Genomic DNA, 48,040 nt, shown 5'->3' on the forward strand with positions numbered 1-48,040 from the left:
GGGGACAAGGGGACAAAGGGAAATTTTTATTTCTGCCTTGGAGCCTTTCTTCCCTTCTGCCTTCTGCCTTCTGCCTTGGAGCCTTTCTACTGTGCTAACCGTTGCAGAGAAATAGTTGCAGCTTGGGAAACTTGGGGGTGGTTGTCTTTTTCCAGATATTTAAGTGCGGGAATGGTTTTAGGATGGGGAAGATTTCCTAATGCTTCGGCTAATCTTTGTCTTACCAACCAATCTGGAGATTGAGCAAATTTTAAAATCTGCTCGACTGCTTGTGTGGCTTTGATTTCTCCTAAAGCTGCGATCGCAGCTTGTTGCAATACCACTTCGTCAGATTCTACTGCTTTAATTAAGATTTCGTAAGCCCTGGGATCTTTCAGGTTTCCTAACGAAACTGCGGCACTGAAACGCACTAACCAATCTGTATCTTCGTAAAAAGCACGGGAAAGCGGTTCAAAGGCTCTTTGGTCTTCCAAATAACCTAACGCACCCGCTGCATCCGCACGAATTCCGTAGTCTGGATCGTTTTCCAGTAATTTTACTAGAATTGGGTAGCATTCTTCAGTTTGCTTTAATCCTAAAGCAAATACTGCCATTGAGCGGATTTGCAAATTCTCATCATCCAATACTTTTTTAATTAGCGGTACTGCTTCGATCGCTGGTACATCCCGTAAAGACGCTAATGCTAGCATTCGATCGCGAGAAGAATCACTATCAAGCTGAGCAGAAATTTGTTCTAGCCTAGAATTACTCATCTTTTTTGTAAAATCTTTCTTTACATTTTTTAATATAACTTATTTAGTACATGACTAATGCTACGAACCCAGAGAAAAGTAGCAGTTAGAAAACGAAAAATAGCCTTAGTAATTTTACCGATCGGGCAATATAACTAAAAATCCAGCTTTTTTAGGTTAAATACCCTTAATTTGGCAATTAAGTCCTGAATAAAGTCAAATGCTTAATCTAGCTGTTCGGATAAGCTGACCCTGTTTGCCACTGAAAATTAATCAGACAAGTACTACTAGTAACCAGTTTTTAATATTTTCAGATAAAATACCATTGACAGATGTAAGATAAGTTTCATCTATTACACACAAATATTAAAATGTTAACATTTCTAATATCATTAGGTCTAATCTGATTTGATGGCGCTCCTCAGAGAAGATATTCTAAATCGGGATACAAAATATTGAAATATGGAATCACAAAGAATTAATAGCTTATATGAAAATTGTTTAGCTCATCCAGTCGATCGAGCAGCCTTACCTATTATATTGGCAGGACAAATGCAGCCCCAAACAGAAATGGATATTGATTTCCCTGCATCGCTACTGGCTCATATAAATTGTGCCGTGATTGCCACAGATAGAGATGGTAAAATTACCTATTGGAATCGCTATGCAGAAACTCTCTATCAATGGACAACCTCAGAAGTAATGGGTCAAAATGTATATGAAGTGATATTAGGAGAAGAAACTGAGCAGCAAACACAAGAAATAATTGAACAATTATTAAGAGTTGGTTCTTGGAAAGGAGAGCTTTTTGCCAGAAGACGAGATGGGAGTAGAGTTTGGGTGGAAAACACTATTTCTCCAATTAAAGATGATAAAAGCCAAGTTAAAGGCTTTGTGGGAGTCTGTTTCGATGCTACAGAACGTCATCAAGTAAAAGAAGCATTGCGCCAAAGTGAAAGCACGACACAAATTCTGTTTCATGCTATCCCAGAAGCTATATTTTTTATTCATAAAGATGGCACAATTGTAGATTTTCAACCTGCTAAACAAGTTAGTGAAGAATTTTCAAAAAGCGGTATAGTGAGCAAAAAGTTTTCTGAACTTCTGCCGAAAACAGTGTGGCAACAAGTAATGTCTTATGTGCAAGCAGCACTCTCTACAGGAGAGATGCAGTTATTTGAATATCAACTGTTGAAAAAAGGCAAGAATTATGATTTTGAAGCGCGAATTATTAAGAGTACAGATGATGAAGTATTGACAATTATTCGCGATATAACGGAAAGAAAAATTGCTAATGAACAGCTCGCCAAAAGTGAAGATCGTTACCGAATTGTTTCAGAATTAATTTCTGATTTTGCTTATGCAGCAAAGATAGATAGTAATAATAATTTTAAAACAGATTGGATGACGGGTGCAGTGAGCCGGATTACGGGATATAGCTGCCAAGAAATGGCAAATAGAGGAGGGTGGCAAACTTTAATTTATCCCGACGATTTGCCTAAATATTTAGAAAAAATTCAAAATTTGTTGTGTTGGCAATCCGATATCAGCGAATATCGAATTATTACTAAAGAAGGAGAAGTTCGCTGGTTACGCGACTATAGACAACCAGTTTATTGTGAAGATAAAGAGCGGACGCTAATTGTTTACGGTGCAGCACAAGATATCACTGAACGTAAACAAGCAGAAGAAGCACTGCGGCAACAAACTGAACGAGAAAGACTGCTGGGAATGATTCATGAACGAATTCGCCAATCTTTGAAAATAGATAAAATTATAGGACAAGCAGTACAGGAAGTTCGCAGATTTTTGCAAGTGGAAAGAGTCACTATTTACCAGGTAGATGAAAAGGGTGATGGAAAATTTGTTGTAGAATCAGTAGCAGAAAATTGCTTATCAATACTCGGTTTATCGTTGACAGATCATTGTTTTAAAACGAAATTTGTAGAAAAATATCAACAAGGATATATCTCGGCTACAAATGATATTTACCAAGGGAATCTTAGCCCTTGTCACTTAGAAATACTAGGAAAACTACAAATAAGGGCTAATTTAATTGTCCCGATAGTATTTAACAGTAAGTTATGGGGTTTATTATGTGTTCATAATTGTACAGAACCTAGAAATTGGCAACCATTTGAAATAGAATCGTTGAAACAATTGGCGGTAAAAATTGCGATTGCGATCGCTCAATCAGAATTGTATCAACAAATCAAAACACTGAACGAAGATTTAGAAATCCAAGTACAAGAACGCACGGCAGAATTACAAAAAGCCTTAGAAATTGAAGCAAGTTTAAAGCGAATTACTGATAAAGTCCGCGATAGCTTAGATGAAAACCAAATTTTACAAACAGCAGTCAGAGAATTAGCCATTGGGCTAGGCATGAATTCTTGCAATGCTTCAGTATACGATCTAGAAAAAGGCACATCTACAATCTGTTTTGAGCACGTAATTAGAGGGCCACAATACAAAGGTAGAGTGGCACAAATGGCAAATTTCCCGGAACTTTATGACAAACAATTATTGCAAAAACAGTACTTTCAATTTTGTTCAATTCCGATCAATCCTGAAAGAGGACGAGTAGCAATGTTAGCTTGTCCAATAGTAGATAATCAAGGAGTATTGGGGGATTTGTGGTTAGTTAATCATCATGATTATGGTTTTAGCGAACTAGAAATTCGTTTGGTACAACAGGTAGCAAATCAATGTGCGATCGCCATTCGCCAAGCCAGACTTTACCAAGCTGCACAAGCCCAAGTAGAAGAACTCGCCAAACTTAATCAACTCAAAGATGACTTTTTAAGCACCGTTTCCCATGAATTGAGAACTCCAATGGCGAACATGAAAATGGCAATTCAAATGCTAAAAATTGCTCCACCAGGCGATCGCCAACAACGTTACCTACAAATTTTACAATCTGAATGTAACCGCGAAACTGAACTAATTAATGACTTATTAGACTTACAAAGGCTAGAAGCAGCATCCTATCCTATTTCCCTGGAGGAAGCGATCAATCTTCCCGAATGGCTACCAGGAATTGTCGAACCATTTATTAGTCGCGCCCAAGAACGGGGGCAAATTTTACAAACACAAATTGCCCTTGATTTGTCCCCACTAATTACCGATCGCGCAGGCTTAGGGCGAATAGTCGCAGAACTACTAAATAATGCTTGCAAATACACATCTTCTGGAGGCAAAATTATTCTCCATGTCTGTCAAGAAGAAAATGTTAAATCAACACCAACAACAGAAAATGCACAAGAATGTTTAGAGTTTGAAAATAGTCAAACTCCTGTTCCTGACATTATTTCCTTTACCGTAAAGAACCAAGCCGAAATTCCCGCAGAAGAGTTACCTAACGTATTTAAAAAGTTTTATCGAGTGCCAAAATCTGACCTTTGGAAACAAGGCGGTACAGGCTTAGGACTTGCCTTAGTGAAAAAATTGGTAGAACAAATGCAAGGTAATATAGTAGTAGAAAGTAGCGCAGGTTGGACTACTTTTTGTGTTGAATTACCAAACAAATAAAAGTTAGTCGTACCCATCTCCTATAATAACGACTGAAGTCGATACAACGAACCGAGTTTTTAATCTCTGGCACCCATCTTTCTTTCTCTAAGTTTGAGCAAAATTTCCGCATGAACTTCGCGAGTAAGGGGATAAAAATAAGTCAAAAATAATCCCAAAATTAAAGCTAAAGTTGGTAAAGGGCCGATCGCAAACCGAATCGCAAATAACACTGAATCTGGTTGAATTGGCGCAGTATTATTAGCTAAAGGTTTTAAATATCCTGCCCAGTCTAAACTTTTTAAAACTAGGAAAACTGCGATCGCCAAACAAATCTTTTGCAGTAATACCACCAAACTATAATAAATTCCCTCGCGACGTTGCCCAGTTCGCAACTCATCCAATTCTATGACATCTGGTAACATTGACCAAGGAACTAAATAAGCAATCGAAACCCCAAAACCAGCCATTATTGCCAACACAAACATTAAAAATACTTGATTTGGCTGTAAGAAAAATAAACCAGCTTGGGCAATAATCCATAAACCCATGCCCATAAAATAAACCCCTCTTTTCCCCACTCGTTGACTAACAGCACTCCACACATATAACATTGCCAAAGCAGTTACTTGAACAGCGAGAATTACTTGGGTGATAAAAGGATCGGGCAACCGCATCCAAGAAACAACAAAATAAGGAATAATTGCTGCTGTTAATTGCACAGCTAACCAAGAACAAAGATAAATCCCTATTACATATAAAAACGGGCGATTACTTAAAACTATCTTTAATTGTTGCCATAAAGGTTCAGAAACAGGTTCTTCGATTTCTGGATGTCGGGTGGCTACAGCAAAAACACGCCCGCGAACTCCCCAAATACACAAATAAATTGGTAAAACCGAAATTATCGCACAAACCAAACCAACTACTAAATATTGCTGTATTCGATCGTTAGGAATTAATTGCTGAATAATCAACACAACAATTAATGAAAAAATACTGCCCCCAATAGAAAAACCAAACCGAAAACTATTTAACTTAGTGCGTTCGTCATAATCTGAAGTTAATTCAGGAGTTAGCGCCGTATAAGGTAAATTAACTACTGTATAAAAGGCATTAAACAAAATCGAAACTATTACGTAATACCAAAACAGCAGCCATTGATTACCAGAATTATCGCTACCAAAAGGGACAATCCACTGTAAAAAGAAGGTAATTCCAAAAGGAATCGCCCCATAAAGCATCCAAGGCAACCGCCTACCCCATCTAGACTTAGTTCGATCGCTAAGTACCCCCACAATTGGATCGTTAATCGCATCCCAAACTTTACCAACCAACAGCACCCAACCTGCCAACCCAGGATTTAAACCAGCCACATCAGTCAAAAAGATGGCAGTAAAAAATACCCCGATATTAGCTGTAATCGCTGCGCCCACATCACCCGCACCAAAAGCGAGTTTCGTACTCAGGTTCAGCTTTTCACTATCAGGCGTTTGATTAGCAAAATCTTCAGATGGGTTTTGCATCACTTAATTATATTTAAAGGAAAAAATTAACAGGGAAAAAAGCAGAGGTCTACTTTTGAAGACTTAAAAGTATGGCAAAAAGGCATTCAATTAGTCAAGCACACTTAAGCCATTTGTAAGCTAAAGCGCATCTAAATTGTATGTATATTTTTAGTGTGAGGCAAAAACCGTTAATCCCTCTCCCCATCTCCCCATCCCCCCATCTCCCCATCAGCCTCAATATTAAAGTTAAATACGTAGCAGCTTATGATTGTGGCGAGTCCACTAATTGACCAAGACTTGCAAGCTTAAGGCGGCATCATTCAACTGTTGTGTACTAGTTTTTATTTGGCTAATACCGCTTGCCGTTTCAGTCGCGCCTTGATTTACGGAATTCATCGCATCAACCACCTGTTGAATTGCGATCGCCTGTTGGCTAGCAGTAAGGGCAATTTGCTGGTTGTTAGTAGTAATTGATTCCATTGCGGTAGCCACACCATTAAACGCTTCGGTTGTAAATTTGGTAAGAGTCATGCTTTCGTCTACTTTTTTGCGTCCTTCATCCGTAACCATTACCGTAGAGTTAATGGCGTGTTGGACATCATTAACTAAGTTAGTAATTTTTCCAGCGGACGTTTTGCTTTGATCGGCTAGTTTGCGAATTTCTGTAGCCACCACCGAAAATCCTTTGCCAAACTCTCCCGCTCGCACTGCCTCTACAGCCGCATTTAAAGCCAACATATTTGTTTGATTGGCTAAATCACTTACTACGTCTGAGATACTCCTAATTTGACTGGTTTGTTCGCTCAAACGCAAAATTTGTTCTGCGATCGCATTTACTTTTTCTTTTAAATCGAGCATTTCAGTCAGGGTTTGTTCAATGGTTTTATTGCCTTGTTCAGTTAAAGTTAAAGCCTGTTTAGCACTCACAGCAGCAGCTTCAGCTTGTTTTGCCGAGTTTTGAGATGATGCACTTAACTCGTCAATGGTAATTGTGGTTTGATTGACGATCGTTGCTTGTTGCACTGCGGTTCTCTCCTGCTGTTCGGTGGTAACAGCAATTTCGGTCGAGGAACTAGCAATGGTATTGGCAACTTGGTTAATCGGACGCATAATAATGCGGGCTATTACAAAAGAAACGAAGATACCCATAACAACTGATAGACCTGTGCCACCCCAAGCCAAGGCTGTTGCTAATTGTTGCGCTTGGTTAGCAGCCTTCTGGCGTTCACTCAGCAAGTTTTCTTCTACTTCAATCATTTCACTCAAGCGCCTGCGGATTTGATCCATGATTTGCTTCCCCTTACCAGAAAGCAACAATGTTTTGAGTTCTGACTCCTTACCTGCGCGGTAAAGAGCAATGGTTTCCGCTAACTCATCCATTTTTGCTTGAACCAAGTCTTCCACAAGGCTGAGCCGCTGCAATTGGGCTGGATTATCCTGAATTAGCGTTTTGATGGTATTTAATCCATCTTTGAGAGGTTTATCAGCTTTTAAATAAGGATCTAAAAATTCCTCTTTATTGTTGAGTAAAAATCCTCGCTGACCTGTTTCTGCATCCACTAAAAGTTTTTCAATGTCTTTGAGATCTGCTTTCACTTCATAGGTATGAATCACCAAATCATTCGATTCTAATAATGAGTTGGTTCCCCACTGAGAAGTCATTGTTGTTATGGTGACAAGCAGAGCAACAGCCCCAAACCCTAATGGCACAATGTAATTAATCTTCCAAGTTTGCTGAGTAAATGCCTGTTTTGGGAGCAAATTTCTATTGACCATTTTTTATACAGCCTTGATTCCTAACGACGGATAATTGTAGTTACACTATTTTTCCCGTACACTATTGAAAAGTATCATCTTGCTAATTATGAATATCGGCGATCGAGTAATAATTGTCTCGAAAGTCAGGCAAATCAAACAATGTCTTTTACTCTAAATTCTCATGAGAAAGTGCGATCGTCATTTTTTCGGGTGCTTTAGAGACAGCAACGCACCGAACCAATAAATTAAGGTGCATGATAGGAAAAAACAACAAAATTATTCTTACCTATAAACTAAATTTGTGCCTAACCCAGCATTTGAAAGTTGTTAGGTTAATTTGAGGCACAATACCCAATATAAGCGTATTTAAAAACTATCATTGTTTAGATGTTATCTTAATGCTATTTTTTCTTCTACTTTCCCGTATCATTACTCTATATCATGAATTACAACTTTATATGTCCGATCTTTACGTATCTTGGTCAGATTACTACTCTAATATTGAAAAGTTGGCTGTAAAAATCTATCAGTCCAACTGGGAATTTAACCAAATTGTCTGCCTTGCTAGGGGTGGACTGCGAATTGGGGATATTCTTTCACGAATTTATCGCTTACCTTTAGCAATTTTAGCAGCTACCTCTTATGGTGGCTCTGAAAACCGAGTGCGCGGTGCTTTAACTTTTTCCAGCCACATCACCATGACTACTTCGCATTTAGGTAGCCATATTTTGTTAGTGGATGACTTAGTTGATTCTGGAGTGACTTTAGAACAGAGCGTGATTTGGCTGAAGCAGAATTTTAGCGAACAAGTAAAAGAAATTCGCACAGCAGTACTTTGGTATAAGGATTGCTCTGTAGTTGCGCCAGATTATTATATAGATTATTTGCCAGATAATCCTTGGGTGCATCAGCCGTTTGAGCGTTACGAGAATATGAATTTGGCGGAGTTAGCTGCTAATTATCATACTGATTCAAACTCCAAACAGCCAGAGCCACAAAGGTAAAGTAAAGAAAAATCCTGTACAGCCAACTGCGATTCCGGTTACGGCTAATTCGCGATCGAGATTGTAAGCTTCAGCTAAAATCAGAGTGGCAAAAGCTGGCGGCATGGATGTTTGTAACACCATAACAAGCCGGGGAGAGCCACTCATCCCCAGCATTGTTAGACCAATACCCAGAACTAAAGGAACTAACAGCATTTTAATGAACAAACTAACTGAGATTTGCGGCAATCCCCGCAAAGAAGTTAGTTGACTTAATCGCATCCCAATCAGTATTAAAGACAAACCTATTACTATCCAAGCAATAATTTGTAGAATTAGTTCTATTACATCGGGCAACGGTTCTTTTCGCGTGGCAAGTCCCAATACTAAACTCCACAAACCAGGATTTTTAATTACTGCAATAGCAATTTGTTTGTAACTCGTGGCTCCCATGCCAAAACGTGCAGCTAAAGCGACACCAAAGCCATAAGTCCCCACCATACTGCCTAAAAGGTCGTAAAATAATGCCCAACCAAAGTATTGTTGTCCCAGTAAAGCCAAGGTAACGGGATAACCTAAATAACCAGTATTTCCCACCATTGATGCTAAGAGAAAGCTGCCTTGGTTCGGTTTATTTGCGGTATTTTTCGGCAATTTTCCCAAGTTTTGATTAATTTTCAGCCAAGTCCAAGCTAGTCCGGCTCCTAATAAAATTGCTGTCCAAGATACTAAAGGTGCAATCCATACTGGCCCAGATAAATTCGTGCGGCGCAAAAAGCCAAAAATTCCAATGGGTGCGCCAATCCAAAATAGAAATTTTCCTAAATAAATGGGTGCTTTTGTGGGCAGGATGCGTCCGAGCAACCATCCCAAGAACACGCCTCCTGAGAGTGGGATATACAGTTCTAGAAGTTTAATTGCTGGGTTGTTCATCTTGATTTGCTAGTTAACTATTCCAGATTTTAAAGATGCTTTTATCGATTGTGGGTAATATTTTTTAAAAATTTCCAGGATGGAAAATGAACCTGTGATCTGAGGCACTGAAGTTTAGAAAAATTAAGGTTATCAAAGAAGTCGGCGAGAATTTTGCTATTAACTCGCTGATTTTAAGTAGTCAAAATAATAAGTTTTTCTTTGGTTTTAAGGCGAAATTTTCCATATTAATTTTTTTTTAAGACACTAATTAATATGGCGATCGCTCAACTCCATATTGCCTAAATTGCTAATAATTAATAGAAAATGCTTACTAATACTATAAAATTTTCACTATTGTGTCCTAATTTACAATCATGTTATTTTTTTGTATAGCATTTGTTTAACAATGCCATAAATTAAATAATTTATTATCAGAAGTTTTTGCTCAATGCTCAAACCATACATCTACTAATTTAAGGTAAGTTTAATGACAAAAATCATTCTAATTGCAGACGATGAACTACCATTAAGGTTGTTAGTACGCACTACATTAGAAGATGAAAATTATAAAATTTATGAAGCAGAAGATGGAAGAGAAGCACTAGAACTAGCAGAACAAATCAGCCCCGATTTATTTTTGCTAGATAATATGATGCCGGAAATTGATGGGATAACAGTTTGTAAAGAACTGCGGGCTAATCCCAAGTTTAGCGATCGACCCATCATTATGTTAACTGCCAGAACTCAGCAAAGAGATATTGAAATTGGCAAAGCAGCTGGAGCAAACCATTATTTGACAAAGCCGTTTAGTCCTTTGGAGTTAATTAATTTAGTTGAAGAAATCCTCTCATGAATAAAAAAATTCAATCAACAATTCATCAGTTACTAAAACCTTGCGCTGATATTGAACGACAATTAATAGCTGCTCATTCTCAATTAATTAAGTATGCTCAAGACTTAAACATCCTGCATAAATCCGAAAAAGAAAGTACTCAAAAACTAGAAGCAGCACACTGGCAATTACAAGCTTACGCTAAAGATTTAAAATTTGCTTTAACTGCCAGTAAACAAAAAGCAGGACAATTGGAAAAAGCTTACTGTGACATGATTTTTCGGTTAGGTTTGGCTTCTAAATATAAAGATGAAGAAACAGGAAATCATATCCAACGCCTCAGCCATTACTCGCAATTAATGGCAATAAACTTAGGATGGAAAAAAACTGACGCAGAAATGTTAGCTCAAGCTTCAACTATGCACGATATCGGTAAAATTGGCATACCTGATGCAATTTTGTTAAAACCAGCACCATTAAATCACCAAGAGAGAGAAATAATGATGCTTCATCCTAAAATTGGTGCTAGCTTGTTAGAAGGTTCTGATTCCCCCTTATTACGAATGGGTAAAGATATTGCTTTGAATCATCATGAAAAATGGGATGGAACTGGTTATCCTCAAGGTTTAAAAGCAGAAGAAATTCCTTTAAGTGGTAGAATTGTTATGGTTGCAGATGTATATGATGCACTACGCAGTAAACGCCCTTATAAACCTGCTTTCGCTCATGAAAAAACTTTAACTATCATGATCGAAGGTGACGGACGCACTAAACCAGAACATTTTGATCCTCAGCTGTTGGAATTATTTGGGGATCTGCATCAGGAATTTGCGGCTATTTGCGATCGCTTTACCGATGAATAAACAGCCAAGCTAACCAAGAGGTTAAGGCTAATAAATTATTAATATCAATACTACACATCATCCTTAAGATAGATACAATTTTAATCTGATAATTGTTTTCCTAGAATAGAGATAATTTCACCTAGTTATTTAATCGAAAACTGGCAAAAACATCTTGATTAAAAACAGTGCTTCAACATCTTTATAACTTTTGGTATAATAGAAAACTGCCTTACAAAGGAGCTGCTGTAATTTCTATTCCAGTAGCTTGTTTAGTCACATCATTAATCATTTTTGCCTATTTACAACAGCAAGTTACGGAAGCACAATTCCGGGTAAAGCAGACATACGAAGTTCGCAAAACAACCAGCCAAATTTTCAACTTACTATTGAGTTCTGAAACTTCTTTGCGTGGTTATGCTTTAACTAGACAACAGAAATTTTTAGAACCCTACCGAGCATCTATTCCCCAAATTCCCAGTGCGGTTCAACAGCTGGGAAAATTAGTTAGTGATAATCCCAGCCAAATAGAAAGACATCAACGACTAAAAAAGTTAATTAATCAGAGAAAAACTGTTTTAAACAGCAATTTCAAATTATTGCTAAGTAACTCCCAAACAAACAATCAAGGGATTATATTAGCAGGCTTTAATCGCGGAAAATACTTGATGGATTCTATCCGTGAAGAGTTAGGTAAATTCAACGAAGTAGAAGAAAAACTACTGGTAGAACGGCAACGAAGACTAGATAATTTACAACACTCGGCAACCACAGTGCTTTGGGCGGCTGGGATTATAGGCGTAGCTGGTGGATTTACTGCAAATTATCTCTACAGTTTAGGAATTGTTAATCGAGTCAAGCAATTACAAGATAATGCCAAACGGCTAGCAGCAGAAGAATCATTGATAGCTTTTATTCCAGGTAAAGATGAGATTAGTAACCTGGATAAAGCCCTGCATTCTACAGCAGAAAAAATTGAGCTAAGAGAATCTCTATTACGGAAAGCTAATCTATTAATTGCAGAAGCAGCGAAAAAAGAAAAAGCCTTAATTGAAAATTCTTTAGACGTGATTTGTTCAGTTAATACAGAGGGAAAATTTGTAGAAGTTAGTCCGGCTTGCAGCAAATTATGGGGATATAGCTTACAAGAGTTAATCGGTAGTGATTTTAATCAATTAATTGCGCCAGAATATAGAGAAAAAACTCAAGAAATTTTTGCTCAAGTGATCTCTGGGAAAGAAGCTATTGGGCTAGAAAATTGCTGTCAACGTAAAGATGGCACACTTATAGATATGGTTTGGTCTGCTGTTTGGTCAGAAACAGAAAAACTAATTTTTTGTGTAGGGCGTGATAATACTGAAAAAAAAGAAATAGAACGCTTAAAAGATGAGTTTATTTCCACTGTTAATCATGAATTGCGGACACCTCTGACTAGTTTACGCGGATTTAGTGAATTGTTACTAAAAAGAGAATATACAGTAGAAAAGCAAAGACAATATTTAAAAATTATTTATGATGAAAGTAAACGACTGAATAATTTAATTGATGATTTTTTAGATATTCAGCGCATGGAGTCGGGTAAGCAAAATTACTTTTTTGAACCATTGAACATGACGAGTTTAATTAAAGAAAGTATAGCTTTGTTTTCTCATAATACTGATTTGCATAAACTGAATATTTCCGCACCTTTATTTGTGAGTCCGGTTAAGGGAGATAGCGATCGCATTCGCCAAGTTCTCTCCAATTTAATTTCTAATGCTATTAAGTACTCTCCCAATGGCGGAGAAGTAAATATTTCAGTTACAGAACAGGATACAGAAGTAATTGTTACTGTAGCCGATCGAGGCATGGGCATACCTCCAGAAGCCCAAGCAAAATTATTTACTAAATTTTATCGGGTAGATAATGCTAGTACTAGAAAAATTGGCGGTACAGGATTAGGATTGTCAATTGTTAAAGAAATTGTCGAGGCTCACGGAGGTCATATTTGGTTAGAAAGTGTAGTAGGTGAAGGTACGAAATTCTATTTTTCCTTACCAAACACTGTCCAAAAATCTGTCAGTATTGAATCACAAAAAAGAACAACAATTGATGTTTTAATTTTAGAAGATGATGTCGCGTTTTGCCAACTGTTGAAAGATAGCTTAGAAGATATTGGCTATAGTGTCGTATCATCTGCATTTGCTGAACAAGGGTTGCAGATATTACGAGAAAATTTACCTCGATCGATATTTTTAGATATTCTTCTTACAGGAAAAATAGATGGGTGGGACTTTTTAATTGCCATTAAAAGCACTCGTCACTTAATCTCTATACCTGTCTGGATTGTTACTATAACTGAACCAAATATCAGAGGATTAGCTTTAAGAGGAGCTGATTATTTATCTAAACCTATAGCCCCAGATTTATTATTGCAAATGGTAAGCTCTTATTTACCGCACCCAGATGGTAAAACTATTTTAATCGTTGATGATGACGAAAATTATCGTCAGCAAATTAAAGAATATCTCAGTGCAATACCTAATCTTAAATTTAGCGAAGCAACAAATGGTAAAAAAGCTTTAGAGCAAATCAAACAACAGATGCCAGATTTATTAATCTTAGACTTGCTCATGCCAGAAGTTGATGGTTTTGAGGTAATTAGACAGTTAAGAACAGACAAAAAGGCATTAAATTTACCAACTTTAGTAGTTACAGGAGCGCAATTATCACCTGAAGAAAAAGCATATATTCAAAGAAGAATGGCTACTTTAGTAGAAAAACAGGACACTACTTTAGAGGCATTAACTAACATAGTTCAAGAAACCCTCAGTTAACTCAGATCTTGCAGAGTAAGGAGGTGGAACCTCCCAGATCCTCGTTCCCAGGTTCAACCTGGGATTGGTAATAAAAAAGCTTTGCCACACTTGTCTAAACTAGCTAACAAATGTTAACAGTAGAAAAGCAGTCTTTCTAAACCGCTCAATTAGGTTGTTGACAAATGTTTGAAGGATTTTGGGAGAATATCTCTCGTTACCCCCGTTATTTTGTAACCATCATTCTAGGCGTATTCGTTAATACCTTTGGGTGGTTAGAGCCGCTGTTAAAGCGTCCCATCACCTTGATCGCTCTGGTTGGCTTTTGTGTGGCAGCTTTAACTTTTGTCACTCTAACCTTGAGAGCGATGCTAGGCTTGAGTTCGGTTTAGTTAGGATTGTAAAGCATTACTCATCCTGTCTTGAAGGCAGTGGATTACTATGGCTACCAGTCGTCGGGTTTCCCGCGTGGGCGCATTAATTAAACGGGAAGTCAGCCTTATGCTGTTAAACGGCATTAAAGACGATCGCGTGGGTGCAGGAATGGTCAGCGTTACAGATGTTGACGTTTCCGGCGACCTCCAACACGCGAAAATCTTTGTCAGCATCTACGGTTCGGAAGAAGCGAAGGCTGAAACAATGGCTGGACTGAAAGCTGCAACTGGTTATGTTCGCAGTGAATTAGGTCAAAGAGTGCGTCTGCGTCGGACTCCAGAAGTGTTGTTCGTCGAAGATCGCTCGTTGGAACGTGGCGATCGCATCCTCTCCCTGATCAACCAAATCAGCCAAGATCGACATGACGAAGACCTCTCTGACTCAGAAGATGAAGATAATTATGAAGATTATGTCGTTTCGGCAGAAGAAGAGGACAAAGACGCTTGAAATCTTCTCATTTACCCGAAATTGATACTCTTTCCTTAAAAGAACAGATAGCCCAAATGGTCGTAGTCCGAGCTTCTGGTTATCTGTTCGACCATGAAATTAAGTATCCCCAATGGGAATCTCCTGCCGCCAAACTCCAGCATTTAATTTCTGATTTGGGTGTTGGCGGTGTTATTTTGCTAGGGGGAAGTGCGGCGGAATTGGCATTGCGATCGCAACAATTACAAAGCTGGGCAAAAATTCCCCTCCTCGTCGCCGCTGATATTGAAGAAGGCGTAGGTCAACGTTTTTCCAGCGCCACTTGGTTCCCCCCACCAATGGCGATCGGTGCAGTTGCTCAAAAAAACCTTGACCAAGCTTTACTCTACGCCGAGCAAATGGGAGCAATTATCGCTCAAGAAGCTTTAGCAGTGGGGATTAATTGGATACTTGCGCCTGTCGTGGATGTGAATAACAATCCTGATAATCCAGTGATTAACATCCGCGCTTTTGGCGAAACTCCAGAAATTGTCAGTCAATTAACTGCTGCTTTTATCAAAGGTGCGAAAAATTACCCAGCTTTAACCACAGCTAAGCATTTTCCCGGACATGGTGATACGGCTGTAGATTCGCACCTGGAATTGCCGCTGATTCCCCACACTGAAGAAAGGTTAGCAGAAATTGAATTAGCGCCTTTTGCCAGTGCGATCGCCACAGGTGTAGATGCGGTAATGAGCGCCCATCTCTTAATCCCCGCTTGGGATGAACACCTCCCAGCAACCTTGTCTCACAAAATTCTGACAGAGCAATTACGCCACAAGCTCCAATTTGAGGGTTTAATTGTCACCGATGCTTTAGTCATGGGTGCCATTACTAGCCGCTACGGTGCTGAGGAAACTGCCGTGTTAGCCGTAGAAGCAGGCGTAGACATTTTGTTAATGCCTGTGGACGCAGAAACCGCCATTGAAGCAATCTGCGATGCCGTCACCTCTGGACGCATCCCCCCGGAAAGGATTCGCGCCTCTGTGGAGCGGATTTGGCAAGCTAAGGGGAAGGTTTTTGAGGAGCACAGGAGCACAGGAGCACAGGAGCACAGGAGCACAGGAGCAGAAAGTCAAAATTCCCCTTGTCCCCTTGTCCCCTTGTCCCCTTGTCCTCAAGTCCCCAGTTCCTTTTACCAAATTGCTCAGCCTGCGTCTTTTGAGACTGTGGATCGCATTCTGCGGGACTCGACTCAAGCTTTTGGATCTCTACCTTTAAGACAAGAAAAACTGATTAATTCACGAAACTTAATCCTGGTGGACGATCTTTTAGACTGTAAATATCTTTCTCGCCAAGCTCCCGCTGTTACGATACCTCAGCAGTTGGGTTATCGGACGCAGTTGGGCGATTCACGGAGCAATTTGCCTATAATTCCTAGCGGGGAGGCTCTGCAACCAACGCTGCTGCAAATCTTTATTCGTGGGAATCCATTTCGCGGCAGTGCAGGTCTAACACAGGTAGTTGAAGATTGGTTTAAAACATTGTTAACCAATGGTGAACTGCAAGCTTTGGTAATATATGGTAGCCCTTATCTAAAAAATCAATTCTTGCCTTTTCTACCCCCTGAAATCCCCTGTATTTCTACCTTTGGCCAGATTCCAACTGCACAAGCTATAGCTTTAGAAATACTTTTTGCAAATAATCCTTCAACGAGATAGTAATATTAATTTGTAGGAATGAGGCTAGAAACTCAATGTTTCGGCTTGTTAGTCTCATTTGCTTGCTCACTTAACTTTCATATTAAATAAACTTAACTATTTCCTCAGCCTATAGACATAGGCTGGAAAAAAACGTTAATTGTGAATACTACTTAAGTTAGGAAATCTTGATTGTCAAGGTTTGATGACTTTTTTTACATCAATTAATATATTAAGATAGCAGTTAGCGTAAAAATGAAAATCGTTTAGTATAGCGAACTACAAACTATCTGCTTTTTCAACGATTATTTTCTAGTCCTCCTAGCCGAAGAGTGAATAACAATGAGCGTGAATACAGTCTCTACCACACCAGTTCAGTACTCTTTAGACGTGATTAAAGAAGAAGCACGTCGTTTTGTGCTCAAGGGTGTTATTAGCCGTCAACAGCCTATTTATACGTTGTGTCAGTACATTCCTGCTCGTGAGTGGGCTTGGATAGAAAGTGAGTTAGAGAAGAATAACTTTTTGTTGCGCGATCGGATCGGAGATTTAATGGGACATGAAGAATGGGAAAATGACTAAAGCTGGCTTTAGTGGAACGCAGTAAATAATGATTGAGCAGTTGAAAACAGGTAAAAGTAAGGGCGGGTTTTGGAGATAAATTCTTGGTTAACAGGCAAGAATCGTTGCTAAACCCGCCTTATAAATCAAAAATCTTCTTTCTTTCTGCTTTAAAGCCTTCTGCCCTCTACTTTGGAGCCTTCTTACATTAGTTGCTCCCGTTTTTCGCCAAATTTTAGGAATTCTTTATTTAACTGTCTGTTTTTTCTTATCAATACCTAAAAATTTAGGGACAAAAGCTAACTTAACTATTTTAGGTTTGGGTTCTAGCTACCTAGTTTCCTTTTAAGAACCAACTCAAAATCTAAAATTTTAAGACTCAGGATTTTCCGTTCGCAGCCTTTCTAGTTCTGCACGCAAAGCAGCAACCTGGGCTGTGAGGTCTTGTAACTCTTGCTGAACGTTGGGAGAAACCACCGGGTTATCTGTTGTGGTAGTTGCAGATGTTCCCGGTGCATCACTTGACGTTTGACTATTTTGCTGACTTTGTTGATTGTGTTGATTTTGTTGTCGCCAAAGAGAATCGACAAACTCCCTAGCTTCTTGTTCGGTGATTTCACCTTTATTCGTTAATTCTGCGGCGAGTTCACTAAGTTCTGAGCGCATCAACTTAGACAGGAATTCGTCTCGCTTTTGCGAGTCTTGCAAGCTTTCAACCAAAGCCGCAGTTGCGCCCACAGAGAGGCGAAACCCATTTTGCAGGAGTTGGATCAGTGAATCAGAGTTCATCGGCAAAAGTTATGTGTGCCATAGAACAAGTGAGCCAATCTTACAATACTTTGGGCGTAATTTAACCAAATTGTTCCAAGTACTGGTTGACATCTTCAATGACACGAGTTAGTTCTGCCTCGGTAGAAAGGCGAATTCGCTCATCTCGCAGGGTAATTAACACTTTAGCGGCAAAGGGAGTTGCCCAAATATTGGGGTTGCAGAAGATTTCCAGAAATACTTCACCAGTATATTGATATTCCATTGGTTCTTGGGGGCTAGCTTTGCCACCGCCACTGGCAACTTGAGCACTAGCGGCTTTCATGCGCTCTGTGAGTTCTTGGAGTGCTGCTTTTAAATTATTTGCTGCTTCGGGGGTAAAGCTGAAGGAAACAGAACCTTCAATCAAATTGAATGTAATTGGTGAGGATGACATGAGTAATTATTCTTTACATCTTGATTATTAATGCTAAAAGATATTGTTACTATTAGAAAGCATTACGGTGACAAATTCAGCAATTTCGGTTGTGATTGTTTAAAATTAATCTCAATTAGTAGTTAATTTCAGTATTGTTAAAAGCAATTAAATTTTTGAGTTAGCAACAAGTTAAGTAATTTTACGCAAAGTTTAGTTATACACTAGATTTAGAGAATTCACTGCTGTGGGCAGGAGAATTATGGTTAAAGATAATCGCGCTCAAGTCAGGCGAGTATTATTGATTACCCTGTTTTTAAATTTATTTGTGATGTCATTGAAAGCAACGGTGGGGTGGTCAACAAATTCTCTGAGTTTGCTAGCAGATGCGCTACATAGTGTGGTTGATAGTTCGAGTAATGTGTTGGGATTATTTATTAGTCGTTTTGCTTCGCCAATACCCGATCGCGATCATCCCTACGGACATTTGAAGTATGATGCGGTGGGGGCGTTAGCGATCGCGGCTTTTCTATTAGTAGCTTGTGTGGAAATTATTCAATCTGCGATTGAAAGGTTACTGATGGGAAGTAAACCAGTGCAAATGTCAGCTTCAGTATTATGGTTGATGCTGGTAGTCTTGGCAGTTAATATTTTTGTCACTATCTATGAAAGAAGCGTGGGGAAAAAAATTGGCAGCGGCATTTTGGTAGCGGATGCCCAACATACTTTAGGAGATATTTGGATTACCGGATTGGTGATTGCTGGGCTAGTTGGGGTATGGATGGGTTGGCAGTGGTTAGATATTGCTTTAACTTTTCCAGTGACACTGTTAGTATTTTGGAGTGGTTGGGAGGTTTTAAAGGAGAATTTACCTTGGTTAGTCGATGAAATGGCGATCGCACCTGAGACAATTTATGCGATCGCAATGGAAGTACCAGGAGTAATTAACTGTCATGAAATCGCTTCTCGCGGAGTAGTGGGTAGACAGGTGTTTGTGGAAATGCACCTGATTGTGGAAGTTCCCGATGTAGAAACCGCACACCTGATTACAGAGGAAGTAGAATCACGCTTGCAAGCCAGATTTTCCCCCGTCAGAGTGCTGATTCATGTAGAACCGCCTGCTTATAAGAGCGATCGAATTACCTACGACTCCCCCGGAAATGAAGGTAGTTTTCCACAGACTTAGTTACTTTTCCACAGATATTTTATAAGTTTTCCACAAAAAGTTAAGAAAATATCATCCTTTTATATTCTTAATTAAATACGCCGCAATTCTGAGTCTAAAGACAATTCAGAAATTTTCCCTAGCAAATATAGCGTTTTTTCTAAATGGCTGCGTCAGTCCTGATTCTGTCTAATGAGTCTACTCACTCTAGAACGATCTGTTTGCTGAATAACATCTTTACCAATACTACAACTGAAGTATAACTCCTTGTCTGTCCAGCTGCTCCGACTTAACCCATAGTCAAGAAAAAATATTTTTACGTTATACCAATTCTCCGTAAAATTGCGCTTAATCATTGCCCCTCCCCGTAGACGGGGAGGGGTTTGGGGTGGGGTGAATTAAGCGCATCTTCATAGAGAATTGGTATTAGTTCCAACACCCAGATTTATCTGTGGGGTCTATTCTTCAATCTAGAGTTGCAGTCAGACTTCCACCTGCTGAAAAGAGCAATTTTACTCACAACTATTTTGCTCAACCTGTAAAAATTTATTTACAATAAGCTGTACATTAGGTATAAAGTAGCGCAAAATATTAATTACTTGCTATTACTTTATGCACCTACAGATGAGCCTGTTCAAAAAGTAATACCAGTCTTTCTTTGTCCCCCTTAATAGTAAGCAATTTCGCCAAAAGTGTTTTAACTCAGATCTTGCACTCCTGAGCAGAGCCTCCATTTTTCGTTCCCAGGTTGAACCAGGGAACGAGGATCTGGGAGGTTCTACCTCACCTGCTGCTAGATCTGAATTAATTAACCGGAAAATAAAATTATTTTGGCTCTATTTGGGTATCTAATCACAAATCTATAATTTGGCTTCCCAGTTCGCCTAGTATACGAATAAGTATTAGCGAACTCACCTATTATTTTCAGGCAAAGCTTTAGTTTAGTTAGAAAAAAAATGAGTATTAAACTTCCAGGCTACGAAATTGTTGAATCCATTCATGAAGGATGGAATACAGTTATTTATCGGGCAAATTATTTACCAACTGCAAATACAGTAATTATAAAAACTCTGAAAGCTGAGTATCCCACATTGGAAGATATCTCTCGCTTACGCCATGAATATAAAATTTTACAACCCTTAAATTTAGAAGGAGTAATTAAACCATTAGCGTTAGAAAATTACCAAAATGGTTTAGCACTCATCCTAGAAGACTTTGGTCAACCCTCTTTAAAATGGTTTATTAGCAATAATTCTATTAACTTAACAGAATTTCTCCAGATTGCTATACAAGTAGTTGCCGCTTTAGAAAAAATCCACCAAAAAAACATTATTCACAAAGACATTAAACCCCATAATATTTTGGTTGCTTCACGATTAGATGAAATTAAAATTATCGACTTTAGTATTGCCACCCGTCTATCTAGAGAAAATGCAGCTTATAGTAGCTTGAATTTATTAGAAGGCACCCTTGCTTATATTTCACCAGAACAAACTGGTCGCATGAATCGATATATTGACTATCGCACTGACTTTTATTCATTAGGAGCTACCTTTTATGAAATATTAACAGGTCAATTGCCTTTTGTGACTGAAGATCCAATGGAATTAGTACATTGTCACATCGCCAAGCAACCTGTTGCTCCACATCAATTAAATCCAGAAATTCCCTTAGCAATTTCATCTATAATCATGAAATTGTTAGCCAAAAATGCCGAGGATAGGTATCAAAGTGCGGCGGGAATTCTAGTAGATTTAGAAGATTGTTTGACTCAACTACAAAACACAGGTAAAATAGCAGATTTTTCTCCAGGGCAACGAGACAAATCAGGTCAATTCTTAATTCCGCAAAAACTTTATGGTCGAGAAATAGAAGTAGAAAAATTAATGACAGCGTTTGAGAGAGTTAGCACTGGAACTAGCGAAATGATGTTAGTTTCAGGTTACTCTGGTATTGGTAAATCCTCGTTAGTTTATGAAATACACAAACCTATAGTAGGACAACGAGGTTATTTTATTGCCGGAAAGTTTGACCAATTTAAACGTAATATTCCCCACGCAGCATTAATCCAGGCTTTTTCTGAATTAATTAGACAATTATTAACAGAAAACGCTACTCAAATAGCCAAATGGAAAGAGCAACTGTTAAATGCTTTAGGAGAAAATGGACAAATTATTATAGATGTGATTCCCCAAGTGGAATTAATCATTGGTTCCCAACCCCAAGTACCACAATTAGAGCCAACAGAATCACAAAATCGGTTCAACAGAGTATTTCAAGAGTTTATTCATGTCTTTGCTCAACAATTCCATCCTTTAGTTTTATTTTTAGATGATTTACAATGGGCTGATTCTGCTTCTTTAAAGTTAATTCAGTTACTAATAACTGATGTAGACAGCCAATATTTATTAATGATTGGAGCTTATAGAAATAATGAAACTAGCCCAACTCATCCCTTGATAATCACTTTGGATGAAATTAATAATAGTGGAGCAACTCTTAATAATATCATTCTGCAACCTTTAGTATTGAACACAGTTAATCAACTGGTATCTGATACATTGGGGGATAGTGAAAGAACTAAGACATTATCAGAATTACTTTTTAATAAAACTCAGGGTAATCCTTTTTTCTTAACTCAGCTATTACAAACTCTTTACGCCGAAAAATTTTTACAATTTGACTTTACCGAAGGACGTTGGCTGTGGGATTTAGAACAAATTCAAGCAATTGGAATTACTGATTACAATGTTGTTGAGTTAATTGCTAGAAACATTCAAAAATTATCTGATGATACCCAAAAAGTAATAAAATTAGCTGCTTGTATTGGCAACCAATTTAATTTAGAAGTTTTAGCGATCGTCAGTGAGAAGAGTTTATTAACTACTGCTGATGAATTATGGGATGCGCTGCAAGCAGGGTTAATTTTGCCATTGAGTAATGCTTACAAAATTCCTCTATTTTTTGATGATAATGAACAGGGAAATTTACATTTAGATGAGTATAAAGTTAGCTACAAATTTTTACATGACAGAGTACAACAAGCAGCTTATTCACTCATTCCTGAAGAACAGAAAAAAGCTACTCATCTTAAAATTGGTCAATTACTATTGCAAAAAACAGCCAAATATGCTTTAGAAGAACACATTCTCGATATTGTTAATCAGCTAAATATTGGTAAAGAATTAATAACTAAATCAGCAGAAAATTATGAATTAGCAAAATTAAATCTTATTGCTGGAAAGAAAGCAAAAATTGCTACAGCTTATGAAGCAGCCGTAAAGTATTTCACAGTTTCCTTAGAACTGTTAGGAGAAAATAATTGGCAAAGCGATTATAATTTAATGTTGGAGTTATATGTTGAAGCAGCAGAAGCAGAATATTTAAACATTAACTTTAAACAAGCGATCGCACTAACGAAAATTGCCCAAGAAAAAGCTAAAAATTTGCTAGACCAAGTTAAAGTATATGAGTTAGAAATGCAAATTTGTATTGCTCAATTAGAAATGCTCAAAGCTATAGATATAGGTCTACAAGTTTTAGATAAATTGAGAACTCCCTTGTTTACAATTCAAGGAGAGGAGAGTTTTAACTTTAACTTACCTCAACTTGAAGAATTAGATAATATGCCAGAAATGACAGATGTTTATAAACTGTCAGTCATGCGGATTTTGAAAATTCTTTGTGCTCCTGCTTTTCAGGCAAAGCCAGAAATTTTTCCGCAGTTAATATTAACAATGATTAACCTATGTATTGAAAATGGTAATTCCGCTTTATCTGCTTTTGCCTATGGTTTTTATGGTTTACTGATGTCGGGAACAGGAAAACTAGATGCTGGATATCAAGCAGGATTAATTGCCATAAAAATATTGGAAAAATTTGATGCTAAAGAACTGAAAGCCAAAGTTTATAACCTGTTTAATTCTAATATTAGGACTTGGAAAGAACACGCTAAAAATAGTATAGCACCACTCCAAGAAGGTGTGCAAAGTGGTTTAGAAACAGGTGATATAGAATGGGGTGGATATTGTGCAGCTAATTTTTGTGCTTACACATATTTTACAGAAGAAAACTTAGAAAATGCGGTGCAAAAACAAGCTACCTATCTTGATTTAACCAGAAAAATTAAGCAAGAAATACCTATACATTTTTCTTCAGTTTGGCGACAATTAGGGTTAAACTTTCAGGGGTTAACTAATGATAATTGTTTACTAATCGGGGAAAGTTTTGATGAATCTGAAATGCTTCCTCGATTAATTGCTGCCAAAACCGGGACTGTATTGTTTGTATTTTATATCGCAAAAACTATTTTGTCTTATCAGTTCAATAAGTATGAAAAAGCTTTGGAGTATGCGGATTTAGCAACTGAACAAGCTGGATCTGCATTTGGTTTTATGCAGGTAGCTATACTAAATTTTTATCATTCATTAGCTCTGTTATCTAATTATCAGCAAGTCAGTGCTACAGAGCAAAAAAAATACTTAGAACTGGTAGAAACTAACCAAGAAAAAATGAAATATTGGGCTACTCATGCTCCGATAAATTATCTCCACAAATATCTCTTAGTAGAAGCAGAGAAAGCACGAGTATTAGGGGAAGTTTTAGCAGCAATGGAATGTTATGATGCAGCAATTCAAGGAGCAAAAGAACAACGATATAAACAAGAAGAAGCTATTGCTAATGAACTAGCCGCAGAGTTTTATCTTGCTCTTGGTAGAGAAAGAATTGCTAAAACTTATATGACAGAAGCTTATTATGTTTATATTGCTTGGGGAGCAATTAGTAAAGTCAAAGATTTAGAGAGAAAATATGCACATTTAATTTCTCGATCGACTAAACAAGAAGTAACTGATATTGCGACTACTCGGACATCAAATTCAACAACTAGAAGTGTTACCATAGCACTGGATTTAGCTACAGTTATGGAAGCTTCTCAAGCAATTTCTGGAGAAATAATTTTTACTGGTTTATTAGATAAATTGATCAAAAGTGTTATAGAAAATGCAGGCGCTCAGAGAGGGATTTTGCTGCTCAAACAGGATCGGCAATGGCTATTAGAAGCTGAAGGTATAGTTACTGATGAAGGTATAACAGTAACTCAGCATGGCTTCGATTATTCAGAAGATAATTTACCAATAACGGTGATTAATTATGTAGAAATGACCCAAGAAAGTTTAGTTTTAGAAAATGCAACTGTGTCGGTAATTTTTGCAAATGATACTTATATTTTAGAAAAAAAACCGAAATCAATTTTGTGTACACCTGTAATTTATAAAGGTAATTTAACCGGGATGATTATTTTAGAGAATTACCTAAGTCCGGGAGTTTTTAATGCTCAAAGAGTAGAGATTATTAAATCGTTATCGGCACAGATAGCTGTTTCACTTGAAAATGCTCGCATTTATCAGAAAGAACAGGAAAAAACTCAGCTATTAGAACAGTCTTTAGCCAAGCTACAAACTACTCAAAATCATCTTTTCCAAGTTGAAAAAATCTCTAGTTTAGGACAATTAGTGGCTGGGGTTACTCATGAAATTAACAACTATATCAATTTTATTTCTGGTAATCTATATCACACTAATCAGTATCTCCAAGATTTGCTAAATTTAATTGAACTTTACCAACAGGAACATTCTTCTCCTAGCTCAATTATTGAAGAAGAATTAGAAGCGATCGAATTAGATTACATAGTAACAGATTTGCCAAAAATTCTAAATTCTATGCAATTAGGAACTGAACGTATTAGAGAAGTAACTCAGACTTTACGCAACTTTTCTCGAATTGATGAAACGGAGAAAAAGTTAGTTGATATTCATGTTGGCATAAATAATACGCTAATCATTTTAGATCAACGGTTGAAAGCTAAACCCGATCGTCCAGCAATTCAGGTAATTAAAGAATATGGTGAATTGCCTTTAGTTGAGTGTTATGCAGGACAGCTAAATCAAGTGTTTATGAATATTCTATCTAACGCTATTGATGCAATCGAGCAACAGAATATTGGGCGAACATTTGTAGAAATTCAGCAAAATCCGAATATAATTATTATACGAACAAAATTATTAAATGATCAGTGTGTATCTATTAGCATCAAAGATAATGGTCTGGGAATGTCGGAAGCTGTACAAAAACGGTTATTTGAACCTTTTTTTACTACTAAGCCTGTAGGTAAAGGTACTGGTTTTGGTTTATCAATTAGTCGTGAAATTGTGCTAGAAAAACATGGAGGTAATTTCCAGTGTGTTTCTGCACCTGGGGAGGGAACAGAGTTTATTGTGCAACTGCCGATTAAACAGGGAAAATAGGAGGACTGAAGTCCTCATAACGGACATAATTTTTAGTCAGGTTGGGGATATATTTCCCATAAATTAGTAGTTTCTCGCAAGCTCAAATGTTCGCCATTACCTATGATTAAGTGATCTAAAACGGGAACATTTAAAAATTGCGCTCCTTTTAATAATTGCTCAGTTAAATTAATGTCGTCTTGACTTGGTTCCATGCTTTCTGAAGGATGATTATGTGCGACAATTACTTTAGTTGCACCTTGGCGGAGGATTTCGCGGAAAATTTCTCCGGGATGAACTAATGTTTCTGTGGCTGTACCGATCGTCAAAACTTGTGTACCCAATAAACGATTTTTGACATCTAATAATAGAACAGCGAATCTTTCTTGAGGTTGCCACATTAATTCGTGACTGAGAGTGGCAGCGGCGGCTGCGGGACTATCGATTAAGGTACGTTCTAAAGGGCGGGTGGCAAAAGCTCTTTTTCCCAGTTCGATCGCAGCTAAAATAGTAGTTGCTTTGGCAGGGCCAATTCCGGGAATTGCCATTAACTCAGCGGCGGTGACATCCCGCAATACTACTAAGGGATCTCGCCCATGTTGACTTAATTGTTGTAAGATATGTTGACCTAGCCCGATCGCAGAAAGTTTGCCCGCACCTTGACCCGTAGCTAACAAAATCGCAATCAATTCAGCTGTAGCCAGATGTTTCGCCCCATTCGCCAATAAACGCTCTCGCGGACGTTCAGTAATAGGAAGATCGGCGACTCTCAAGGAATAGGTCATAGATAACACCACAACTGGGAAAATAGAAGTAATTAAAGTAGTTATCTCCTATTTTTTGGCAAAAAAGACCAGTATTTTCCCTCAGATTATCTCCACTTACTCAATACAGTATTTTTGCTGAAAAAGCTACAATAATTCATTGATTTTTCTTAATGATTAATCCTGAAATTTTTCATTGTGAGACTTGGTTGAAAAAATAATATGCTGGACTGGAAACTATGTAATTAAGTTGCAACTTAATGAGTCGTCGAGCCTTGTTATTAGTCAATCGTTCCTCTCGGCGTGGTCAAGAAAGCGCCTCTGAGGTTGTCAAGCAATTGCAACAAGACTTTCATCTTGTAGAAGAAAGTACCGAACACCCGCGAGAAATATCGCACTTGATTCGTCAGTATCGCCACCAAGTTGACTTGGTTATAGTTGGTGGTGGGGATGGTACTCTCAATGCTGCAATAGAAGGTTTAATGGATACTCAACTGCCTTTGGGCATCATACCTTTAGGAACTGCTAACGACTTGGCGCGGACTTTGGGAATTCCGAAATCTGTGCTGGAAGCTTGCCAAATTATTGCCAATGGTCAAGTCAAACGCATTGATTTAGGTTGGGTGAATGGTAAATATTTCTTTAACGTTGCTAGTCTAGGGTTAAGCGTGCAAATTACGCAGCAGTTAGACGACGATTTGAAGCGGCAGTGGGGTGTGCTAGCTTATGCGATCGCTGCTTTACAAGTAATCTACCGAACTCGACCCTTTAAAGCCGAAATTTGCTATCAGGATCGATCGATCGAAGTGCGAACTGTGCAAATCGCTGTAGGTAACGGACGTTATTACGGTGGTGGTATGGTTGTTGATGATGACGCAACTATTGAAGACCGGAAATTAGATCTTTATAGCTTGGAAATTCGCCAATGGTGGCAAATTTTTCCGCTAATTCCTGCAATTATGCGCGGAAAGCAGGGAAATTGGCCTGATGTGCGTACCCTGAAAGGTCAGGAAATTGAAATTCATACCCGCAAACCTTACCCTATTAACACCGATGGCGAAATTACAACCTATACTCCAGCCAAGTTCCAGCTGATCCCTCAAGCTTTGCCCGTAATTGTACCGAAAACATAAAGCAGAAGGGGAAAAGTTTTGAATTGTAGGGGCGGGTTTAGTAGACAATACTGTAATCACAGCAGAAAAATTAACAACAAAACCCGCCCAAGAGAGAGTTTTGAGTTAGAGAGAGTTTGAGGAGTTTTGAATTAATTAACTTCCCCTTGTCTCCCCATCCCCTCGTCCCCCTTCTTTGATCGCTCAACACCTTATAAATACTTAAGATGCAGAAATGGAAACTCCAAATACTCGCCTCGCCACAAGAAGTTAGCTATGATTATTTAACTGGCAAAGGTTGCCGTAAAAATAGAGAATTCATCTGAACCAGAAGGAACTGCGTGATGTTGAAATGCCTTAATCCTGGGAATTGTTTAACCCATTAAAATGTCAAAAAAGAGAGGTAAATAGTGAAAAAATCGGGTTTATTGTTAACAGCGTTACTGTTTGGTTTCATAGGATTGATTGCTTCCTTTATCTCTGGGAGTATCAATTGTGTTCCAACAAGTCAACAGTGCATTTTAGGTTCATCAGGTAGCGGTATTGTCATTAACTCTGGCATAGCTCAATTCATAAATTTTCTACCTATAATTTGTTTGATATTGGGTGCAGCTTTCTGGTTGGCTGGTTTTTTGCAAGCAAGAAAAAAACAAAAGAGAGAGTTATTAGCAACTGCTAAAACTGCAAGCGCCGCCAGAGAAGTAGGTGAAGCTTGGCACACTTTAGATGTTGACAAAAGTTTGCGAGTTTTAGATAGCGATCGCAGTACTGGTTTAACTAACGAACAAGTCAAAGAACGATGGCAAAAATACGGCCCCAATGAACTAGAAGAAACAGCAGGACGCAGTTCTTGGGATATTCTCCTCGATCAGTTCAAAAACATTATGTTATTAATGCTGATTGGGGTAGCTTTTGTTTCTGGTTTCTTGGATGTTGTCAAATTGCAACAAGGAGACTTAGAACCAGGGGAAGTACCGTTTAAAGATACGATCGCCATTCTGTTAATTGTAATTCTCAACGGTGTATTAGGTTATTTGCAAGAAAGTCGTGCTGAAAAAGCACTCGCTGCCTTGAAAAAAATGTCTTCGCCAAAAGTGCGAATCATCCGCGATGGGAGAACTTTAGAGGTTAGCGCCAAAGAATTAGTTCCTGGCGATATCATGCTGTTAGAAGCTGGGGTGCAAGTAGCAGCAGATGGTCGATTAATTGAAGAGTCAAATTTGCAAATTCGGGAAGCAGCATTAACCGGAGAAGCACACGCTGTCGAAAAGGAAGCAAACTTACATTTAGCCGAAGATACACCTTTAGGCGATCGCATTAACTTAGTATTTCAAGGTACCGAAGTTGTCCAAGGTCGCGCCAAAGTCCTAGTTACTAATACTGGGATGAAAACCGAATTAGGACGCATCGCCGAAATGTTGCAATCAGTGGAAAGCGAACCCACACCTTTGCAACAAAGAATGTCTCAATTAGGTAATGTTTTAGTAACAGGTTCTCTGGTACTAGTAGTTGTAGTAATCATTGTTGGATTACTTCGTTCAGGTTGGAATTTCGCCACTTTTATTGCCTTAGTCGAAGTTTCTTTAAGTATGGCAGTTGCGGTAGTACCAGAAGGTTTACCTGCGGTAATTACCGTAACATTGGCATTGGGAACACAGCGCATGGTCAAGCGCAATGCCTTAATTCGGAAATTACCAGCTGTAGAAACATTGGGTTCGGTAACTACGATTTGTTCCGATAAAACTGGCACCTTGACCCAAAATAAAATGGTCGTGCAACAGGTAGCAACAGTTAAGCAAAAAATTCAAGTTAGTGGCGAAGGTTACACACCCGAAGGTGAGTTTATCTTAGACAATAAATCGGTAAATGCCACACAATATCCCGAATTAAAATCTTTGTTACTTGCTTGCGTAGAATGTAACGATGCCGAATTACAATGCGAACCAAATAACGCACCAGGAAGTAATGGTGGAAACTGGAAAATTTTAGGAGATCCGACAGAAGGCGCTTTATTAACTTTAGCAGGTAAAGGAAATCTGCAAAAAGAAAATATCGATCGGCAAATGCCTAGAGTGGAAGAAATTCCTTTTTCTTCCGAACGGAAGCGCATGAGTGTAATTGTCAAAAATGAATCAGAATCTTTACTCGAAAATTCGGGTAACTTTATTCTGTTTTCTAAAGGTTCTCCAGAGTTAATTTTGCAGCGTTGTACTTACTATTTAGAAGGTTGGCAAAATGCTAAATTAACAGAAAATCAACGCGCAGAAATTCTGGAACAAAACAACCAAATGGCAGCGAATGGTTTGCGGGTTTTAGGGTTTGCTTACAAACCAATGGACAACAAACCTTCAGGAGATTTGAATGAAAATGAAGTCGAACAAAACTTAGTTTGGTTAGGTTTAGTCGGAATGCTCGACGCACCCAGACCAGAAGTGCGCGAGGCGGTGGCAAGATGTAGACAAGCGGGAATTCGTCCGGTAATGATTACTGGCGATCATCAGTTGACTGCTAAAGCGATCGCTCATGATTTAGGTATAGCACAAGAAGGCGATCGCGTTCTCACAGGTCAAGAATTACAAAGAATTAGCCAAGAAGAATTAGAACGAGAAGTCGATCAAGTTTCAATTTATGCTCGTGTTGCTCCCGAACACAAACTGCGAATAGTTCAAGCACTACAAAATCGCGGTAAATTTGTCGCCATGACTGGCGATGGTGTTAACGATGCACCTGCTTTGAAACAAGCTGACATCGGTATTGCAATGGGTATTACTGGTACTGATGTGAGTAAAGAAGCTAGTGATATGGTGTTGTTAGATGATAACTTCGCCACAATTGTTGCTGCCACAGAAGAAGGACGAGTGGTTTACACTAATATTCGTCGTTTTATTAAATACATTCTCGGTTCCAATATTGGGGAAGTTCTGACAATTGCAGCTGCACCAATTTTATTACCAACGGGCGGAGTACCCTTAACACCACTGCAAATTTTGTGGATGAACTTAGTCACAGATGGTGTTCCCGCATTAGCTTTAGCAGTAGAACCAGCAGAACCAAATGTGATGAAACGTCCGCCCTTTAACCCGCGTGAAAGTATCTTTTCCAGAGGTTTAGGTTGGTACATGGTGAGAGTTGGAATTATTTTTGCTATTCTCACTATTATTCTCATGGAATGGGCTTATACTCATTCTCAAGGAAGTGGCGATCCAGAGCGTTGGAAAACAATGGTATTTACTACTCTTTGTTTAGCACAAATGGGTCACGCGATCGCTATTCGTTCCAACACACAACTAACAATTGAATTAAACCCCATGACTAACCCCTACGTTTGGGGTGCGGTGATTTTAACCACTATTTTGCAGTTGATGTTGATCTATGTTCCACCTCTAAGAGCTTTCTTCGGTACTCATGTACTTGACTTCGGAGAACTACTTATTTGTCTTGGTTTTAGTATGTTAATGTTCGTCTGGATTGAACTAGAAAAACTGTTCATCCGCTGGTTTGGCAAAACCAGAAAATAGGGAGCAGGGGAGCAGAGGAGCAGGGGAGCAGGGGGGACAAGGAGATTTTTACCTTTTGCCTTCTGCCTTCTACCTTCTACCTTCTGCCTTCTGCCTTCTGCCTTCTGCCTTTCCCTAGTCCCCAATCCCCAGAAATGTACTTAAAAAACTTACACTTGCTTCAATTCCGTAACTATCAAGATCAGTGGGTAGAATTTAGTGCGCCAAAAACTATTTTGGTCGGGAATAATGCACAGGGAAAATCTAATTTATTGGAAGCAGTGGAGTTACTTTCTACATTGAAAAGTCATCGGGTAACACGCGATCGCGATTTAGTTAAAGAAGGAACTGAATGGGGTAAAATTGTAGCTAAACTAGAAAGACAAACAGGCGACATTGATTTATCTTTAACTCTACGTCGGAATGGTCGTCGTACTGTTAGTCGTGGTAGTGAAGCTCTGAAACGACAAATAGATTTTTTAGGTACAATTAACGCCGTACAATTTTCCAGTTTAGACTTAGATTTGGTCAGAGGTGGCCCCGAACATCGCCGCAGTTGGCTAGATACTTTAGTTATTCAATTAGAGCCTTTTTATGCTTATATTTTACAGCAATATCATCAAATTCTAAGACAACGTAATGCTTTATTAAAAAAATTTCGGGAACAAGGAATAGTCAACGATGCGTCTATTTATCAAGGTTCCCGTTCCGAGTTAGCTTTATGGGATGCACAATTAGTTACAGCAGGAGTACGGGTAATGCGTCGTAGAGCCAGAGCTTTACAAAGGTTAGCACCTATTTCCCAGTACTGGCATCAAGCTATTAGCGGTAGTACAGAAAAATTAGAAATTAAATATTTACCCAGTGTGGTAATGGAAAAGGATGATTTAGAATGGTTACAACAAGCTTTTTTGGAGAAAATTCAACAACGAAGTATTGCTGAACAACATCAAGGTACTACATTAGTAGGGCCACATCGGGATGAAGTAGAGTTTTCTATTAACCAAACTCCGGCTAGACAATATGGTTCTCAAGGACAACAGCGAACTTTGGTCTTAGCGTTGAAGCTAGCGGAATTAAAATTAATTGAAGAAGTTATTGGTGAACCGCCTCTGTTGTTGTTGGATGATGTCTTGGCAGAATTAGACTTAACCCGTCAACATCAATTGTTAGAAACTATCCAAACTCGATTTCAAACCTTAATTACCACTACTCATTTAAGCGCCTTCGATCCGGTTTGGCTGAATGCTTCTCAAATTCTCTATGTGGAAGCGGGACATCTTTCCCTCCATGCTTGATTCTGTTAAACATTATACAATTTAAATAGTGGAGTGAATTTGCTAATACTAATTCACGAAATGAATGATACATATTTGGTAGGGGCGGGTTTTGTTGAAAATTTGACAATGCTTAGCTCAAAATATCGGCTAAAATCGCCCCTACAAATTATTTGTATCAACGTTAATGTGAAAATGGGATAACGCTGTACCTCACCAACCAAGAGAAACGCTATACTTCCCAGTTTAACTTTTTTTGAATTGAGAATTTAATTAGCGAATTTGATAAACATAACAATGGTAAAAATCGTCACCGATAAACAAAAAATTAGAGAACTTGCAGAGTCTCTGTGCTGGGTTCGGACTAAGGAACCGGAACGTTTCTGGTTTCAAGGTAAAGATATCTACTTTGATGTATTTTTTCAAGTTGAAAATGAGGAAATTGTTTGGTTTCAATTTACTTGGCGAGGAAACATTGTTTCTTGGGACAAAAGTGAACCAGGTTTAAAAACCGGAATAACTAATGAAATGAATCATGGCGATCGCCTTTATCCCGCTAGTAAAACTGTTAAATTCGATCCGCAGCCTAACCAAGAATTGATTGAATTTATGCAGTCTATCGTCAGAATTTGCTCGATCGAACACCCGATTTTTGCTAAAGCCTTAAAATTATTTAGTTAAAAGTTGATTTCCCTAAAAAATCATAAAAATTAGACTTCTTGCAAAAGTTCCCAATCTTTTGAAAAAATACAGGTAGAACACAGTTAAACATTAATAAACTTTTGCAAGAATTATCCGAGATTAATGATGAATTTCCAAATTCAAAATATAGCGACCTAATTGTACCTTTTCCGACCATAAATCGTATTCTAGTCGCAAATGTTCTGGCAAAGGATGTCCTTCTAAAACTAAGCTGCGGGTGAAGTTACGCAAACGCAATTGCCAATTAGTTTTAAAAGAATCATTATTTAACCAATAACGACTCATTCCATAAATACCTCTTTCCCAAAAATGGCGGTAGCTTAATTTGCCATTTCCTTGCATGGTCATAATTACGCGATGGGGAGAAATTTCTAACCACAACAGACGGGGAGAGGAGGTTGTCACAGGAGAAGCGATCGCCAATCCATCTGAGTTTTGTGGCATCCCCAGTCCAGGTTCTGTAAGCAGCAAATGAAAGCGGAGACGGTCTTTTTGATATAGTGTCGCGGAAGTCTCGACTACCGACCAAATTGGTAAATCGGTGGACACTAAGGATAGACACACAGGTTTGCGATGATGCGTGAGCATAAAAGGAAAAAGACAATATCTAAGTTTAAAATGTCCCAGTTGGGCAAAGAAAAGGGTAGGATCTAACTTCACAGTCCACCACCAGTCTATCCCAATGTCAGTTCCCTTCGTCAGGCTAAAAGTTGTAGAAAATCAGCAATCTTTGGTAATTGAAAAACCTCTCTCTGGATTGTCGCTAAATGGCAAAATTAAAATACCGGGAGATAAATCTATTTCTCATCGTGCGTTAATGTTAGGTGCTCTTGCTCATGGCGAAACTCAAATTCAAGGATTACTTTTAGGAGAAGATCCGCGCAGTACTGCTGAGTGTTTTCGCGCTTTGGGTGCAGAAATTTCCCCATTAAATACTGAGTTAGTGCGCGTTCAAGGTATTGGTTTGGGTAATTTGCTGGAACCTTTAGATATTTTGAATGCAGGTAATTCTGGCACAACTTTACGGTTAATGTTGGGAATTTTAGCTTCCCATGAGGGGAGATTTTTTACGGTGACGGGAGATAGTTCTTTGCGATCGCGTCCGATGTCGCGTGTAGTACAACCATTAAAACAGATGGGTGCCACAATTTGGGGACGCAAAAGTGGTTCTTTCGCACCTTTAGCTGTGCAAGGTCAGCAGTTACAAGGAATTACTTATCATTCTCCCATTGCTTCGGCACAAGTTAAGTCTTGTATTTTGTTAGCTGGTTTAATGGCAGAAGGAGAAACTACTGTAATTGAACCTGCGCTTTCACGCGATCATAGTGAAAGAATGCTGCAAGCTTTTGGGGCAAAATTAAGTGTAAATCCAGAACAAAATAGTGTAACTGTTTCTGGCGGCGCAAAACTGCAAGGACAAACAGTAATTGTACCGGGTGATATTAGTTCTGCGGCTTTTTGGTTGGTGGCAGGTGCGATCGTTCCTGGTTCAGAATTATTAGTGGAAAATGTCGGCGTTAACCCCACTCGCACCGGAATTTTAGAAGTTTTAGAAATGATGGGTGCGGATATTCAACCGGAAAATCAAAGAATAGTTGCTGGGGAACCTGTAGCAGATTTACGGGTTAAATATAGCAAGTTGAAAAGTTGTAAAATCGCGGGTGATATTATTCCTAGATTAATTGATGAAATTCCCATTTTGGCGGTAGCTGCTGTATTTGCGGAAGGGACAACAGTAATTCGCAATGCAGAAGAGTTACGGGTGAAAGAGAGCGATCGCATTGCAGTTATGGCATCTCAATTAAACAAAATGGGAGCAAAAGTTACTGAACTACCCGATGGTTTAGAAATTACTGGCGGCACTCCTTTAACTGGTGTTGATGTTGATAGTTTCACCGATCACAGAATAGCGATGAGTTTAGCAATTGCGGCTTTAAATGCTCAAGGTGTGACTACAATTAATCGCGCTGAAGCTGCTGCCATTTCTTACCCGAATTTTACTGCAACTTTGCAACAAATTTGCCAAAGTAATTAACACCGTTTCCGATTGCATTAGACCTCTCCTTTCAAAGAATGTAGAGACGTTGTATACAACGTCTCTACAAGGGTTTCAAGCGTGTCCCTACAAGATATAATTCCGAAGCAAACGGATGAAATATAACTTCGCAAGTAGGGAAAATTTAGGAATTATCCTTTAATTTTGAGATCGTCTTGATTAACGCTTGAGGATCGATCGGTTTGGCAAGGTGCCGTTGAAATCCAGCTTGCAAGGCTTGTTGTTGGTTGAGGTCTCCCGCGTATGCAGTCAGAGCGATCGCTTTGATCTGCCCCCCTCGTTCCGGTGGCAAAGCTCTGATCTGCTGCATCAGCATATAACCGTCCATCTCCGGCATCCCAATATCGCTGAGTAAAACATCGCAAAGGGATTGTGTTAGGGCTGTCATTGCTTCCCTAGCAGAAGAAACTGCAATTACCCTTGCCCCCGCCTCTTCCAATACAAAAGCAACAAAGTCTCGTGTATCAGTATCATCATCAACCACTAAAATTTGGATACCTTGCAAATTTAGGGATGGTTCTGATAATTGATCCATATTAGATATTGGCTGACTTGGCATTAGGGGCAATCTCACCATGAAATTAGCACCACTACCGTCTCCAGGGCTATCCGCTTTCACCGTTCCACCATGCAGTTCCACCAGATGCCGCACGATCGCTAACCCCAGTCCCAATCCGCCAAACTTGCGGGTAGTGGCGCTATCTTCTTGCCGGAAATAGTCAAACACGAATGGTAAAAAATCTGGGTGAATCCCTTTGCCTGTGTCGCTGACTGTGATTTGAGCATAATCGTTAATTTGTTCTAATTGCACCTCAACCTTTCCCTGTGGAGGTGTAAATTTCACAGCATTAGAAAGCAAGTTCCATATTACTTGCTGCAAGCGGGTTAAGTCGCCTGAAACTAGACCTACGGAAGGGTCTAGCTTCGTTTTTATCTCAATTGACTTGGCTTCTGCTGCCAGTCGCACCGTTTCGATCGCCGATTGAACGATCGACGTTAGATTAATTGGGCTGATAGTAAGACTAAGCTTGCCGCGCAGAATCCGAGAAACATCAAGCAAATCTTCAATCAGTTCAGATTGCAGTTTGGCATTCCGCTCGATCGTTGCCAAAGCTTGCTTAGTTGTTGCTTCATCCAACTTGCGATTTTGGAGGAGACTTGACCAACCGAGAATCGGGTTGAGGGGCGATCGCAATTCATGGGAAAGAACAGCGAGAAACTCATCTTTAATGCGGTTAGCGCGTTCGGCTTCTTCCCGCGCCGTTTGTGCTTGTTGCAGGAGGTGCGATCGCTGTTCCTCTAGTTCTTGCTTATCGTGAATGTCTGTCAATACTCCAAACCACTGCCTGATTTGACCCTGTTCATCCCGGAGGGGCATGGCTCGCACCAGCTGCCAACGGTAAGTCCCATCTGACTTTCGGAGCCGATATTCTGCTTCGTAGGGAATGCCGTTTTGCACTGATTCCATCCAACTACGAGAAATTCGTTCCACATCATCAGGATGGATGACTGTTTGCCAATTCAAATCTAGCAACTGCTCAGATGGCAAACCGATATAGTCACACATCTGCTGGCTGATATATGTATTGCGTCCTTGAGCATCCGCAGCCCAAACGAGCTGGGGAGTAGCTTCAACTAAATAGCGGTAGCGTTCTTCACTTTGACGTAGGGCGGCTTCGGTGCGGATGCGATCGGTAATGTCGGCAAATCCTCCCAATGCACCTCTAACTTTACCCTGAGCATCGTGCAAGGGGGAGGCATAACAAAGTAGTTTAATGACAGTACCATCGGGATGGACGATATCTACCACTTTGTCCCTCACCTCAGTGTTATGGATAGCGGCATACTGCATCGGCAACTCTTCAACAGGTAATTCCTGTCCCTCCTGACAAACACGATAAGCAGGTCGTTCGTCATCTGGCACGCTATGGGAATGATTGGCATCAACGGGAACTCGAACGATCCTGGAAAGGTAACGATTCGATCGAATCATTCTGCATTCTGGATCTTCAGCGATCGCAACACCAACGGGCAACAGATCGAACAGAGTTTCTAGCTCATCGACGCGGTGAGCAAGGGTCTGGTTTAGTGTCTGAATTTTGGCGCTGGAGCGATCGCATTCCAGGGCAATGCTGGCAACCTGGGTGCCAAAGTAGGCGAGTTGGTACTCCCAGTCAGTTGGCATCCGCGCTTCATCGAAGCAAAGCATCAGCGATCCAAGGGGGTGTCGATCGAAACCCCACACGGGCGCAGAATGACATCCCAGGATGCCGTGAGCAATACATAATTCGCGCCATTCTTGCGACCAGCGATCGTCGTTGGCAATGTCTGCACAAGTAACAGGCTGACCGGAATAGACTGCCTCACCGCAGGTGCCAATGCACAATTCATTAATCGGGGCATCCTTGAGTCCCTGCCCAAAGGATGCTGAAAAACCAGGAGTGATAGAGCGGGGAAAGGTGAGTCCTTGGGCATCAGTCAGTAGGAGACAAACACGGATGCGAGGATTCAATTTGGACAATGAGGTACAGAGAGCCCAAAGGCATTCATCCAAGGGATGCCCCAGTGCAATCAATTCCAGTAGTTTTTTCTGCTCCACCAGCACCAGTTCTGCCTGTTTGCGAGCGGTCACTTCAACTACAAAAATTGTTAGTCCATTTGATGAAGGATAAACTCGGAACTCAAACCAGCGATTCCAGGGCAAATAAAGATATTCAAACTGGAGAGGCGTTTGTTCATTCACCGATCGATGAAATTGAACAAACACCTCTGTTCCAACCGCATCAGGAAATAACTCCCAATGGTTATAACCGAGCAGTTCTTCTCGCTGCTTCCCAGCTATTTCGCATAAGCGATCGTTGACATAAGTGTAGCGCCAGTCGCGATCGAGCGTATAAAACCCATCGCTGATACTCGATAAAATGGTTTCGAGTGTTTGCTTGGTTGTTTGGGCTTCCTGTCGCAGTGTTTGCTCTCGCTGAGTTGCTTCTCGCCGTAGTTGTGCCAGCTTCAAGGTTGCTTCCACTCGCGCCAATAGTTCGCGGGCGGAGAAAGGTTTAGTTAAATAGTCGTCTGCTCCTGCTTTTAATCCTTCGATGCGCGATTCTTCCCCAGCACGGGCAGAAAGCAGAACGATCGGCAATTCTTTGGTTTGTTGATTGCTCCGCAACTCCCGCAATAACTCAAAACCATCGAGTTCTGGCATCATCACATCTGCCAGCACCAAGTCGGGAAGTTGCTGGCGAATAGCAGCTAAAGCCGCCACCCCATCTGCCACAGTTTCTACTTCATACTGCTGACTCAACAAACGTTTCAGATAAGCTCGCATATCGGCGTTGTCATCAGCTAACAGAATCCGGGCCGAACTTGGCAGCGGGGCGGAGGAGCACAGGGGCAGCGGGGAAACATCTGTTTGATATCTCTCCCCTGCTCCCCTACTCCCCTGCTCCCCTGCCTCTTCTGGTAGCCAATGCAAGGCTTCGTCAACATAGTGCGTGGCTCCCGTTGCTGTTGATGTTAGAGTGCGGGTGGCGCTAATGCGATTGCTTGGTAAGTGAGCATATCCAGTGGGGATTGATACGGTGAAGCAAGTTCCGCGATCGATCGCACTACTGACTTCGATCGTGCCGCCATGCAAGCGCACTAGCTCTTGAACTAATGACAAACCAATGCCCGACCCTTCATAACTTCTTCCTCTTGCCCCCTTCGCTCGATGGAATCGCTCAAAAATATGGGGCAAATCTTCGCTGGGAATGCCCGTTCCTGTGTCTCGCACTTCCAGAATGACTTGGGAGGATGAGAGGATAACTGGATTTATCTTATTTTCACAGTCGCACCACCTCAAGGAAACCGTAATCTCTCCGGCAAAGGTGAATTTGAAGGCATTGGAGAGTAGGTTGAGGACGATCTTCTCCCACATCTCTCGGTCTACATAAACAGGTTGCGGTAGTGGCGGGCAATTTACCTGTAAACTGATTCCAGCTCGTTCAATTGCAGAACGAAATACCCCAGCAAGATCGGCGGTTAACATTGCTAGATCGGTCGGCTCATAAACTGCTTCAATCCGCCCGGATTGAATCCGGGAGAAGTCCAGCAAAGTATTGACCAACTTCAGCAATCGCTGGGAGTTCCGATAAACTATTTCTAACTGTTGGCGATCGCGCGGGTTCGGGCCTGAAGGGTTGGCTAAAATATCTTCCAGTGGATTCCGCATGAGCGTTAATGGGGTGCGGAACTCATGGCTGACGTTACTAAAAAAGAGGGTTTTGGCACGGTCTAGTTCGGCTAATGCCTCGGCGCGTTTACGTTCTGCTTCGTATGCCTGGGCATTGGCGATCGCTGTAGTTACATGACTGGCAACTAAATCGAAAAATCCTCGGTACTCATCATCCAACGCCCGTCGAGGACTAACACCAACTACCAAAAACCCAGCTAAATGCTGTGTTTGCCCTGACTTGGTAAGTGGGATGACCAAGCCAGCATGAGGAGATTCTGACCAAGCACCTCCAGGTAATTCACCAAAACGCACTGTTAGGTCTTCGACCAATTCAGTTTCTTTGGTTTGATTTACTCGTGATAGATTCCAGAGGTCGCTTTCCTGAGTTAAATCTACCTGTCCAGGACTGGCGATCGTTCCTGGTTGAATGTTGGTGGTTGTGCTGACTAAACGGGCGCGATCGCCATCTGGTTCTACCAGGTATAACAAAGCAAAGGGAATATCGTGAATATTAGCAGACAGAGTAGCGATCGCTAGCTGACAGGCTTGCTCAACCGTTTTGGCTTCTACAGTAGAGGAGCTTAATTCCCGGAGCGATCGTAGCCGACGTTCTCCGATCACCTGCTTAGTGGTCTCAATGACTGCACAGAAAATCCCTCCCACTCCACCACTCTCGTCACGCACAGGGCTATAGGAGAAGGTAAAGTAAGCTTCTTCTGCATAGCCATTGCGATCCATAATCAACAGCAAATTCTCAGACCAAGTGGATTGACCTGTGTTCAGAACGTTATCAGCGAGTGGTCCCACTACATCCCAAATCCCTGCCCAGCAGTCCTTAGCAGACTTTCCTAAAAATTGAGGATGCTTGCTAGTACCAAGCATTGGACGATAGGCATCGTTGTAGAGGTTGGCATACTCGCGCCCCCACCAAACGAACATGGGATAGCGAGAACTCATGAGAATGCCGATCAAGGTTTTCAAGCTCTGTGCCCAACCGGATACCGGGCCTAATGGCGTTTGCGACCAGTCGAGAGATCTCATCAGTAACGCCATCTCGCTGTCGCCGACAAAGATATTTTCAGACGTATTAGAGTTCATTATCGTCACAGTAATTGGACCCAAAGCCGGGTGGTAGCCATTTGTTGAGTCGGAACTACTATCTCTTCAGCCGGAGTCATTGCCGATTAGTACATGAGATCAATTGCACTGAATATTCTGATATATTTTCTCCTAGTTGATTAATAAAATTAATCTATCTATAGATAGAATTATAGTACTATTGCTTTTTTGTTGACTTCAGCATAAAAAAGCTGAAATTCTTGTAGAACCCATTTAACTAGCAGTTACAGATTTTAGAATTTGGATTGTAGAGTTTGGATTCATACTCAACAGCTTTTTAGTACTAAAAGCCTGAGCATTGATTATCCTAGAATTTGAATTTAAATCTCACATTTATCAAGTGCAATGCTATGAAAAAATTACCTTGGTTGCGTCTGCGTTTAAGTCAATTGTTTCTTGGGTTGGTTTTAAGTTTGGGAATAGTAGCACCAGCTACGGCAGTAGAAAGATTAACTTTACAGTTAGGCCCTTTTCAACAATCTATTAGTGTATCTGATTTAGAACGCTTTGCCAAGACAGGCGAATTACCAAAAAATCTTCAAGCTTTGTCAGTGATTTTTACTCCTAGAGTGCAACAATTACTTTCTCAACGGTTGCAACTCGATCCGCAAATGACTGATAAAGTTTTACAGGAGTGGTTGCGATCGCCAATGTCAGAACAGCTGCTCAAAACTTTCGGACGTGCTTTTCCGAATACAAGAATTGAAGATTTACAAGCGGCAATTTCTTTAGCTGCTAGACAAGCAAATGGGTTAAGTTTAGTTGGAGTATTACGAGCAATTCCGGGCAAAGATGTAACAATTGAGGCTACTTCTTTAATTGGTCTGGCTTTACAGTTTAACCCTTCTTATTGGCAAAGTGAAGCTCTTGGGCCTTTATTAAAGCGAGAATTAGATGTTAATACTCCCAGATTTAATTATAATTTCAATCCAGCAGAATTAGGTATAGAACAAGTAAAACAGCAAACTTTATACTTGAAAGATTCTGAGCGGAATCGTAACATTGCAGTAGATTTATATTATGCGAATAATACCCAAGGGCCATTAGTAGTAATGTCTCATGGTTTTGGGGCCGATCGCAAATTTTTAAACTATTTAGCTCTTCATCTAGCTTCTTATGGAATTACTGTAGCAGCATTAGAACATCCAGGGAGTAATGCTACTTGGGTTTCTCAAGCATCAATTAGTGATAAACCACAGGATTTAATGCCTGCATCAGAGTTTGTCGATCGGCCAAAAGATGTTAGTTTTTTACTAGATAAACTAGCACAAAAAAATCAAAAATTTAGCGAATCACAAGGCAAATTTAATACCAAACAAGTTGTCGTAATTGGTCATTCTTTAGGTGGTTATACCGCTTTAGCTTTAGCCGGAGCCGAGTTAAATTTACCAGCCTTACGCCAAACTTGTAAATCAGTTATCCCATTGTTACAATCTCCGGGAGAATGGTTACAATGTGCTGCTACTGATTTGTCAAAAGTTCCGGTATTAGGAGATTCGCGCATCGTCGGTGCAATTATTTTGAATCCAGTTGTTGGGCAACTTTTTGGTGAAACAGGGTTAAGAAAAGTCAGAGTTCCCACCTTAACTTTAGCTAGTACAGAAGACGCTTTTACTCCAGCAATTACTCATCAATTAGAACCTTTTAAACAATTGGGAGGTCAAAAGTATTTGATTACAGCAGTAGGCGCAACACATTTAAGCGTAGGAAATCCCCAAAACTTAGCTCAACAAATTACTTTGCTTAAAGAACGTACCGGAGAAGAAGTTGAACCTTTACGGCAATTAATCCGGGGTGTTAGCCTAGCTTTTATCAAACAATTTACCTCGGAAGCTGTTAATTACCAATCTTTTTTAACTCCCAGTTATGCCCAATTTCTCTCTACTCCTAAATTAGCATTACGACTTAGCAGGGAATTACCATCAAGTATTTCTCAATGGTTAAAGTTTGTTGCTAAATCCCAGAAAAATTAATCAAGGTTAGAATAGGAGAAGAAAGGGAGGAAATTTTGAGCTTAACTCAAAACTAATTATTATGGAAGCGATCATATCTGCGTTTTTTTTGTTAATTATTGGCGCTAGTATCGGTTCAATTAGTTCAGCAAAGGTGATTAATCAAGGTTCGGAAGCATTAGTAGAACGCCTGGGAAAATATCGTACAACTTTGAAACCTGGTTTAAATTTTATTGTGCCGTTTTTGGATACAATTGTTTGGGAAGAAACCACTAGAGAACAGGTTTTAGATATTGAACCTCAAGATGCAATTACTAGTGATAATGTGTCGCTAAAAGCTGATGCTGTGGTATATTGGCAAATACTCAATATGCAAAGAGCTTATTATACGATCGATGATGTAGAAAAAGCCATTGAAACATTGGTTTTAACCACTTTGCGATCGGAAATTGGTCAAATGAAATTGGAAGAAACTTATTCCAGTAGAAAAGAAATCAACCAACAACTATTACATCAATTAGATGAAGCAACAGAAGCTTGGGGTGTGAAAGTAACCAGAGTGGAAGTTAAAGATATTAAACCTGCACCTAAAGTTTTACAATCAATGGAAGAACAAAGAGCAGCCGAAATTAGAAAAAGAGCCGCTATCTTAGACGCAGAAGGTACTGCTGAATATATGGCAAAAATTTCTCAAGCCTTACAAAAACAAACTCATGGTCAAGAAGTATTGCAGTTTTTCTTAGCCCAAAAATATGTAGATGCTAACTCAAAATTGAGTGAAAGTCCGAATTCAAAAATATTATTTATGAATCCAGCAGTATTAAATGAAGCATTAGCAGAATTGCTAAAACTAGAAAAAAATCCCTCAAAAATTCAGGAAACAGATGATGATTAATTGTAATTAAACTCGCCATATTGCATCAGCAACTAGGGAAATATCACGCATTTCTTTAACATCATGAACTCGGAGAATATCGGCAGAATTTGCGATCGCAGCACAACAAGCCGCACCAGTTCCCCAAATTCTTTGTTTCGCATCTGGTTGATTTAAAATATGTCCAATAAAACTTTTACGCGATACTCCCACTAAAATCGGACAATTCAAAGTTTTAAATTCGGGCAATCTCCGTAAAATTTCCAAATTTTGCTGATGATTTTTGGCAAACCCAATACCAGGGTCAATAATAATTTTACCAGGGTCAATTTCAGCAGCTATAGCAGCATCAATTTGCTGTTGAAAAAACTGCAAAATCTCGCCAATTAAATCTTGATAATCTGTCAATTTTTGCATAGTTTGCGGTGTTCCTCGGATGTGCATTAACACAATTGGTACATTCAATTCCGCAACAGTTGGCAACATTTCCGGGTCAAAAGTAGCGCCAGAAATATCATTAACAATATCTGCACCAGCAATCACAGCCGCTTTTGCCACTGCTGCTTTTGTCGTATCTACAGAAATCGGAATTGTTAACTCTTGGCGAATAGATTTAATAACAGGTAAAACTCGATTTAGTTCCTCTTCTATAGAAACTTCTGCCGAGTTAGGACGAGTTGATTCACCACCAATATCGAGAATATCTGCACCAGATTCTACCAAATATTTTGCTTGGGAGATAGCCGCATCTAAATTATTAAAATCTCCCCCATCACTAAAACTATCCGGGGTGACATTCAAAACGCCCATTAAATAAGTGCGTTTTCCCCAGGTAAAAGTGCGATCGCGAATAATTAACTCGTGATTAGCCATTAGTCATTAGTCAATTGTCAATTGTCATTGGTCATTGGTCATTTGTTAGTTGTCATTTATCATTAGTATTTGAAAAATAATTAATCGCCAATGACTAATGACTAATGACCAATGACAACTGATGCTACTGATAATTTACAATTCGAGCAAAACTATCAGGTTCTAGGCTAGCACCTCCCACTAAGGCACCGTCAATTTCTGGTTGAGCCATAATCTCATCGATATTATTAGCCTTAACAGAACCGCCGTACTGAATGGGAACATCAGGATTAGTTAATTGAGAGCGAATTAACCCAATCACTCGGTTAGCTTCTGTTGATTCGCAGGTATCACCAGTACCGATCGCCCAAATCGGTTCATAAGCAATAATCAAATTATTTTGATCGACATCAATTAGACCTTTTGCTAACTGATGAATAATCAAAGATTCAGTTTCTCCAGCATCTCTTTGTTGCTTACTTTCACCAACACAGAGAATGGGAGTAAGACCATAACGTTGTGCTGCTTTAAGCCGCAGATTCACAGTTTCATCAGTTTCGTTGAAATACTGACGGCGTTCGCTGTGACCGACGATCGCATATCGTACCCCAATCTCCGTGAGCATAGGGCCTGAAATTTCGCCAGTATAAGCGCCTTGTTCCTCCCAGTGAACATTTTGGGCACCCAGTTGCACGCGACTACCATGCAAACTCTTGGACAAAATACCCAAATCAGTAAAAGGAACACACAGAACAATTTCCCTATCTTCCGGGGTATCTTCTAAGGTGGATAAGAAATTCAGCAAGAACTCCGACGCTTCCGCCTGAGTTTTGTACATTTTCCAGTTGCCAGCGATAACTTTTTTTCGCACAGTTACTTTGTAGGGACAAACATTATAGGGTAAACTCCAGTTTAAGGCTTCTGGGGTCAGTTTTGCTAGCTAGTTGGGTAGTCGGTAGTCGGTAGTCGGTAATCAGAAGTTAGGAAGCAGGGAAGAAAAAGAAATATATCTATTTTTTGGGAAGTAGCTTTTGTGGCTTCTAATCTGGGTATTCTTCAGTCTAATGTAGAGACGTTGTATACAACGTCTCTACAAGCCTAAAATTATCCTGTCTGAGGCACCCTAAAAATATGCTATTAATTTGGATCGGATTCTAGTTGTTCACCAGGGAAAAATTCAGCATTTAATATTTCTTCTAAACTGTAAGGACATTCTTGGGGGAAGTTTTCTTTTGCTAAAGATGTCTCGCGCAAAGCTAAATCTAAAGCATCTGGATAAATTTCTGTTAAAGCTTTGGGTAAGTAAGGTTGCAAACTAGGATTTCTTTGGATAAGTCTAATTATTTTGCGTCTTTGTTCCCGAATGGTGAAAAACCAACTTTTAGAACGTTTATTAGGTTGAAATTCCCACTTTAGCAATTGCCCAGTTAAAACTTCTAAACGACTTTCTAACTGAGTTTGTTCCTGCCTACCCAAAGACTCAATCTCCTCAACTAAATTGGGAATATCTAAATTATGCCAATCCTCATTTCGCAAAAATTTTGCTTGTTCCACAGTCTAAGCATAAAAATCAGTTTCGTATAATTCGTTGGTTTTATATTCAACTTCTGATAAATTTTGAGTCATAATAGAAACCCTATTTAATATTATCTCCTCTTCCCTGCTCCTCTGCCCCAAAAGTGGGTAAATGTTGCGGATATTTTAGATGATGATATCCGCAATTTGCGAAGCGATCGCTAAATATTGCAACCGCCTTGCTACTTTACTTTTGGAGTTTAACGATTTGCCGCAGAACGAGCCGCCGCAGCTTCATCTGGGTGAATGCCTAAGCGAGTTAAATTGATCCGACCTTTGTTGTCAATTTCCCGCACTTTTACAATCACTTCATCGCCAACTCCCACTTCATCTTCTACCTTCCCAACTCGGTAGTCTGCTAATTGGGAAATATGAATCATGCCTTCTTTTCCGGGCAAAAATTCCACAAAAGCACCAATGGGAATAATTCTTGTCACCCGACCAACGTAAACATCGCCTTCATTTAACTTGCGAGTTAAACCTTGGACAATTCCTCTGGCGCGTTCCGCTTTTTCCACATCAATTGCAGAAATTGTGACTGTACCATCATCGTCAATATCGATTTTGGCACCAGTTTCTTCGGTAATGCCTTTAATAGTTTTACCACCAGGGCCGATTACTAAACCAATCAATTCTGGATCGATCTTGAGCATTAGTAAACGTGGCGCAAAAGGCGACATTTCGGTACGTGGTTGGTCAATGGCAGCCAGCATTTTTTCTAAAATATGTAATCTGGCTGGACGTGCTTGGTGAATAGCTTTAGCAATGGTTTCTATGGGCAAACCATTGATTTTCATATCCATTTGCAAGGCAGTAATTCCTGTATCTGTCCCTGCTACTTTGAAGTCCATATCACCTAAGAAATCTTCAATTCCTTGAATATCTGTTAAGATGCGGACTTCTTCACCTTCTTTAATTAATCCCATTGCAGCACCGCTAACTGGTTTAATCAGCGGAACTCCGGCATCCATTAAAGCTAAAGTGGAACCACAAACGGAACCCATTGAAGTAGAACCGTTAGAAGAAAGTACTTCCGAAACTACACGAATGACATAGGGAAATTGGTCTTTTGGTGGTAAAACCGGGACAATTGCCCTTTCTGCTAAAGCACCGTGACCAATTTCTCTTCTGCCTGGGGCACGTAAGGGTTTTGTTTCGCCAACGGAGTAGGGAGGGAAGTTGTAATGGTGCAGGTAGCGTTTTTCGTCTTCTGGGTGCAAGTCGTCAGCGAGTTCTTGCGCGTCTCCAGGTGTTCCCAAGGTGACAATTGACATGACTTGAGTAAGTCCGCGATTGAATAAACCGCTACCATGAACTCGCCGGGGTAAGACTCCGACACGACAAGAAACAGGTCGTACTTCATCGAGTTTACGACCATCGACGCGCACGTTTTCTTCGACTATCTGACGGCGCATCAGTTTCTTGGTAATATCTTTGAAGACATTGCCCAAGGCTTTAGCATCTTGAGTAGTTGCAACTCGGATGGGGTCTTCTTCTGGCAGTTCGGCTATTCCAGTTTCAATGCCAGCTTTAATTTCATCTAATGCTTCATCCCGTTGGTTTTTGTCGAAATCAAACTTCTTGAGGATTTCTTTGATTGGGTCGGTGGCGCGATCGCGAATATAATTTTCCAAGTTACTGTCTGTAACTGGTTTTTCTTCGTGAACTTGCTCAATTTCTAGTTCTTTGAGCAGGTCTTTCTGAGCTGCAATTAAGTCGAGTACTGCTTCGTAACCAAAGTCGATCGCTTCAATAATATCAGCTTCTGGCAATTGGTTCGCCCCAGCTTCTACCATAATCACGCCTTCTGGGGAACCCGCAACTACTAAATCTAAATCCCCAGCTTCGATTTCCGCGTAGGTAGGATTAATGATAAAATCATCTCCCACCAAACCAACCCGCACTGCCGCCATTGGCCCATTAAACGGGATTTTAGCCAACATTGCCGCAATGGAAGCCCCTGTCACCGCTAACACATCGGGTGGTACTTGCTCATCCATTGACAATGTAGTTGCGACAATTTGAATGTCATCCCGTAACCAACTGGGGAACAAAGGACGCAAGGGACGGTCTATTAACCGCCCTGTCAAAGTTACCTTTTCTGGTGGACGACCTTCCCTTCTCAAAAACCCACCGGGAATTCTTCCAGCTGCATAAAGTCTTTCTTCGTAGTCCACCAACAAGGGGAGAAAATCGATACCTTCTCTACTTGCCGCCCGCGTCGCAGTCACTAATACACAAGTATCACCCGATTGAATAAGAACGGAACCACCAGCCTGTGGAGCAAGGAGGCCAACCTTTAATCTAATATCCCTCCCGTCAAAGGATATTGATTTGTCTAACTCTACCATTCGATCCTTCACTATCACAATTCTTTATCTGTCGCAATCGTAGCACTGTTACAGTGTCTCAGGGGAAAGTTGGGGAGGTGGGGAGG

Annotated in this window: 31 protein-coding genes; 18 read left to right on the top strand and 13 right to left on the bottom strand. The window is 39.9% G+C overall.

Annotation, left to right across the window (positions count from 1 at the left end; all coding sequences use genetic code 11):
- Positions 1-86: 86 nt before the first annotated feature.
- Positions 87-752 carry a HEAT repeat domain-containing protein gene (locus tag IQ264_RS13955; protein ID WP_193981394.1) on the bottom strand — a complete coding sequence of 222 codons (666 nt, stop codon included), beginning with the start codon at positions 750-752 and terminating at the stop codon, positions 87-89.
- 441 nt (positions 753-1,193) lie between these two features.
- Here IQ264_RS13955 and IQ264_RS13960 point away from each other — a divergent pair, with 441 nt between their 5' ends.
- Positions 1,194-4,262: a PAS domain S-box protein gene (locus IQ264_RS13960; protein ID WP_193981395.1), complete on the top strand. Its 3,069-nt coding sequence runs from the start codon at positions 1,194-1,196 to the stop codon at positions 4,260-4,262.
- Between the two features lie 59 nt (positions 4,263-4,321).
- Here the strand turns inward: IQ264_RS13960 and IQ264_RS13965 are convergent, their stop codons facing one another.
- A complete protein-coding gene (locus tag IQ264_RS13965; protein WP_193981396.1) occupies positions 4,322-5,767 on the bottom strand; it encodes an MFS transporter in 1,446 nt (481 codons plus the stop codon).
- A 264-nt stretch (positions 5,768-6,031) separates the two neighbouring features.
- The gene (locus tag IQ264_RS13970) at positions 6,032-7,525 is read right to left on the bottom strand and encodes a CHASE3 domain-containing protein (protein ID WP_193981397.1); all 1,494 of its coding nucleotides are present in this window, start codon (positions 7,523-7,525) and stop codon (positions 6,032-6,034) included.
- A 440-nt stretch (positions 7,526-7,965) separates the two neighbouring features.
- On the opposite strand from IQ264_RS13970, the gene IQ264_RS13975 reads away from it, so the two are divergent.
- On the top strand, positions 7,966-8,511 hold the full coding sequence (locus tag IQ264_RS13975; RefSeq protein WP_193981420.1) for a phosphoribosyltransferase: 546 nt from the start codon (positions 7,966-7,968) through the stop codon (positions 8,509-8,511).
- On the opposite strand, the gene IQ264_RS13980 is transcribed toward IQ264_RS13975, so the two are convergent.
- A complete protein-coding gene (locus tag IQ264_RS13980; protein WP_193981398.1) occupies positions 8,479-9,423 on the bottom strand; it encodes an AEC family transporter in 945 nt (314 codons plus the stop codon). The two genes, IQ264_RS13975 and IQ264_RS13980, sit on opposite strands and share 33 nt — an antisense overlap.
- A 469-nt stretch (positions 9,424-9,892) precedes the next feature.
- Here IQ264_RS13980 and IQ264_RS13985 point away from each other — a divergent pair, with 469 nt between their 5' ends.
- The 7 genes from IQ264_RS13985 to IQ264_RS14015 all read left to right on the top strand — a co-directional run bounded on the left by IQ264_RS13985 (position 9,893) and on the right by IQ264_RS14015 (position 16,996).
- Positions 9,893-10,258: a response regulator transcription factor gene (locus tag IQ264_RS13985; RefSeq protein WP_193981399.1), complete on the top strand. Its 366-nt coding sequence runs from the start codon at positions 9,893-9,895 to the stop codon at positions 10,256-10,258.
- Positions 10,255-11,100, top strand: a complete 846-nt coding sequence (locus IQ264_RS13990; protein ID WP_193981400.1) for an HD-GYP domain-containing protein — start codon at positions 10,255-10,257, stop codon at positions 11,098-11,100. The genes IQ264_RS13985 and IQ264_RS13990 overlap by 4 nt, the downstream gene beginning before the upstream one ends.
- 167 nt (positions 11,101-11,267) lie before the next feature.
- A complete protein-coding gene (locus IQ264_RS13995; protein WP_193981401.1) occupies positions 11,268-13,895 on the top strand; it encodes an ATP-binding protein in 2,628 nt (875 codons plus the stop codon).
- Positions 13,896-14,059: 164 nt separating this feature from the next.
- Positions 14,060-14,266 (top strand): DUF751 family protein, encoded by a 207-nt coding sequence (locus IQ264_RS14000; RefSeq protein WP_193981402.1) that lies wholly within the window; start codon positions 14,060-14,062, stop codon positions 14,264-14,266.
- Positions 14,267-14,315: 49 nt separating this feature from the next.
- Complete coding sequence (gene rbfA, locus IQ264_RS14005) at positions 14,316-14,756, top strand: 30S ribosome-binding factor RbfA (RefSeq protein WP_193981403.1); 441 nt, start codon at positions 14,316-14,318, stop codon at positions 14,754-14,756.
- Entirely contained in the window at positions 14,753-16,435 is a 1,683-nt protein-coding gene (locus IQ264_RS14010) for a glycoside hydrolase family 3 N-terminal domain-containing protein (RefSeq protein WP_228061531.1), read from the top strand. Before rbfA ends, IQ264_RS14010 begins: the two co-directional genes overlap by 4 nt.
- 321 nt (positions 16,436-16,756) lie before the next feature.
- Entirely contained in the window at positions 16,757-16,996 is a 240-nt protein-coding gene (locus IQ264_RS14015) for a DUF4327 family protein (protein ID WP_193981404.1), read from the top strand.
- A gap of 351 nt (positions 16,997-17,347) precedes the next feature.
- Here IQ264_RS14015 and IQ264_RS14020 read toward each other — a convergent pair whose 3' ends face one another.
- Positions 17,348-17,764: a hypothetical protein gene (locus tag IQ264_RS14020; RefSeq protein ID WP_193981405.1), complete on the bottom strand. Its 417-nt coding sequence runs from the start codon at positions 17,762-17,764 to the stop codon at positions 17,348-17,350.
- A gap of 61 nt (positions 17,765-17,825) precedes the next feature.
- Positions 17,826-18,179, bottom strand: coding sequence for a hypothetical protein (locus IQ264_RS14025; protein ID WP_193981406.1), 354 nt, complete (start codon positions 18,177-18,179; stop codon positions 17,826-17,828).
- Between the two features lie 241 nt (positions 18,180-18,420).
- Here IQ264_RS14025 and IQ264_RS14030 point away from each other — a divergent pair, with 241 nt between their 5' ends.
- On the top strand, positions 18,421-19,344 hold the full coding sequence (locus IQ264_RS14030) for a cation diffusion facilitator family transporter (RefSeq protein ID WP_193981407.1): 924 nt from the start codon (positions 18,421-18,423) through the stop codon (positions 19,342-19,344).
- 935 nt (positions 19,345-20,279) lie between these two features.
- Positions 20,280-25,628: a trifunctional serine/threonine-protein kinase/ATP-binding protein/sensor histidine kinase gene (locus IQ264_RS14035; RefSeq protein WP_193981408.1), complete on the top strand. Its 5,349-nt coding sequence runs from the start codon at positions 20,280-20,282 to the stop codon at positions 25,626-25,628.
- A 32-nt stretch (positions 25,629-25,660) separates the two neighbouring features.
- On the opposite strand, the gene radC is transcribed toward IQ264_RS14035, so the two are convergent.
- Positions 25,661-26,392 carry a RadC family protein gene (gene radC / locus IQ264_RS14040; protein WP_193981409.1) on the bottom strand — a complete coding sequence of 244 codons (732 nt, stop codon included), beginning with the start codon at positions 26,390-26,392 and terminating at the stop codon, positions 25,661-25,663.
- A 239-nt stretch (positions 26,393-26,631) separates the two neighbouring features.
- On the opposite strand from radC, the gene IQ264_RS14045 reads away from it, so the two are divergent.
- From IQ264_RS14045 to IQ264_RS14060, 4 genes are all read left to right on the top strand, one after another.
- Positions 26,632-27,504: a lipid kinase gene (locus IQ264_RS14045; RefSeq protein WP_193981410.1), complete on the top strand. Its 873-nt coding sequence runs from the start codon at positions 26,632-26,634 to the stop codon at positions 27,502-27,504.
- A 719-nt stretch (positions 27,505-28,223) separates the two neighbouring features.
- Positions 28,224-31,001 carry a cation-translocating P-type ATPase gene (locus IQ264_RS14050; protein ID WP_413470351.1) on the top strand — a complete coding sequence of 926 codons (2,778 nt, stop codon included), beginning with the start codon at positions 28,224-28,226 and terminating at the stop codon, positions 30,999-31,001.
- A gap of 134 nt (positions 31,002-31,135) precedes the next feature.
- On the top strand, positions 31,136-32,278 hold the full coding sequence (gene recF, locus IQ264_RS14055) for a DNA replication/repair protein RecF (protein ID WP_193981411.1): 1,143 nt from the start codon (positions 31,136-31,138) through the stop codon (positions 32,276-32,278).
- Positions 32,279-32,554: 276 nt separating this feature from the next.
- Entirely contained in the window at positions 32,555-32,938 is a 384-nt protein-coding gene (locus tag IQ264_RS14060; protein ID WP_193981412.1) for a hypothetical protein, read from the top strand.
- 120 nt (positions 32,939-33,058) lie between these two features.
- Here IQ264_RS14060 and IQ264_RS14065 read toward each other — a convergent pair whose 3' ends face one another.
- Positions 33,059-33,547, bottom strand: coding sequence for a hypothetical protein (locus tag IQ264_RS14065; RefSeq protein ID WP_193981423.1), 489 nt, complete (start codon positions 33,545-33,547; stop codon positions 33,059-33,061).
- 94 nt (positions 33,548-33,641) lie between these two features.
- On the opposite strand from IQ264_RS14065, the gene aroA reads away from it, so the two are divergent.
- Positions 33,642-34,994, top strand: a complete 1,353-nt coding sequence (aroA, locus tag IQ264_RS14070) for a 3-phosphoshikimate 1-carboxyvinyltransferase (RefSeq protein WP_193981413.1) — start codon at positions 33,642-33,644, stop codon at positions 34,992-34,994.
- Positions 34,995-35,139: 145 nt separating this feature from the next.
- Here aroA and IQ264_RS14075 read toward each other — a convergent pair whose 3' ends face one another.
- Positions 35,140-40,329, bottom strand: a complete 5,190-nt coding sequence (locus tag IQ264_RS14075; protein ID WP_193981414.1) for an ATP-binding protein — start codon at positions 40,327-40,329, stop codon at positions 35,140-35,142.
- Between the two features lie 371 nt (positions 40,330-40,700).
- On the opposite strand from IQ264_RS14075, the gene IQ264_RS14080 reads away from it, so the two are divergent.
- Together IQ264_RS14080 and IQ264_RS14085 are read left to right on the top strand one after the other, a co-directional pair.
- On the top strand, positions 40,701-42,323 hold the full coding sequence (locus tag IQ264_RS14080) for an alpha/beta hydrolase (protein WP_193981415.1): 1,623 nt from the start codon (positions 40,701-40,703) through the stop codon (positions 42,321-42,323).
- A gap of 61 nt (positions 42,324-42,384) precedes the next feature.
- Entirely contained in the window at positions 42,385-43,197 is an 813-nt protein-coding gene (locus IQ264_RS14085) for an SPFH domain-containing protein (RefSeq protein WP_193981416.1), read from the top strand.
- Positions 43,198-43,203: 6 nt separating this feature from the next.
- On the opposite strand, the gene folP is transcribed toward IQ264_RS14085, so the two are convergent.
- From folP to IQ264_RS14105, 4 genes are all read right to left on the bottom strand, one after another.
- Positions 43,204-44,049, bottom strand: a complete 846-nt coding sequence (folP, locus tag IQ264_RS14090) for a dihydropteroate synthase (RefSeq protein ID WP_193981417.1) — start codon at positions 44,047-44,049, stop codon at positions 43,204-43,206.
- Positions 44,050-44,173: 124 nt separating this feature from the next.
- Positions 44,174-44,899, bottom strand: a complete 726-nt coding sequence (tpiA, locus tag IQ264_RS14095) for a triose-phosphate isomerase (protein WP_193981418.1) — start codon at positions 44,897-44,899, stop codon at positions 44,174-44,176.
- Between the two features lie 266 nt (positions 44,900-45,165).
- The gene (locus tag IQ264_RS14100) at positions 45,166-45,582 is read right to left on the bottom strand and encodes a DUF29 domain-containing protein (protein ID WP_322744688.1); all 417 of its coding nucleotides are present in this window, start codon (positions 45,580-45,582) and stop codon (positions 45,166-45,168) included.
- 221 nt (positions 45,583-45,803) lie between these two features.
- Positions 45,804-47,954: a polyribonucleotide nucleotidyltransferase gene (locus IQ264_RS14105; protein ID WP_193981419.1), complete on the bottom strand. Its 2,151-nt coding sequence runs from the start codon at positions 47,952-47,954 to the stop codon at positions 45,804-45,806.
- Positions 47,955-48,040 lie beyond the last annotated feature (86 nt).

This window comes from [Phormidium] sp. LEGE 05292 (assembly GCF_015207735.1).
Taxonomy (GTDB): domain Bacteria; phylum Cyanobacteriota; class Cyanobacteriia; order Cyanobacteriales; family Aerosakkonemataceae; genus Floridanema.

Coding starts and splice junctions, on each gene's coding strand:
- IQ264_RS13955 (WP_193981394.1), bottom strand. CDS start 752: ATGAGTAATTCTAGGCTAGAACAAATTTCTGCTCAGCTTGATAGTGAT.
- IQ264_RS13960 (WP_193981395.1), top strand. CDS start 1,194: ATGGAATCACAAAGAATTAATAGCTTATATGAAAATTGTTTAGCTCAT.
- IQ264_RS13965 (WP_193981396.1), bottom strand. CDS start 5,767: ATGCAAAACCCATCTGAAGATTTTGCTAATCAAACGCCTGATAGTGAA.
- IQ264_RS13970 (WP_193981397.1), bottom strand. CDS start 7,525: ATGGTCAATAGAAATTTGCTCCCAAAACAGGCATTTACTCAGCAAACT.
- IQ264_RS13975 (WP_193981420.1), top strand. CDS start 7,966: ATGTCCGATCTTTACGTATCTTGGTCAGATTACTACTCTAATATTGAA.
- IQ264_RS13980 (WP_193981398.1), bottom strand. CDS start 9,423: ATGAACAACCCAGCAATTAAACTTCTAGAACTGTATATCCCACTCTCA.
- IQ264_RS13985 (WP_193981399.1), top strand. CDS start 9,893: ATGACAAAAATCATTCTAATTGCAGACGATGAACTACCATTAAGGTTG.
- IQ264_RS13990 (WP_193981400.1), top strand. CDS start 10,255: ATGAATAAAAAAATTCAATCAACAATTCATCAGTTACTAAAACCTTGC.
- IQ264_RS14000 (WP_193981402.1), top strand. CDS start 14,060: ATGTTTGAAGGATTTTGGGAGAATATCTCTCGTTACCCCCGTTATTTT.
- rbfA (WP_193981403.1), top strand. CDS start 14,316: ATGGCTACCAGTCGTCGGGTTTCCCGCGTGGGCGCATTAATTAAACGG.
- IQ264_RS14015 (WP_193981404.1), top strand. CDS start 16,757: ATGAGCGTGAATACAGTCTCTACCACACCAGTTCAGTACTCTTTAGAC.
- IQ264_RS14020 (WP_193981405.1), bottom strand. CDS start 17,764: ATGAACTCTGATTCACTGATCCAACTCCTGCAAAATGGGTTTCGCCTC.
- IQ264_RS14025 (WP_193981406.1), bottom strand. CDS start 18,179: ATGTCATCCTCACCAATTACATTCAATTTGATTGAAGGTTCTGTTTCC.
- IQ264_RS14030 (WP_193981407.1), top strand. CDS start 18,421: ATGGTTAAAGATAATCGCGCTCAAGTCAGGCGAGTATTATTGATTACC.
- IQ264_RS14035 (WP_193981408.1), top strand. CDS start 20,280: ATGAGTATTAAACTTCCAGGCTACGAAATTGTTGAATCCATTCATGAA.
- radC (WP_193981409.1), bottom strand. CDS start 26,392: ATGACCTATTCCTTGAGAGTCGCCGATCTTCCTATTACTGAACGTCCG.
- IQ264_RS14045 (WP_193981410.1), top strand. CDS start 26,632: ATGAGTCGTCGAGCCTTGTTATTAGTCAATCGTTCCTCTCGGCGTGGT.
- recF (WP_193981411.1), top strand. CDS start 31,136: ATGTACTTAAAAAACTTACACTTGCTTCAATTCCGTAACTATCAAGAT.
- IQ264_RS14060 (WP_193981412.1), top strand. CDS start 32,555: ATGGTAAAAATCGTCACCGATAAACAAAAAATTAGAGAACTTGCAGAG.
- IQ264_RS14065 (WP_193981423.1), bottom strand. CDS start 33,547: ATGCTCACGCATCATCGCAAACCTGTGTGTCTATCCTTAGTGTCCACC.
- aroA (WP_193981413.1), top strand. CDS start 33,642: ATGTCAGTTCCCTTCGTCAGGCTAAAAGTTGTAGAAAATCAGCAATCT.
- IQ264_RS14075 (WP_193981414.1), bottom strand. CDS start 40,329: ATGAACTCTAATACGTCTGAAAATATCTTTGTCGGCGACAGCGAGATG.
- IQ264_RS14080 (WP_193981415.1), top strand. CDS start 40,701: ATGAAAAAATTACCTTGGTTGCGTCTGCGTTTAAGTCAATTGTTTCTT.
- IQ264_RS14085 (WP_193981416.1), top strand. CDS start 42,385: ATGGAAGCGATCATATCTGCGTTTTTTTTGTTAATTATTGGCGCTAGT.
- folP (WP_193981417.1), bottom strand. CDS start 44,049: ATGGCTAATCACGAGTTAATTATTCGCGATCGCACTTTTACCTGGGGA.
- IQ264_RS14105 (WP_193981419.1), bottom strand. CDS start 47,954: ATGGTAGAGTTAGACAAATCAATATCCTTTGACGGGAGGGATATTAGA.